We start from the raw sequence: 57,671 nt of genomic DNA on the forward strand, positions 1-57,671 counted from the left end.
TAATAGCCGACGAAGATCGCCAGCACGAAGATGGCCAGGCGGAAGACGAAGGGATCGATGGCGCCGCCCGACAGCGCGTGTGCGGCGTCGCCGGCCGCCTCGGCGCCTCCGGGAGCATTTGCCAGGTTCTGCACCGCCAGCCGGACGGCAGCACTTGCCTGGTCGAGCTGGTCGAGGGCTTTCTGCAAGGTCTGGTCCATCACGCGGTCCCTTTCGGCTTGGGCGAGGGCGACTTTGGCGAGGGCGACTTGGGCGGCGGGGGCGACTTGGGCGGCGAGGGCTTGGATGCGGCAGCTTTCCTGGGCGCGGCTTTCTTGGGCGCCGAAGCATCAGCGACCATTGTGCTGGCCGGGATCGCCGGCGGTTCGATATATTGGCCCTTTGGCGGCTGCTGGTCGGCCTTGGCGAAGGCCGGATGGACGATCTTGCCGCCGTCGGTCAGCATGGTCGCCTTGACCAGGTCGTCATCGCGATTGATGGCAAGCGTCTTCGTCGCCTTGTCGACCAGGGTCTCGAGGAAAGCAAAAAGGTTCCTGGCGTAGAGCAGCGAGGCGGAGGCCGCGACGCGGCCCGGCACGTTGAGATGGCCGACGATCTTGACGCCGTTGGCCGTCGTCACGACCTTGCCAGGCACAGCGCCCTCGACATTGCCGCCGCGCTCCACCGCAAGATCGACGATCACCGAACCAGGCTTCATCGAGGCGACCATGTCAGCCGACACCAGCCTCGGCGCCGGGCGGCCGGGGATCAGCGCCGTGGTGATGACGATGTCCTGCTTGGCGATGTGCTCGGCGGTCAGCGCCGCCTGCTTGGCTTGGTATTCCCTGGACATCTCCTTGGCGTAGCCGCCGGCGGTCTCGGCCGCCTTGAACTCTTCGTCCTCGACGGCGAGGAACTTTGCGCCAAGCGAGGCGACCTGTTCCTTGGCGGCGGGGCGCACATCGGTCGCGGTGACGACCGCGCCGAGCCGGCGCGCTGTGGCGATCGCCTGCAGGCCGGCAACGCCGACGCCCATGATGAACACCTTGGCGGCAGGAACAGTGCCGGCCGCCGTCATCATCATCGGCAGCGCGCGATCGTATTCGGCTGCGCCGTCGATCACCGCCTGGTAGCCGGCAAGGTTAGCCTGCGAGGACAAGACGTCCATCGACTGGGCGCGCGTGATGCGCGGCATGAATTCCATCGCAAAGGCCGTCACCCCGGCCTTGGCCAGCGGCGCGACGGCGGCATCGTTGCCATACGGATCCATGATGGCGATGACCGCAGCGCCTGACTTGTAGCTTTTCAGCTCCGCATCGGTCGGCCGGCGCACCTTCAGAATCACATCCGCACGGGCCGCATCGGATGCGGAACCAATGGTGGCACCGGCCTTCGCGTAGTCTTCGTCGGCGATGCGGGACAGTGTGCCCGCTCCGCTCTCAACCACCAAGTCAAAGCCAAGGGCGGCTATGCGCTTCACCGTATCGGGCGACGCCGCGACACGGGGTTCGCCCGAGCCACCCTCGGCGGGAATGAAGATGATCTGGCTCACGCTTGGCTACCCCTCCCCGGCACGCGGCGCATCTGCGCGCCTGCCGTATCGTTCACATCTTACTACAATCCACAAAATGGGCAATTTGTCCACATATCTGATTGAGGGTACTTGTCCGACAGTTGCCGATGCCATATCGATGGCCAAACGGCGGTTCTGGAGGTGTAAATGTCCAAGATCAATGGTGCGAAGCGGCTACGCTCGCGCGACTGGTTCGACAATCCGGACAATCCCGGCATGACGGCGCTCTACCTCGAACGCTATCTGAACTATGGGCTGACCCGCGAAGAACTGCAGTCCGGAAAGCCGCTTATCGGCATCGCCCAGACGGGCTCGGACCTGTCACCTTGCAACCGGCATCATATCGAGCTCGCCAAGCGCGTGCGCGACGGCATTGTGGCCGCCGGCGGCGTGCCGCTGGAATTCCCGGTCCACCCGATCCAGGAGACAGGCAAGCGGCCCACCGCCGCGCTCGACCGCAACCTCGCCTATCTCGCTCTCGTCGAGTTGCTTTATGGCTATCCGCTGGATGGCGTCGTGCTGACCATCGGCTGCGACAAGACCACCCCGGCGCTGCTGATGGCCGCGGCCACCGTCAACATTCCAGCCATAGCGCTGTCCGTCGGCCCGATGCTGAACGGCTGGCACAAGGGCGAACGCACCGGCTCCGGCACGGTCGTGTGGAAGTCACGCGAAAGGCTGGCGGCAGGAGAGATCGACTACGACCAGTTCATGGACATCGTCGCTTCATCGGCGCCGTCCGTCGGCTACTGCAACACGATGGGCACGGCGACGACGATGAACTCGCTGGCCGAGGCGCTCGGCATGCAGTTGCCGGGCTCCGCCGCCATTCCAGCACCCTATCGCGAGCGCGGCCAGATCGCCTACCAAACCGGCAAGCGCATCGTCGACATGGTGCGCGAGGACTTGAAACCCTCCGACATCATGACGCGGGAAGCCTTCGAGAACGCCATCGTCGTCAATTCTGCCATCGGCGGCTCGACCAATGCGCCGATCCACCTCAACGCCATCGCGCGGCATCTCGGCGTGTCGCTGACCGTCGATGACTGGCAGAAGGTCGGTCACCACGTTCCGCTGATCGTAAATCTCCAGCCGGCCGGTGAATATCTCGGCGAGGACTATCATCATGCGGGCGGTGTGCCGGCCGTGGTGGCAGAGCTGATGAAGGCCGGCTTGCTGCCGCATCCTGGAGCCATGACCGTCAACGGCCGCACGATCGGCGACAATTGCGCCGCGGCGGAGAATCTCGACGGCAAGGTCATCCGTACCGTGGCCAATCCGCTCAGGAAGGAAGCCGGCTTCATCAACCTGAAAGGCAATCTGTTCGATTCCGCAATCATGAAGACGTCGGTCATCTCGCCGGAGTTTCGCGACCGCTATCTGTCAAATCCGCGAGACCCCGATGCCTTCGAGGGCGTCGCCGTCGTCTTCGACGGTCCGGAAGACTACCACCGTCGCATTGAGGATCCGTCACTCGGCCTGAACGAGAATACCATCCTGTTCATGCGCGGAGCCGGCCCAGTCGGTTATCCGGGCGGCGCCGAAGTCGTGAACATGCAGCCGCCAGCCTACCTGCTGAAGGCGGGCATCCACTCGCTTCCCTGCATCGGCGATGGCCGTCAGTCCGGCACTTCCGGCTCTCCATCGATCCTCAACGCCTCGCCCGAGGCGGCCGTCGGTGGTGGCCTTGCGCTGCTGCGTACGGGTGACCGGGTACGCATCGACCTGCGCAAGGGGACCGCCGACATCCTCGTGTCGGACGACGAGATTAAGCGCCGTCGCGTCGACCTGCAAAACGAGGGCGGCTATGCATATCCGAAGCATCAGACACCCTGGCAGGAGATCCAGCGGTCAATGGTTGACCAGTTGTCCGAGGGAATGGTTCTGAAGCCGGCGGTGAAGTACCAGAACATCGCCGTCACCAGCGGCCTGCCGCGCGACAATCATTAGGACAGTTCCTACTTGGGCCTGCGTTCAAGATCGGTGCTCGATTGGCGAAGAACTGTGACTGATCTGGAATTAGGACCTGAAGATGCGCTATGATTTGTATTCACGCGGGCGACGGAACTCCGGATCCGGTGCCGGCTTCTGCTCTGGGGTTTGACCGGAATGGCTTATCCTTTCACCGCGGCGATCCGCGGCTTGGATGACTGGATCGCGGGACCGGCCTCCCTGCTGGATGAACTTGCGCGCGTCAAATCCAGCAGCCGCGTGGTCGCGCGGGTCGCGGACGATGGGAGCGCGTTTGAAATCGAGCCGGCGACCAGCCGAAAGCCGTCAGCACCCCTGTTGATACTGATTTCTTCAGACACGCAGGCGCCGGCCGCATTGCGCGCCGCGGTGAATGGAAAGGCGGTCCATCTCGGCATCCCGGCGAGCTGGGTGATCGCGCGCCGGATCGAACTGCCGATGGAGGCTGCCAGCCACGTCGAAGGCATCGTTACGTCGCGGATGGGCGCGCTTTCGCCATTGCCTGCTTCCGATATCTATTTCGGCCACAGGGTCCTCGGGATCAGCCGTGAGGCGCGGCAGATCACCGTCGCCGTCGCAATCGTTCCGAGGTCGCGTGTCGCTGCTGCCTTGGCCTGCCTGAATGTGGCCGAGGCCCGCCAGGTCGTGATCTCGGCGCCGTTTCCGGAAGGCGATGCCGTGGAAGTATTGACACAGCGGCAACGGGTCACCGGCACGCGTGGCCGGATAAAGTTTGTCCTTGCCGGAGTTCTGGGCGTAAGCCTAGTCGCTGCAGTCACGGCTCCGGCGGTGCGGCCGATGATCCAGAACAACTATGCCGAGCGCCGCGCCGCCGTCGAGATCCGGGCCGAGAAGGCGCGCCAGGCAATCGCGCTGGCGGCGACTCCGGACAAGGCTGAAACAGCGCCTGAGCAGGAGGCGCGGAATATCAAGGACGACGCGATAAGCGCGCTGGGAGCATTGGACGACCTGGCTCAGGTTTTGCCGACGCATTCCTATGCCATTGAGGTGTCCTTCGCCAATGGCCGCATGCGTCTCTCGGGCCGGACCAAGGACCTACCCGAAGTACTGACCGCGCTGGAATCATCGGGTCGCTTCGAAGACAGCAAGCTGGTCGGATCGGCCCTGCGCGGCGAGGATGGCGTTACCTCGGAGTTCGAGGTCGATACCCGCCCGCTCATCCGCACGGGAGGTTCGCTGCGATGAGGACGACACCCCTGTGGCGCGACACGCGGCTTCAATCCCTGGTCGTCATGGCCCTGCTGGTCGTCGGAGCTCTTGTACTCGTCGCCGATACGCTGCTGTCCTGGCGCGCGGAGGCGGGCGCGCTGGCGCTCTATGAGGAACGTACCGCCTTGCTCGAAAGCAAGGCGTCCACTTCCCCGGTTCCCCAAGGCGCGAACCAGGCTCTGGATCCCGGCGAGGGCAAGATTCTTCTCGATGCGCAAACCAGTGGGCTCGTCTCGGCCGAATTCCAGAGTCTGCTCTCCAACCGCGTTGAACGCGTGGGTGCCGTTATCCGGCGCGTCGATGTTCCCACAGACGGTCAGGTCGCCGATATAGGCGATCCTCAGTTGGAGTCTTTGGAACGCATTCGTTTAACTGCCGATATCGAGGTTATGGAGCAATCGCTGCCCGATCTCATGTATGCCATCGAGGCAAGCTCGCCCGTCATGGTCGTTGATAGCTTCAGGCTTCGGTTGAACCGAAACGTCGATCTGGGGGGAAATCAGACCTCGGGTTCCATGGATCGGCCGCTGTCGCTGAACGTCATGCTGTCGGCCTTCCGGGAGAAGGGACCCCAGTCATGATGACCATGCTGGGCGCGACAATGATGCTCGCCGCCATCGCGGCCTCTTCGAGCCTGTCCTTCGGCGCAGAAAAGCTATCGGTCAGGGAACGCCAGGTGAGCGACTATGCGGCGCTTCGGGATCGGCCCCTGTTCTCGCCGGACCGGACTGCCCCGATCGCGTTCGGTGCCCCCGAGCCGGAACCTATTGTCGTGCAGCCCGAGCCGGAACCCGAGCCCCCGCCTGCCGCGGCGCCCGAGTGGCAATTGGTTGGCATCGTGCGGTCGGAAAGGCTCAACAGCGCGACCTTCACCACCCCGGCCGAAATGGCGGCCTTCACGCTGCGCACGGGGGAAAGCCGGGAAGGTTGGACCCTGAAGGAAGTCGGCCAGTTCGAAGTCAAGCTCGATGGAGCGGGAGGACGCGCCTCGCTGCGGTTTTCGGATGAGGCAAGCGGTCAACAAATGTTGCCACCGGAGGAGCCGGTGCCCACGCCTTCAGGGGGGTGATCCAAATGGAGCGGTTGCACATTCCGAGCCTCCGGCAGGATTAATGGAGCGAGTTTCTTTCACAGACAGCAATCAGGAACGAACGTCTCCAGTAGAGGCGTACAGTTAGGAAATTTGGCCTCCATGGTCTCCACGGCATTCGCATACAAGGCTTTGAATGGCGAGGGTCGTCTCGAACTCGGGCGGATCGATGCGTCCGATTCCGACGATGCCGTCCAGAAGCTCGGGGCGCGCGGACTGATCCCGGTAAGTGTCGAACCGAGGCAGTCTGCATCGCGCGCACCGCTGTTTTCGACCCGGATACCGGCGTCGCAGGTCACGCGGCTGCTCTCCGACCTGTCGATCATGCTGAATGCGGGGATCCGGATCGACGAAGCGCTGGCGATCATGGAAAAGGAATTCGACAGCGGCAGGCTTCAGCCCGTGGTTGCCGGCATTCGCACCGACCTGGCGTCGGGCACCTCGTTCTCCAGAGCGCTGGAAGCCTGGCCCGCTCTGTTCCCGGCGTTCCAGGTCGCCATGGTTCGTGTCGCGGAGACCTCCGGCAAGTTACCCACCCTCCTGTCGCGCATCGTGCAGGAGCGCCAGCATTTCGAGGCATTGCGGGCCAAAGTCAGCGAGGCGCTGCGGTATCCGGCAGTCCTGTTTGCCGGCACGATCTGCGTACTGGTCTTCTTCCTGGTGGGGGTCGTTCCTCAGTTCGAACCGATGCTCATGCAGAGCGGCAAGAAGGACACGCTGATGGTGGTGATGTTCGCGGTCTCGAATTTCCTGCGCGCTTATGGGCTGGTCCTTTTGCTTGCGGCTTCGATACTCGTATTGCTGGGGTTCGTGGCGGCGCGGCGGGGCCTTCTCTGGGCATGGCTTTGGGGTTTCGCCAAGAAACTTCCGCTTTTGTCGGAGATACCGGGGAGCTATCGGACGGGGCGCTTCGCCCGTCTCCTGGGCATCATGGTCGAGACCGGCGTGGCGGTTCCTGTGGCTTTCAAGCTCATCAGCGATACCGTCGACCACGGCGAGGCCGCGCGGGCACGCGCGCAGCAGGCGTCCGACGCGCTGAGGCAGGGGAATAGGCTTGGCCATGCGCTTGAGATTCTTCAGCTTCCCCCGCTGGCGGTGCGCATGTTGAGGCTCGGCGAGCAAAGTGGCGAACTCGCAGGGCTGGCCTATCGTGTCGCCGACTTCTATGAAGTGCGGCTGGAGCGTTCGCTGTCCCGTATCGTCGGGCTTGTCGGCCCTGCGGCAGTGGCAACCATCAGTATCTTGATCGGTGGTATGATCGTGTCGATCATGTCCACCCTCATGTCCTTCAACGACATGGTCCGCTAGGAGGCTGTTTGCATGAGCGTTCATTTCGCAGTTGGTCCCAATCTCATGCAACGCAAGCGTGCCCGGCGCCGCGAGGCAGGCTTTACGCTGATCGAGATGCTGGTCGTGCTGGCCATCATCGGCCTGATCTCGGCGCTCGTCGGTCCTCGTGTTCTCGCGCAGTTGTCCGACTCTCGCGTGCGTGCGGCGAAGCTTCAGATCGAGGCGTTTTCCAGCGCGCTCGACATCTTCTACATCGATGTCGGCCGTTATCCGGTGCAGGCCGAGGGGCTGGGAGCGCTGGTGCGCAAGCCCTCGACCATCCAGGTCTGGAACGGGCCATACGTTCGCGGCGAGACCGTTCCGCTCGATCCGTGGGGCCATGAATACAGATACGCAAGCGACGGAAAGACGTTCAACATCACCACCGACGGGCCCGGTGGGCGCGGCTCCAATGTGTCCGCCCAGCCCTAAGGGCAACAGCAACCGCAAAAGGACGCAACGCGGTGTCGTGCTGCTCGACGTGGTCGCGGCGCTTGCGATCGTCGCTCTCGCGGCCTTCGTGCTGATGCCGCGCCCGCGTTCCAGCATCGGGGCTGCCGAGCTTTCTGGCGAGGCGGTTCGCGTCAGCGGGGAGTTCCGCAAGGGCAGAGCGAAGGCGCTGACCACGGGCAGCGTCGCCGACGTGAGGGTCGATCCGGGAAACAAACGCATCCAGGTGGATGGCGCCAATCCGATCTCGATCAGGGATGGGGTGGCCATGAACTGGGTCACGTCGGACCGGTGTCCCATACGAGGCGGAAGCAGAGCCTTGCGCTTCCTTGCCGACGGACGGTCGTGTGGGGGCGTCATGACACTGTCCGCCAGCGGCCGGGAGATCGAACTGCGCGTCGACTGGTTGACCGGCCGCGTGGAAATGAGGCCGAAATGACAGGACGGCGCAGACGCGGCTTCACGCTGATCGAGGTTCTGGCCTCGCTTGCCGTCGCCGTGCTGCTGATCGTTCCGATCGCGCGCATGATCACGGGCACCGCAGGTGCGTTCGCGGGTCTGGAACGATCGACCGAACGCCGTGTCGGCATGCAGGCTGCCATGGCGGCGGCGATGACCCTTAACCCGTTGCGAACGGGCCGGCGCGTGATCGGAGACTTCACGGTCATCGTGGAACCGTACCGCTTCGAACGCGGCACTGCCCTGGCTCGCGCCGGATGGCAGCTTTACTCCGTCACCGTTCGCAGCACCGACGGATCGGATGACGACGCGATGCAGACCGTGCGCCTCGGCAAGCGGCAATGACAAGGAAACGCAGCGCTCGGGCCGGCTTCACGCTGATCGAGGCATTGGCTTCGCTGGTGCTTGCGACGATGCTGTTTGGCGGGCTGGCACTCTACACCGGAACCTGGCTGCGCCAATGGCAGGGGATAATCGCCAGAGGCGGGCAGGAGGACACGGTGGCGGTGATTCTCGACCGGATGGTCGAGGATCTGGAGGCGGCGCAGCCCGGCTATTCCAACCCGGAAGGAGCCGCTGCGATCCGCTTCACCGGCCATGCCGACGAGGTCACCTTCGAGCGCCCAGCGCTCGGCTACGAGCCGCGTGCGGGATTTGATGACATCACCTATTCGATGGGTCGGGCCGGAGCCGACGAGGCCCTCATTCGTGCCCGCCGCGATCACAGGATGGGCGAAGGCGGGGAGGATCTTCCGCTGGTGCGAGGCGATCTGAAGCTTTCGTTCAGCTATGCCGGGCCGGACGGCGCGCTCAGCCCCGAATGGACAAGCACCAATCGCATGCCCTCACTCGTCCGTATCGAGATATCCGGCAGTTCTCCGCGTCCCTGGCGGCAATGGGCCTATGCGCGGTTACGCGTCGAGCTGCCCGCGCGTTGCGGCGCGGCCGAAGCGCTCGCGCCGTGTCTGCAGCGCTACGGCATCGGCTTCTAAACTCCGCAGGGCTGTACGATTGGCGCCGATAACAGGCTTGCAAAACAGCGTGGCATGCAGACGACGCAGGCCTGCCGTTGTTATCGACATTCGCGCGGGCTCTGTCGCAAGTCGTTCTTTTGTTTTTCGCGTCGCTGATCAGGCTGCCAGGATCTCGAACTGCTCGGCGATCGAGGGAGATGGATTGTAGGCAAACCTCGCCTGCTGTCTGCGCATCATGTGAACCATCTCGATGCCAGTGAGAATAACCTCGGCGGTCGCATTCACTTGAAGCCGAACATGGAGTGGATGCGGCGCTTGACGCGTCGATGGTTCTGTTCGATCCAATTATTGAGGTACTTGCTGTTGCGAATGTGAATCGGCTTCGGTGAACGTCGCGGGCGGTCCCGCAGACGGCTTTCAGCATCGCAGGAAATGACCGCCTCGCGGTTGGTTTGGCTGCCGTCGATGATAATGCGTTCCGGCCTGCCGTAACCCAGCGGCGACCGAAGGTCGTCTCGATTTCCTGCAATGCCTTGCTCGCCCGGTTGCGTCAACGCGACCTGCTGCGAGGCTTTGAGGAGCGAGCCATGCTCGCCCAGCGCGAGTAGGAGCCGCAACTGTTTCAGGTGGATCCTGGAAACGATCGAGTGGAGCGGTGGGGCCATGCCTGGGTTGAGTAAACGTTATACCGAGATCACATCTTCTCAGTTGTCGCGCGAGCGAATGCTGCAATACTCCGGCCGGCCAAGTCTCTGCGGCGATCACGATTAATGAGTTTCGCTGTTCAGGCCCAGATCCAAACAATCCCGAATGCGCTGGCCCGAATGCGCTGGTCTAAAAATATCAGGAGGAGAACGTAATGACAGTCAGCCGACGCTCATTGTTGAAGGCCGGCGCCGGAATCGCCGCCGCAGGGGTGGCCAGCAGCATATTGCAGCCGAGCATTGCCAATGCCGCGGACCCGCGCGTAGCCGATATCGTCGTTGTGGGTTGCGGCTCGGCGGGCCTCGGGGCCGCAGTCGCCGCCGCAGAGGCGGGCGCGTCGGTTATTGTCCTCGAGGCGCAACCGCACATCGGGGGACGTGGCATCGTCAGCTCAGGCAACATTCCCCTGGGAGGCGGAACCCCTGCCCAGATGGCGGCCGGCATCGCGGACTCGCCAGACCTCCTGTATCGCGACCTTACCGACTGGTCCATCGTCCAGGCGAACGGCTTTCCGAGCTACCGCTATAACGATCGCGAGCTGATCCGGGCATTTGCCGACGTCAACGTCGACCTTTACAACTTTCTGGTCCGCCATGGCGTCGTGTGGACGACATCCAGGCCCGACAATGTCGGCGGCAATGAGGTCGGCAACTCGGTGAACCGTATGATGCATACGGCGATCATGAACTACGTCTCGGTCCGGACCGGCTTGCCGGTAGCCGCGAGCCAACAGCGGACGACGTCTCAAGGGCCCGGCTTCATATATCCGCTGGAGGCCGCGGCAAAGGCGCGTGGCGTGAAGATCCTGCTGAATTACCGTTTGGAGTCACTGCTGCGGACGAAAGCGGGCGTGGTCGGGGTCGTAGCCTCCAATCAGGGCCGCCTCGTTAACATTCAGGCACGCAAGGGCGTAGTGATTGCGAGTGGCGGCGGAAACGGCAATGTGGAATACCGCCGACAGTTCGACCCACGGCTCACCGCGGAGTACTGCGGCGTCGCTGGCGAGCCCTATTCCTTCCAGGACGCCAGCGGCATACTCGCAGGGCTGAATGTCGGCGCGTCGCTCGCGGGCACGTACAACCAGACTGGAGAGTTCGGCACTAACATCACCAAGCCAACCGCCATCGGAACGCGGTACAACTACTCGTTCCTGCAGTGGGGGCCCAATAGCCCTGTCTTCCACCTTGCGAAAGCTTCGGGACTAGCCAACGTCAACAACCAGAACGTTATCCATGTAAACATGATCGGGAGGCGGTTCTACGACGAAACGGGAGGTCAATTCGGGACGAACAGCGCTGGCTCGGTCAACCCGTACACTCAGGGCAGCTACCTGAACGCCAAGAACATCACATACAACCCGCAAAACTGGATCAACGCCGCTCTGGCTGGAATCGGCGACGGCCACAACGGCGGTGGCCCGATCTGGGCCATCTTCGATGCAGATGCCGTGGCCCGCCAGAGATGGAATGTGGCGCCGCCCTTCGTCGATCCCGATGGATTCTTCTTCCAGGCAAACACGCTGGAGGAACTCGCACAGAAGATCGTCATGCCGCATCAGCGGGTTCCGATGCCGGCAAGCAACCTGGTCGAAACGGTGACGCGGTACAACAGCTTTGTTGACGCGGGTGCCGACGCCGACTTCGGCAAACCGACACCCCAATACAAGATCCAACGGGGCCCCTTCTATGCCGCCTGGTCGACGCCGGTGATCCACGACGCCCGGTCCGGCCTGCGCATCAACGGCTCAAGCCAGGTCCTCGACTATGCCTCTCAGGTGATTCCCGGCCTCTACGCCGCCGGCGAAGCTGCTGGCGGATTCAGTCAGCACGGGAACGGTCGAGCTCTCTCTCAGGGCATCATCGCAGGAAGGCACGCAGCCTCCAGTTCGTATTAGCAGGACTACAGCTCTCAACAATAGTCCCGCCAGGCCTCTCGGTCCGGCGGGACTACCTGTTCCTCGGACCCGAGGCCAGTGATTCCAGCACCGGCGGCATGGGGAACTTGGCCATGCCGGCCGCCTTCGTGCCCCGGTCCGTCGAGATCACCGCCACAGGGCCGCTTCCGATGCTTTTTTTCAGGGCGACGGCGGCACCCTGGCGGATACAGCGCTGACCGGCGCGGTCGCGCCGACCTGATGCTCAGGACTGGCGATGGACCAATTCGTCGATCAGCAGTTTGGCGGCGGGCGGAACCCACGCCCCCTTGCGGGTGACGAGCTCATAGGCCTCGCTTCGCGACGCCAGGGCCAGCGGCAGGATGCGCGTCATCTGCCGGTGCGCGAAGAACTGCGCGACTTCGATTGACACCAGGGCCACGAAGGACGGGTTGGCCTGCAGCAGCGCCAGCGTCGCAAAAGCGGAGGTCGTCTCGAGCAGGTGCTGCGGGAACCGGATCCCGCAATCGCGGTATTCGCGTTCGAGCAAGAGCCGCATCGGCATGTTCGCGCGGTATACCACCCATCGGTATGGCGCCAGCTCCTGCAGGGTGAGCTTCTTCGCGTGCCGGAGCGGATGGCCGACGTTCGCGATCACCGCGAGCGTTTCATCCTGGAGCTTCACGCTGTCGTAGACCTGCGGCGCCTGGCTGATGGTCGTGCGGCAGATCGCCAGGTCGAGCCGGCCGGCTTCGAGCTGGGCCAGCAGGGCGGCGCTGGTGTCCTCGACGATCTCGACGGACAAGTCGGCCTGCCGCGCAACGAGCGCGGAGATGGCATCGGTGAGCAGCGGCACCGCGCCCATGATGACGCCGGCCGCCACCCGCCCGCCCTGGCCACGCATGATTCCGACGATCTCGTCGCGCAGGTGCGCGAGATCCGTCTGGATCAGGCGCGCATAGCGGATCACGCAATGGCCGACGGCATTGGGCTCCAGGCCCCGGTTGGTGCGAACGAACAGCGGCGTGCCGAAGGTCGTCTCGATTTCCTGCAATGCCTTGCTCGCGCCCGGTTGCGTCAACGCGACCTGCTGCGATGCCTTCAAAAGCGAGCCGTGCTCGCCCAGCGCGACTAGGAGCCGCAGCTGTTTCAGGTGGAGCCTGGAAATGATCGAGTGGAGCGGTGGGGTCATGCCTGGATTGCGTAAATGTTATATCGAGATCACATCGACCGCAAGGATTTCAAATGAAGATCATTGGCGGTCCTCCGCCAGATTGGGTCCCATCTTCCGCCAAGTCGCCAAACGGAAACTTGGCCAAGTCTATCATCGGGTCGATCTTGCTATACCTGCAAACGACATTTGAATAGCGGCTTCGATCCTGCCAACCCTGGCAAACGGCAATGCCCTTGACGCGAACGATCGCCCAGTTTTCCGACAAGTTCGTCGCGGGCTAGATCGCCGAATTCCGGGCTGTCGAGCCAAGGGGCAAGGTCGTGTATGTCATAGCACAGCTCGGGCAGGGGTGCCGGATCCACAAATTTGCGGACCCCATCCTCGTGGGGAATTTCCCCAACCTGACCATTGTCAAATCGTGGCAAAATTAGCCACCGTACTCAATCGGTTACACCGCTCGTTTCTCCTGTGACGCCGCCGGCCATCGCCTTGATGTCATCGACCAGGCTTTTGAGGATTTCAATCTCGATATCCTCGGCATCGGTATAGTCGCGTTCCCGAACTCTCACTTTCGCGGCTAGGCCTTCAATGGTTTTCGCCCTGGTCTTCATGACCTTATCGAGCGCACGGCCGAAGGCCACTGCCCTTTTCTCCTCCTTCTTTTCCGCCTTTGCGATGCGCGACATGAGACGCGATTTGAGGCGGTCAATCGCCTTTTCGAATTTCTCCTCAACTGCCGCCGTCCGGTCCGTCGCCTTGTTCCATCGATCGCTCGCGGCGTTGAATTTGGCTTCGAGCCGGAGGAGCTTGGCGTCGGGATTCCTCGCCTTGGCGCCCATCATCTCGCCTTCCCTGCGGGTCGCTTGCTATCCGAGGCCGCGGCAGCGACGACGGCCGATTTGAGGCTCGACAAGAAAGACATGGTTCCTCCAATCCGGTTCGCAACGGAAGCCCACAGGGACCGGCATTGCTGTTTAATGTTTGACGAAAACTGCTCGTTTTTCAATTTCTCCTGACCAAGGTTGACCGCATTTGATTAGCATATGCGGTCAAAATCAGTCAAAATAATTCCAATGGAGCCAAACGGTGGGAAATCGCCCACCAAAATGACAAACGATTGGGCTCGCTGGATGGATTGGTGATATTTGCGGGACATCGCTCGCGTGATTCAGGCGAGCGCGTTTGCGGCACCGTGCGGAGATACAAACGTGGCAAGGAATGTCCGAAAATCAGCGGTGGAGGACATGGCGCCCTCGGCGTCCGCCGGGTCCCGGGAAGACGATGGCGGGCGCGGACGGGTCGATTTGATTCCAGCCAAGCGTCATGCCTTCATTCTCGAATGCCTTAAACGGCAAGGAGCTGTAGGCGTTCAGGAACTCATCGATCTCATCGGCGCATCGCCTTCGACCATCCGGCGCGATCTCGAGATGCTTGAACGGCAGGGAGCACTGGAGCGAACGCATGGCGGGGCGATGCTTCAGCGCACGGAACTCGCCACCTTCGAGCCGGATCTCGCCACCGCGGCGCATTTCGCCAGGGCAGAGAAAGAGGCCATCGGTGCCGCCATGATGTCGGAACTCCGCGCCGGCCAAAGCGTCATTTTCGACGCAAGCACGACCGTGCTGGAAGTCGCCCGCGCCATCGCCGCGGCGCCTATCCCGCTTACCGCCGTTACCAACAGTCTTGCGATCGCGCAGATACTTGCAGCCGTGCCGGAAGTACGCCTCGTCATGCTTGGAGGCACCTGCAAGCCAGGCTCACTGACCCTGGTCGGCCAGCCCGGCGAGAATTTCCTGAGAACCATCCACGCCGATGTGGCCATTCTTGGGACCCATGCCATCACCGGAGACATGCTCACGGAGACCTCGCTAGAGGTTGCGGCGATGAAGCAGGCGATGATCGCGGCGGCGCGCCGTGTCGTCGTGCTTGCGGACAATTCGAAGTTCACTGCCCCCAATTTCTGCACCATCTGCCGTCTGGCCGATATCCACCAGATCATTACCGACGAGGGCATCGATCAGGCTCACCTCACCAATCTTCGGACGCTCGATGTGAACGTCCGCGTCGTGCGCGTCAGCCGTCCAGGTTCTTCAGTTGAGCGCTCTTGAGATTGCGGATATCCGGGTCGTAGCCGACGACCTGACCGGCGCCCTGGACAGCGCGGTTTCCTTCGCGTCGCCTGGCCACGGCATTGGGGTGAGCTGGCGACTGGACGGTCCGTTTTCGGGGCGCATGGCTGTCGATGTCGCCACACGAGAGGGCGCCGAGGCCACGGCCGTCGCCAGGCACCAGGCGCTCGCGCCATGGCTCGCCGCCGGACAGCTGAGTTTCAAGAAGATCGACAGCCTTTTGCGCGGTCACGTCATCGCCGAAATAGAAGCCTGCATCGTCGAGGGGACGTACCAGCGCGTTGTGCTGGCGCCTGCTTTCCCATTTCAAGGGCGTGTTACGCGCGCCGGGCGCCAATGGCGGCTCGATCGGCCTGAAATGGTTGGTCCCGACCTCCTCGCCGACCTCGGCCAGCGCTTTTCGGTCGGGCGTTCAACACCGAGGGCACGACCGGTCCATTTCATCACCCTCTACGATGCCGAAACGGACACGGACCTGGACAAGATCGTCGCAACGGCCGGAATGCCGGAGGCACGAACCTTGTGGGTCGGTACAGGCGGCCTGGCGGCGGCACTCGCCCGGCACATGAAAGCACCGCAGGAGCCTGCTCCTGCGTTATCCGGGCCATTCCTTGGCCTTGTCGGAACAAATCACGAGATCACTGCGGGACAGGTGGCCCTCTTTGCCGCCCGGCATGCGGATGCGCATATCGTTATCGAACACGACATCGACAAAGCGAAAAGGCGCTTGGCGGAACGGATGATGCAAGGCGCGCCTTCGATCGTCAGCGTCGCCGCATCGGGTGATCGCCACGCGGTGGCGGATCATATCGGCAAGGTGTTTGCCTCGCTTCTCGAAGATTTGCCGAAGCCCGGCACGTTGCTCGTCACTGGCGGCGAAACATTGCGGTCGGTGTGCGACAGCCTAGGCGCCGTCGAACTCACGGTCGAAAGCGAGATCGAGCCGGGGCTGCCGGTTTCCGTCATCAAAGGCGGCGTTTTCGAGGGGCTGGCCACGATTTCGAAATCGGGCGCGTTCGGCGACAGCGCCCTGCTCTGCAGGCTTGCCGCTCTCGCGCGTTCCTGATCAGGACGATCGCCGGCGAAGACGCGGCACATCCGCCTTGCCGGTCAAATAGCGTCAAAAAACACTGCGAAGCCGGGTGCGGTCGAGATTTCAGCCCGCAGAGGGAGAGGCGCAGTCCGATCAGCCGTGAAATTTGATTGCGAATGATCGCGAAAGAAAACTATTGCGCATATCTGGCCAGAAGGATTAGAAGATGATCACAATTGACCGATATGGGGTGTTTATGTCTGGTCCAAGGCTCGGCATCACAATGGGTGATCCCGCGGGCATCGGCCCCGAGATCATCGCGAAGGCATGCGCACGGCTGAAACCGCGCCTTGCCGAGGGGTCACTGTCGCTTCTCATCATCGGCAGCGTCACCGCGATGCGCGCGATGGAGTCCATTTCAGGACGTATCGAGCGGGAAGAACCGTCGGCTTCGCCCAACGGACATTTTCCGCCCGTGGCCATTCTTGAGGCCGGACCAGAGCGGACACCCATAGAGACAGGCGTCATGTCGGCCGAAGGCGGGCGCCTTGCCTACCTGGCCATCGAAAAGGCTGTTCGCCTGGCCCAGGCCGGCTCGATAGCAGGCATCGTTACGGCCCCTCTCAACAAGGAAGCACTCAACCTGGCCGGCTATCACTATGCCGGCCATACCGACATGCTGGCGGAGCTGACAGGCGCACGCGATTCCGTGATGATGCTTGCCCATGGCGATTTTCGCGTCAGCCATGTCTCGACCCATGTGGCGCTGGCTCAGGTTCCGTCGAAACTGACCGAACCTCGTTTGCGCCGGGTTATCGAGTTGACTGTCGAGGCATTGCAGAGCCTCGGCATTGCCCATCCGCGCATTGCGATTGCCGCGCTCAACCCGCACGCTGGGGAAGGCGGCATTTTCGGTCGTGAGGACATCGACATCACGACCCCGGTCGTCGCCTCTTACACATCGCCCGATTTCGCCGTGGTTGGACCTGTTCCGGGCGACACGGTCTTCGTCAAGCTACGTGCCCGTCAGTATGATGCGGTGGTCGCGATGTATCACGATCAGGGCCATGTTCCGGTGAAGCTGCTCGGCTTCAATGTCGATCCCGCGACCGGTGAATGGAAAGCGCTCTCCGGTGTCAATGTGACGCTCGGCCTTCCGATCATTCGTACCTCCGTCGACCACGGCACGGCCTTCGACATCGCCGGCAAGGGCATCGCCAACGAGGACAGCCTGGTCGAGGCGATCGAGTTCGCCGTTCAGATGGCCGCGGCAAAATCCAAACCTTAGGCACCGGCACGCCTGCAACGCACGAAGAAGCGGATCGAACCATGGCTGTAGAGAAGTCCCATCTCATGCTGATCGACGGCAGATTTGTCACCGGCGAAGCCGGCACGCGCCCGGTGATCAACCCGGCCAACGGCAAGGTTTTTGTCGACGTGCCCGAGGCAAGTCCGGATCAGGCTCGCCAGGCGATAGAGGCAGCCCGTAAGGCGCAGAAAGCCTGGGGGCTCAAATCACCCCTCGCCCGTGCGGCGATCATGAAGCGGATCGCGGTGTTGATCCGGCAGAACACCCGACATCTGGCCGAGGTGGTCGTCAGGGAACAAGGCAAGCCGATCAATGAGGCCATGGGTGAAGTGGGCGGTGCGGCCGAGTTCTTCGACTACTACGCCGAGTTTGCCCGCCGCATTCAAGGTGAGATCCTGCCATCCGACTACGCGGGAGAGCAGGTCTGGATCCAGCGCGTACCCGTAGGCGTCGTCGCCGCCATCATTCCCTGGAATTATCCGAGCGCCCTGGTCAGCCGAAAGGTGGCGCCCGCCATGATCGCCGGCGACACCATCGTCCTCAAACCGCATGAAGACACGCCGCTTTCGGCGCTCGAAATGGCTCGCATCTTTGTGGAAGCGGGCGTGCCGGACGGCGTCGTCAACATCATAACAGGACGAGGCGAAACCATAGGCGAGGTGCTGTGCACGGAACCCGGCGTCGACCTCATCACCATGACCGGAAGCGTGCCGACCGGCAAGCGCATCATGGCGAATGCTTCGCGCCACCTGACGCCCGTTTCGCTGGAGCTTGGCGGCAAGGCGCCCTTCATCGTCCTGGCCGATGCCGATCTCGACCTGGCGGTACGGTCGGCGGCCACTTCGCGCTACATGAATTGCGGGCAGGTCTGCATATGCAACGAACGCACGCTCGTTCACCGTTCGATTTACGATCAGTTCGTCACGCGCTTCGTGGAGTTCTCGAAGTCGCTGGTCGTCGGTGACCCGATGCAGGCGAATACCGATATCGGTCCCAAAGTCAGCCGTGAGGAATTGGAAAAGGTCGAGGTGGTCCTGGCGGAAGCCGTCGCGGGCGGCGCGAAGCTGGCGCTGGCCGGCGGACGCCCGGCCAAGGCGCCGATCGACGGCGGCTACTGGCTCAATCCGACCGTATTCACCGACGTGACGCCCGACATGCCGATCATGACGCGGGAAATCTTCGGCCCGGTCGTGCCGATCATGCCCTTCGACACCTTCGAGGAGGCAGTCAGCATCGCCAATACCAGTCGCTATGGCCTGTCGGCCTATCTTTTCACCAACGATCTTGGTCGCATCATGAAGGCCGTCAACGAGGTTTCGTTTGGCGAAATCTATGTGAACCGGATCGGGCCAGAAATGCTGCAGGGCTTCCATGTCGGCTTCCGCGAGAGCGGATTGGGCGGTGACGACGGCGTACACGGGCTCGAGAGCTACATGCGCAAGAAGACGGTCTACGTGAATTACTCGGGTGCCGCCACGGCGGCATTGATGCCTTACGGGCGCTGAACAGCGCCCAGCCAGTACGACCAGCCAGGTCGCTACCCGGCCGCAATGGCCGTTTCATCTCATCGGGAGGAATAAAATGCACTATCGTGGATTCATGGCGGCGGCTTTGGCCGTGGCACTATCAGGACTGGCCGCATCTTCGGCGATCGCCGACGACACCATTCCACCGGAAGCAAAGGCATTGCTTGAGCCGTTGCCCCTGTCGCCGAGAGGCCAACCCGTTCCGGGCTTCCCTGACGGTCCACCGGCGGTGTCGCCAGACGTGCTGAAATTCTCCGATGCCGATCTTGCAAAGCTGAAGGCCGGAAAGTTCACCGCCGGGCTGGTGATGCACACGATGGATGCCGGCTGGCCTCAATTGCAGGTGGCCGGGATCTCGAACACGCTCAAGGACCTTGGCATCGAGGTTGTCGGAACCACCGACGCCAAGTTCCAGCCCGGCCAGCAGATCAGCGATCTCGAGCAGATGATCGCACGCAAGCCGGATGTGATCTTCTCGATCCCGATCGATCCGAAGTCCGAGTCCGAAGCCTACAAGAAGGCGGCGGCAGCCGGCATCAAGCTGGTTTTCATGGACAATGTTCCGGTCGATATGGCGCCGGGCAAGGACTATGTGTCCGTTGTCGCTTCCGACAATGAGAAGAACGCCTATTTCGCCGCGCAGGAACTTGTCGGGGCCATTGGCGGCAAGGGCGAGGTCGGCATCATCACGCTGGTCTATGACTACTACTACTCTGTCGCGGCCCGCAAGGTCGGCGCACTCAAGGCATTCGGCGAACACCCCGACATCAAGGTCGCGGACGTCGGTACCTTCACCGCGCCTGAGAAGGCCTACGAGGTCGCCACCGCCATGTTGACGGCGCATCCCGACATGAAGGGCATCTTCGTTGCCTGGGACACGCCCGCGCAGCAGGTCGTGGCCGCGGCCAAGACACTCGGCCGCGACATCGTCATCACCACGAATGACATTGCCGCAGACAGCGCGCTGAACGTTGCACGTGGCGAGTTTCTGGCCGTGGGTGCGCAACGCCCCTATGACCAGGGTGTCGCGGAGGCCAAGGCGGCCGCGCTTGCTCTGCTTGGACATGACGTCCCGCCGTACATTTCGGTACCGACGTTGCGCGTCAAGAAGCTCGACCTTCTCAGTGCCCTTAAGCAGGTCACCAAGGAAGATGCGCCGGCTTCGGTGGTGAAAATCTGCAACGGCGAGTGCTTCTAGAGCAGTTCACCGTTTCACGGAAACGGCGAACCGCTCTATCTCTTTGTTTTTGCGCAATTCCAGACGGAAAACCGTACACACTTTTCCTGGAATTGCTCTGGCTCCTTCTTTCGCCGGCGGGCCGCAGCAGTCCGCCGGCGCTCCCCGAGCGATCGAGAAATCGTCATGGCCGAAGCGAAAACTTCAACGTCCCAGCGCCCTATCGTAACGATGCAACGCATCGGCAAGTCGTTTGGCGCGAACCGCGTGCTGTCGGACATTTCGTTCGAGGTCAAGGCCGGCGAAACGCATGCACTGCTCGGCGAAAACGGTGCGGGCAAGTCGACGCTCATGAAGATCCTCATGGGCGCGTATCGGACGGACGAAGGCCGGATTCTGTTCGACGGCGAGGACGTCACCGCCCTGTCGCTTCGAGAGAGGATCGATCGCGGAATCGCAATGATCTTCCAGGAGCTGAGCGTCTTGCCGAACCGTTCGGTTGCCGAAAACCTGTTTATCCTTCGCGAGCCGCTCGCCTTCGGCCGACGTGTCGATGCCAGAAAAATGCTGCGCGAGGCCCGGGCTCTGATCGAGCGATTTGCCTTCTCGCTCGATGCTTCGGCACGTGTGGGCGACCTGGCATTCGCTCAGCGCCAGATGGTCGAGATTCTCAAAGCGATCTCGCGGGGCGCCAAGCTGCTCGTAATGGACGAGCCGACTTCGTCCCTGACCATCCATGAGGAGGAAACGCTTTTTCGGACAATCGGTCAGCTCAAGCAGAACGGAATCGGTATCGTCTACATCAGCCATCGCATGGCCGATGTGCTGCAGCTTTCGGATCGCATCTCGATCATCAAGGATGGGCGACTGGTCGGCCCGCTCGATCCGGAGAAGACGTCCATCGAGGATATCGCGTCGTTGATGTCCCGGCCCAAGGTCGAAACAGCTTCCCCAGCCGCAGCCGCGCCAGCAAATCGTCAACCGGCGACGCCCGCCGGGATGCCGGCTCTTGAGGTCCGTGACCTTGCCACCTCGCGCAAACTGTCCGGCGTGTCGTTCTCGATCGACCCGGGCGAGATCGTCGGCCTTGCCGGGCTTGTCGGCAGTGGCCGCTCGACCCTGGGCAAGGCTTTGTTCGGCATCCTTCCGGATGTAACCGGCCACATCGCCGTCGGGAGCGACCCCGTCCAGCCGGGCAGTGTGAGCAGGGCCATCGCTGCCGGTATCGCGCTTGTTCCCGAAGACCGTCGGCTCGAAGGTCTTGTGGGTGGGCGCTCGATCGAGGAGAACCTCGCGCTCCCCCGCCTTTCCGAGTTCTCGCTGGCGGGTCCGTTCGGGCCGATGGCGAAGGCCCGGATAACGGCTCTGTTCAGACAATACCGGGACGATCTCAGTATCCTGTGCCGCGGTCCCTTACAGAAAGCCCAGGAGCTTTCGGGCGGCAATCAGCAGAAGATCGTCTTCGCCAAATGGCTGGCCATGAAGCCGAAGCTGTTGATCCTCGACGAACCAACCTCCGGCGTCGACATCAATGCCAAGCGCGATATGCGCGACCTTGTGCGCCGCACGGCCGGCGAAGGCGTCGCCGTGCTGCTTATTTCTTCGGAACTCGAAGAACTTCTGGATTTGTCCGATCGCATTCTGGTCATGGCGCAAGGGCGGATTACGCGCAGCATCGATCGCGCGGACGACGAGACAAAACTTCGCGCGTTGCTGCAGGCCGAGGCGGCCAGACAAGCCAGTGCGCGCGCCCAGGGAGTTGCAGCATGAAACCGTCCCCTATGCCCTCGCACGCAAATGCGATAAATTTTTTCCGCGATCACATCACCTATGTGATCTTCCTGGCGATAACCCTCTACTTCGTCCTGTTTGCTCCACACTTCGCGTCTGTCTCGACCGCAAGCGCGGTTCTGCGAATCACAGCCATCGTTTCGGCAATGGCGATCGGCATGACATTCGTCATCATCTGCGGCGAAATCGACCTGTCGGTAGGATCGGTTGCGAGTTTTTCAGGGATGATCGGAGCGCTGCTGCTCGGCCAGGATGTTCCCACCTACGTCGCAGCTCTTCTGGTGCTGGCAGCCGGCGCAGCGATCGGGGCCACCTCCGGCATCCTTGTTACAAAAATACGCATTCCATCGTTTCTTGTGACCCTTGGCATGCTGTCGATCTTTTCCGGACTGGCGCTGACGATCACCGGCACCCGGCCAGTGTCGATCGTCGACGATGATTTCTCGAACCTGTTCTGGAACGGTAGTTTTCTGGGCGTGCAGGCGCCAATCTGGTGGACGATCGTCCTAACTTCCGTCGGCTATTATCTTCTGCACCAGATGCCCTTCGGCAGGCGTGTTTATGCGACTGGTGGAAACCCTGTAGCCGCCCGCTTTTCCGGGGTGCGGACGGACAGCGTCAAAATTTTCGCCTTTGTGCTGTCCGGCATGATGGCATCCCTTGCAGGCATGATGCTCGCGGCCCGCTCCACCGCCGGCAATCCCAGCCTGGGGGCGGGTCTCGAACTCGACGTCATCGCGGCCGTGATCATAGGCGGGACAAGTCTCTTCGGCGGCTATGGATCGATCGTCGGTTCTGTCGTCGGAGCAATCTTCATAGGAATTCTCGGATTCGGTCTTCTCGTGCTCGGTCTTTCGACCAGCATCCAGGAGGTGATCAAGGGCGCTATCATCATCATTGCCGTCTCGTTGAACCGGCGTTGAAAGCAGCAGAGTTCCATGACCCGACGAAACGCGCGCGTTCCACGCGTTGACTGCCGAAGTAGGACCGACCCACCCGAAATTCTCTGCCGTCACAGACCTGCTGGCCCGCTCGGTGTCCGCGCTAGGTAGCGGCTTCGTTGGCCAGGTGATCCTTCATGAGGTCACCATAAGGTTCAACATTGAATGCCGTTGGAAAATTCTCGGGCTTATAGGCCGGGATCGCCGCCTTCCGATCCAGAACCGACTGATGGACCAGCGGCCGCCGTTCCTGTCGCTCGATCATGCGCGGCTCGGCTTGCGGTAGGTAGAAGCCGAGGATCGATTTTCGCTTCCATTCACGCCATTTAACCGATTTTGGAATCCACTCGAGCGGCTTCCAGCCCACGGCCATTGAATCATGCACGATCCCCAACGGATCGGGGCTGACGAACGTCATCGTCCCCTCGCCCTTCCCTTCCCCGAAGACAAGCCGCTCCAGCATGCGGGAATTGGTCTGCAATCCAAATGCTTTGGCCTGATCAATCATCCAGTCGAGCGGAAATTTGGATATGGCGCTGTCCTCTTCAGGATAGCCACCGCCGATATCCGAATGAGATCCGGCGAACCAGACTTGCCTGATATCCTGCTCTTTTGCCGGCGCAATCTTGTCGAAAGGATTTTCGACGAATGGCTGCGGCTCGACCCACCGGTTCAGCCGGAACATGCGACGATGCTCATCGATCGCAATTGCATGTCGAAAGACTTCGACGCTCGGGTTGGTCCTCGTATGCGGCAGTGTGAGGAGCTGTGGCAGAAGCCGGTCGCTTCGCGGCACGATGATCGACGCTACGGTGTCCCAGACACCAAGAAACTTGATGCGCGCGTCCCGGGCTCCTGAAACCTTGGAAAAGTGCCAGGCAACGCTAAGGTCGTGCTCATCGCTGGCTTGCTTGTAAGAGCTCACGGCATACTCGACGATGTTGAGTTGGTCCGGATGCAGCAGGCCGATCATGTGGATCAAGCCCGCAACGGCGCGGGCTGTATAGGCTCCGCGGCTGAAGCCAAAGAGGAAGATTGCGTCCCCTTCGACGTAGTGCCTGCAGATGAAGGCGTAGGCGCCGGCGATTTCGGCGTCGAGACCATATCCAGTTGCGAGCTCGAACACGGATTTCGCGTTCTGGCGCCATCGCGTCCAGGCATCGCTGGCACCGATGGTTCCTATGCCGGCGTCATAATAGACGCGCTGCTCCTCATTCTTCTTCAGGATGCGGAACAACTTCAAGACATTCGAGAGATTGCGCTCGATCTGGTTTCCCGTTCCATCGCAGCAGACAACGATGTTTTTGCCAGTCCGCTTCAACGCCACCGCCTTTGAAGGTCCAGTTCAGACCAACCGACTTTGACCCAAGCTGTGGATCACATCAACAGGCGTCTGACAATGGATACCGATGAGAATGTAGCGGCGCGGTCGGCGTGGTTCCGGTGGCGAAAGAAGAGGGCTTCAATCAAAGAAGCCCGTATCCTCTTCCCTGAGATACTTCCTGGCTGCTTCGGCGTCGATATCGAGGCCCAGTCCCGGCGCTTCCAGCAGGTCCACCATGCTGTCCTTCACGATCTGCGACGGCAGGCCGATCACGAGATCCTCCCACCAGGGGTCAGAGGCGCTCGGATATTCGAAGGCAATGTAGTTGGCGGGCAAGGTGGCGCAAACGTTGATCAGGGCGCCGAGGCCCAGCAGGCCGTTGGCGGTGCCGTGCGGCGCCATCAGGATGGAGTGCATATAGGCGTGCTCGGCGACCCATTTGAGTTCGGCAATACCGCCGATATCGGCAGGATCGGGGCCGATGACGCGCACGGCCTGCGTCTCGATCAGCTCCTTGAAATTGTGCCGCAAGTAGATCTGCTCGCCGGTATGGATCGGCGTCGAGGTGGAGGTTGTCAGCTCCCGATAGGCCTGCGGATTGACCCACGGCACATAGTCGCCGGTCAGCATGTCCTCGAGCCACATCAAATTGTACTTCTCCACCGCGCGAGCGAACTTGATCGCATCGGGCAGCATCCAGCCCGGGCCGCAGTCGAGCGCCAGGCTGACCTTGTCGCCCAGCACTTCCTTCATGGCGATCACGCAGTCGAGCATGTGGTTGAAACCGCGCTCGCTGATCACGCCCTGATCCATGGCACCGTGATAGCCGGCCTTCTTCTGCGTCACGCCATAATGGAAGTCCTCGATGCTGTCCTTCATGTTCGAGTGGAACGAGATTCCTTGCTTGACCATGAAGAAGTTCTGCGGCTGCTCCATCATCCATTTGACGTCGGCCGCATAATCCTCCGGCCGGTCGCCCGCGCGTTTCCGGCGGATCGAGCCGTTATAGACGCGCACCTTGTCGCGCACCTTGCCGCCGAGCAGTTTGTAGGCCGGCACGCCAGCGGCCTTGCCGGCAATGTCCCACAGCGCATGCTCGATCGCGGAGACGGCGGCGCCATAGGGCTTGAACGAACCTCGCTGGCGGATCTTCAGCATCACCCGCTCGACGTCGGTCGGATCCTCGCCGATCAGCGCCTCGCGGAAATGCAGCACAAAGGGCTTGAGATAGGTCTTTGTGAACTCGACCTCGCCAAGGCCATGGAGGCCCTCGTCAGTGACGACGCGAACGATGGGATGCCGCCCGATGACGGCGCAGCGCAGGTCGGTGATCTTCATGGCACAGTCCTATTTCACAGACGAGAAAGCTGTCGGTGTGAGCAGCTGGCTGGCGATATTGGCAACGATCTGCCCGTCACGCTCAGACTCGTCCCGGGCCCTGTGCCATGCCGGATCGGTGACGAAAGCCGCCCATTTCGCCTCACGCTCGGCCAGCGATTCCCAGGCGAGGAAATAGGTAAGGCGATTGCTGTTTTCGCCGATCGCCGTGGTGAAAAACCCGGCTTGGCGGATGCCATGCCTCTCCCAGATGGCCAGCGTCTGGTCGGAAAAGCGCTTGAGCAAAGCCGGCAGCCTGCCCGGCAGGCAGTCATAGATACGCAGTTCGTAGATCATGGTTTCGTCCGTTTCTTTCTTCGCCTCTCCCCACGGAGAGGTCGACACAAATGGTCGGTCGTTAGCCCTGTGAGCTTGAGAATGAGGGCTGGGGGTCTGGGCTAACTCCAGGTCCGGTCCCAGCTATATTCATTGTCCCAATGCTCGGTGGATTGCCAGATGCCGACGACACCCGGCTGCAGATGCTGCGAGATCACCTCGTCTACGACGTCGTCGATCCCCAGACCCGGCTTGTCCGGAACAGTAATGAACCCGTCCTGCACGAGCGGCTTGGGAAGGCCGGTGACGATATCGTCCCACCAGTCGACATCGGCGGAGTGATATTCGAGCGCCATGAAGTTCTCGGTCGCGGTCGCGACATGGGCCGCGGCCATCGCAGCGATTGGACTTTCGGCCATGTGGATGGCCATGGCGACGCCGTGATCCTGCGCCATGTCGCCGATCTTCTTGGTCTCCAGGATGCCCCCGCTGGTGAGCAGGTCCGGGTGGATAATGGAGAGGCCACCGCTCTTGAGCAGCGGTTCGAACCCCTCCTTGAGGTAAATGTCCTCGCCGGTGCAGATGGGCACCGTGGTGGCGTCCTGCAACTGCCGGTACTGCTCGGTGTACTGCCAGGGGATTACATCCTCGAGCCAGGCCGGCACGTATTTTTCAATTCGGCTGGCGAGCCGAATGCCGTTCTGGAGTGAGATGTGGCCGACGTGGTCGATAGCGAGCGGGATCTCCATGCCGATGACCTCGCGAACCTCGGCAATGTACTGCTCGAGCAGGTCGAGGCCCTTGTCGGAAAAATGGAGGCCGGTAAACGGGTGGGCGACATTATGCAGGTCGTAGGCCGCGTTGCGGGCGCGCCGCTCATCAACGGTCTTGAGCGGGCCGCGGGCGGGATGAACGCGATAGCCTTCGAGTGAGCCGGCAGGAGACACGACCGCGCCGGGCACATCCGCGATCTGCATCAGCCCCAGATCCATCTTGAGGAAGGTGAAGCCGAGCTCCATGCGCTGCTTGAGGCGCTTGCCGGTCTCTGTGCCGCTCGGCACGGTTGCATCGGTATCGCAATAGAGGCGCACCTTCTCCCGAAACCGGCCGCCGAGCATCTGGTAGATCGGAACGCCATAGGCCTTGCCGGCGAGATCCCACAGCGCGATTTCGACCGCCGAGACGCCGCCACCTTGCCGGCCGTGCCCGCCGAACTGCTTGATCCGGCGAAACAGGCGATCGATGTTGCAGGGATTCTCGCCAAGCAACCGGCTCTTCAGCATCAGCGCGTAGGTGGCGCTGGCCCCGTCGCGCACCTCGCCAAGCCCGACGATGCCCTGGTTGGTGTAGATCTTGAGCAGCGCCGTTGTGAACGGTGCGCCGACGATTTCAGCCACCCGCATGTCGGTGATGCGAAGATCGGACGGCTTGGAGTTCATGTTCACCCGATCAAGGGCTTCGTCGGCTCCACCGGTCTTGGGCATCACTTATCCTCGTTTTGGTAGGCGGGCTTTTCGGCGGCATGCAGCCCCGACATGAGGCGACATGCGTCAGCCCAGCTCAATCTCGTGGGCTTGCAGGTACTCGCGGTCCATCTCGATGCCGAGACCGGGCTTCGACGTCAGTTTCAGGCTGCCGTTCGAAACGTCGAGCGGTGTGTCGATGAGATGATCGTATTTACCCAGGTTCCACTCCGACGTCTCGAGCTTGTAGAAGTTAGGAACTGTCATCATCACCTGCGCCCCCGCCACCACGTTGATCGGCCCCGCGGCGTCATGCGGCGAGACCGGGACGTAGTAGGCTTCGCACAGGGCAGAGATCTTCTTGAGTTCGGTAATGCCGCCGGTCCAGGTGACGTCAGGCATGATGTAGTCAGCGAGCTTGTTTTCGAGCACCGGCACGAAGTCCCACTTGGTGTGGCCGCGTTCGCCCCACGAGATGGCGGCGCTGACCTTCTCACGCACCTGCTTGAGGGCATTGAGGCTCTCGGGCGGGCAAGGCTCCTCGAACCAGTCGATCTGGCCGGCTTCCTCGAGGCTTCGGCAGAGGCGAATGGCGGTCGGAACGTCGAAACGGCCGTGCGCATCGATGAGGATATCGACATCAGGGCCCGCCGTTTCGCGGATCAGAGCCGTGAGTTCGGCCGCTTCGCGCTCGTCCTTGCGAGTCATGCTGCCATCGAGGTAGCCGTCCCGCTGTTCGCGCGACACGCCATCGGCGCCACGTCCCTGATGCGGGAAAGGATCAAACTTGAGCGCAGTGTGTCCGGACTCGACGATGTCCCGAATTTCGCGGACCACCGCCTCCTTGCTGGTAAATTTGGACTGGTTGGGATGGGTGTAGAGCGCGATTTCATCGCGCACCGGCCCGCCCAGCAGCTCGTAGATCGGCTTGCCCAAAACTTTGCCCCGGATGTCCCAGAGAGCTATGTCGATGGCGCTCACGCATTCGACCGCGGCGCCGCGGCTGCCCATATAGGTGAAGCTGCGGAAAATCTTGTGCCAGAGATGCTCGATCCGGGCCGGGTCCTCGCCGGTCACGGCGGCGCCGATCTGCCGCAGGATCGTGCAGAGCGCGCGGTTGGCGAGCTTGGTGGTGGTCGTGATCTCTCCCCAGCCGCTCACCCCCTCGTCGGTCGTCACTTCGACGAACAGGTACTCTCCCCAATAGGACGCATCGGACTTGATCAGCCACGGCCGAATGCTCGTAATTTTCATGTCAGCTACCTCTGTCTGATCGTCGGGCTAGCGATGTTCTGGAACGGGCATTCTATCCGGCCCGAGCGGCGTTGCGCGCACGCATATGTTCGAGGATGTGCCGGCCGGAGCCCTCGACATGGCGAGCAACGAGTTCGGCCGCCTTGTCGGCGTCTCCGGCTTTTACGAACGCGATGAGCTCGCGGTGCTCGCGAATGATCGCGGCACGCCGGGCAAGCGTGAAATTGAAACGCCGGCTCACGGCTCGCAGCACTTCACGATGCTTCCACCAAAGCTCGGCGGCATGGCGGTTGTAATGCCGCTGGTACATCACGGTGTGGAAGGCGGTATCCAGCTCGCTGTGCCTGAACGTATCGGCGAAGTTGTTCTCTTCAATCAGGTCCTGGAGACGTTGGAGTTCGGCGATGTCCTCGCCGGTGGCCATATTCACAAACCATCGCGTCAGAGCCGGCTCGATCAGAACGCCGATCTCATAAATGTCGCGGACAAACTCCTGATCGATAGGCCGGACGCGCGCCCCGCGGTTGGGGAGAAAGGTGACAAAGCCTTCGCCGCGCAACAGCTGCAAGGCTTCGCGCACGGGGTTGGTCGAGGTGCCGTGGCGCCGGGCGAGATCAGTGACCACGAGCCGTTCGTTGGCGGCAAGCCGTCCCTCGATGATGTCTTCCCTGATCAGCTCATAAAGCGAGGCGCCTTCGCTGGACGCCCCTATGGGGTCAATCCCCACCGGTGGCTTGGCTTTGAAATCGTTTGGTTCGGCCAAGGCCGGCTCCCCTGGATTAATACACACCCTTTCCGATTAACACGCAAAGTTTCGATAAACAATGTACGATCTAACGCGTTGACAGGCAATTCATGATCTGAAAACGTACAAGGCTCCCGAACGGGTACACAGATACAAAGACGTCCTGCGATCAAACGAGCAAGACCGCTTTGCCTCGCCGCAAAGCGGCATGGGAGAACCAGGGAGGATACCTATGACGAGGATTATACTCGGCAGTGCGGTCCTGCGCGGCACTGTCGCCAGCGTTTTGGCGGCATCACTGATGTCCACATCGGCGCTGGGCGCGCCGCCGGTCGACCTCAGCAAGTGGTCGCCGGAATATGTCCGCGCCATTGCGGGCACACAGGATTTCGACACGGCGGCCGATTGTGCCAAGGTCACCCCGCTGGACTACAAGGGGCGACTGACCTTCTGGTATCAGGGCGTTTTCGAGGGCGACCCCGACCTCCTGCGCCAATACTACAAGGAATTCTTCGAAACCTTCCGCAAGACCTATCCAAACATCCAGCTCGAGGAACAAGCCCTCACCTATAACGATCTTCTCGACAAGTTCCGCACCGCGCTCCTCGGCAATGCCGCGCCGATGGCGGTCCGCTTGCAAATCCTGGGTGGTACCGAATTCGCTTCAAAAGGCTATCTGCAGCCGCTGAAGCCCGAGGACGTGGGCTATTCGACCGAGGACTTCTGGCCCGGCGCCATGAAGGCCGTGACCTGGGACGGGGTGACCTACGGCATTCCAACCAACAACGAAACGATGGCGTTCATCTGGAACGCCGACATCTTCAAACGCGCCGGCCTCGATCCGGACAAGCCACCGGCAACCTGGGACGACGTCATCAAGTATTCCAAGCAGATCCACGACAAGCTCGGCATTGCCGGGTATGGCCTCGTGGCTCGCAAGAATGCCGGCAATACGCCGTATCGCTTCATGCCGCAGCTATGGGCCTATGGTGGCGGCGTCTTCGACGAAGCGGCGGCAAACCCGACCTATGAGCAGGTCGAGCTGGACAGCCCGCAGAGCAAGGCGGCGCTGCAGGCTTCCTACGACATGTATGTTCGCGACAAGTCGGTTCCGGTTTCGGCACTCACCAACCAGCAGGCCGATAACCAGCCCCTGTTCGTCGCCGGCCAACTCGGCATGATGATCTCGCACCCCTCCGACTACAATGTCATGCTCGACCTGCAGAAGAAGGCGACGGGCACCGACAAGGACAAGGCGCAGACCGTCATAGACAACATGCGCTACGGCCTGATCCCGGCCGGGCCCGACGGCAAGCGCGCCGTCGTGTTCGGCGGCTCGAACATCCACATCCTGAAGCCCGAATATGTCGAAGGCGGCAAGGTAGACGAGCCGGCGGCGAAGGCTATCATCTGCATGTGGACGAGCCCTGAATGGTCGCTGAAGATGGCCTATGCCGGATCGAATCCCGGCAACCTGAACGGCTTCAAGACCAAATGGATGAAGGAACGTCTGGACAACATCAAATTCCTCGATGTCACGACCTCGATGCTGCCATACGGCATCCCGTTCCCGGCGCTGCCGCAGGCCCCGGAGATCATGAACATCATCGTCCCGGACATGCTGCAGAATGCTCTGACCGGAGCGATGACCGTCGACCAGGCGGCGGACGACGCGGCCCAGAAGGTGAAAGACCTGATGGGCGGGCTCTAGCCTGCGCCTGACCCACGACCTGACCGGCTGCGCTGACAGCGCAGCCGGTTCGTTCCGAAGAAACAAGGGCATACCATCGTGACGATCGTGACCGGCAAGGCCGAGGCGCGCCGAAAATTGCAACCCGGCAGGTCCGGTGCGCTGCGGGATATCTGGGAGCATCGCGCCGACTACGCGTACGTGCTGCCCGCGATCGCCGTGATGCTCATCGTCATCGCCTATCCGATCTACTACACGATCGAGCTGTCGTTCTATAAGACGCCGCCCGGCTTGCAGCTTCGTGACAAGACCTTCATCGGCTTCGACAACTACACGGCCATCCTCACCAGCGAGGTGTTCTGGAAAGTCACCTGGAACACGCTGATCTGGACATTCGGGTCCACCTTCATCTCCTTTGTCCTGGGGTTTGCCACTGCGCTGGCGCTCCACCGCGACTTTATCGGCCGCGGTATGCTGCGCGCTATCCTGATCATTCCCTGGGTCATCAGCGCGGTCGCCGCCTCCTATATCTGGAAGTGGATCTACCATTCGGATTTCGGCATCATCGGCGCAGTGCTGGTCGGCCTCGGATTGGCCGACCGACCGCCGAATTTCATCGACAACGTCAGCACGGTTCTCCCCTCGCTGATCGTCGTCAATATCTGGCGCGAGTTTCCGTTCGCCATGATCATGATGATGGCGGGCCTGCAGACAGTCCCCGAGCAGTTGCTGCTCGCCGCGAAAGTTGACGGAGCCAATGCCTGGCAGCGCTTCTGGCACGTCACCTTCCCGCATCTGCGCAACGTCTCGGTGGTGACGATCCTGCTGCTGGCAGTGGCCAACTTCAATTCCTTCATCATCCCCTGGATCATGACCGGCGGCGGGCCGTCGAATGCATCGCATATCTGGATCACCCATATTTACGAACTCGCCTTCGGCCGGCAGCGCTGGGGCGTGGCATCGGCCTATTCGGTGCTCCTGTTCATCATCCTGATGACGCTGGGCTACTTCTACGTCCGTGCGCTGAGCGGCAACGAGCGGAAGGAGGGCGGCGCATGAGCGCGATTGCCGAGACGGTCTCCCGAGGCCAGACCCGTCGCCGTATGCGCGTCGACGGGTGGCGGTGGGCCGGGCGCATCTTCCTCGTTTTCATGCTGCTTTATACGGCGTTGCCGATGATCTGGATGCTGATCACCTCGATCAAATCCGGGTTCGCGGCGACGCAATTCCCGCCGCAATGGTGGCCGGACGAGCCGACCCTCGCCAGTTATCAGAAATTGCTCGATCCGCAGAACAGCGTCGGCCAGGACTTCCTCCGCTTCTTCTGGAACAGCCTGTTCGTGTCGACCGTCACGACAATCCTTTCCGTAATCGTGGCTGTCCCCGCGGCCTACGCTTTTTCGCGCTTCAGTTTCCCCGGACGGAACTTCCTGTTCTTCGCCGTTTTGCTGCGCAACATGTTTCCGGCAGTGATCTTTCTCGTGCCGCTCTTCATCCTGATGCGCGCGATCGGCCTGGTGAACACGCACGGCTCGCTCATTCTCACCTATCTGACGTTCGGGCTGCCGCTGGCGATCTGGCTGCTCAAGGGCTTCTACGACAACATCCCGGTGCAACTCGAGCAAGCGGCGCGCATCGACGGCGCAACGCGGTTCCAGGCCTTCATCCTGATCGTGATGCCGCTCTCGACGCCCGGGATCATCGCCACCGCGATCTATTCCTTCATCGGCGCCTGGAACGAATACATCTACGCCTACACCTTCCTTTCCAAGAACGAGCAATTGACGCTGCCGGTGGGCATCCAGCGCTTCTTCTCGGAAAACACGACGGACTTTCCGGGCCTGATGGCGGCCAGCTTCATGATGAGCGTGCCCGTCGTGGTGCTGTTCCTCGTCCTGCAACGATACTTCGTACGCGCCCTTACAGAAGGCGCGGTCAAGCATTAGGGAGTTGCCAATGGCCCACGTGGTCCTCAAAGATCTCGTCAAGACCTATGGCGGCTTCAAAGCTGTCAACGATGTTTCGCTGACGGTCAATGACGGCGAGTTCGTTGCGCTGGTCGGCCCGTCAGGCTGCGGCAAGACAACCACGCTCAATCTCGTCGCGGGGCTGACCTCGATCACATCGGGCGACATCGTCATCGGAGACCGGGTGGTCAATGATCTCGACCCCAAGGACCGGGACATCGCAATGGTGTTCCAGAACTACGCGCTGTACCCGCAGAAATCGGTCTACAAGAACCTGGCGTTCCCGCTGCAGATGCGGAAACTCTCCAGGGACGAGATCGACAAGAAGGTCAGGGAAGCGGCGCGCGTTCTCGACATGACGCACCTGCTCGAGCGCAAACCGCGGGAACTTTCGGGCGGGCAGCAGCAGCGCGTCGCCCTTGGCCGTGCCCTCGTCCGCGACCCCGCTGTGTTCCTCATGGACGAGCCGCTCTCCAACCTCGACGCCAAACTGCGCGTGCAGATGCGATCCGAGATCAAGCGCTTCCACCAGGACCTCAAGGCAACGATTATCTACGTGACGCACGACCAGCTCGAAGCCGTGACCATGGCCGACAAGATGGCGGTGATGAATGGCGGCTATCTGCAGCAATACGATTCACCGGCGCAGGTCTTTGCCCATCCGGTCAACATGTTCGTCGCCAGCTTTATCGGCAGCCCGGCGATGAGTCTCATTCCGCTGGAGGCTTCGACGGCAAACGGCAGCACCGCGCTGACCAGCGCGGAAGGCTGGACGCTTGAGCTGTCGCAACTCAACGCGCGCAAGGTCCAGGGAGCGACCACCAAGAAGGTCGTGCTCGGCGCGCGGCACTCGACGATCAAGCTGCACAAGAGCGCGGTCCCGGGCGCCATTCCGGCCAAGGCCTATACGGTGGAGCCGACCGGAGACGTCACCTTCGTGCAAGCATTCCTGTCGGGCGCCATCGTCAACATCAGCGTGTCGCCCAACGTCGCCGTCAAACCTGATGAGCGGATCTGGCTCGAGTTCGACCAGGAGCGGATGCATCTGTTCGACGGCGAAACTGAAATGGCCCTCAAGGCCGATTGAGACAGGGGATGCGCGTGGAACGCGGGCGTGTATGACCAAGAACCTGAAGATCACCGCGATCAAGCCCTACCCGGTATGGGTGGGAACGCGCAACCAGATGCTCGTCAAGGTCGAGACCGACCAGGGTATCTTCGGCTGGGGCGAGAGCGGCTTGAGCGGTCGCGAGAAAGCCGTGGCGGGCGCGGTCGAGCACTATCGCGAGTTTCTCATCGGCCGCGACCCGATGCAGATCGGCCTGATCTGGCAGGAGGTTTACCGCAGTCAGTACTTCGAAGGAGGCCGGGTCCTGCAGGCGGCGATTTCCGCCATCGACATCGCCCTTCATGACATCAAAGGCAAGGCGCTGGGGGTGCCCGTCTACGAGCTGCTTGGCGGCAAGCAGCGCGACCGCGTGCCCACCTTCGCCTCGACCGGAGACGAGGCCGAGGGCGATGTTGCGATCGAACGCGCCCGCGAACTGCGCGCGCAGGGCTGGCAGGCGATCCGCTTCTTCCCCATCGGACAAAGCAGCAAGGACGTCTTCGAGCCGCGTGAATCGATCGGCCCTACCGCGAGCATGCTGAACAAAGCGCGCGAGGCGCTAGGCGATGAGGTGGTGCTCGGCGTCGATTATCATCATCGGCTGTCGGTGGCCGAGGCGGCGAGCTTCTGCAACAAGCTTGGCCGCGGCGTGCTTGATTTCCTCGAGGAGCCAATACGGGCCGAGACACCAGAGGCGTACGAGTCCCTTCGTACGATGACCGACATCCCCTTTGCCATCGGCGAGGAATTTGCCAGCAAGTGGCAGTTCCTGCCTTACATCGAGCGCGGCATCCACCAGTTCAACCGGCTCGATGTCTGCAATGTCGGCGGGCTCACCGAGGCGATGAAAGTCGCCGGCTGGAGCGAGGCGCACTATGTAGACCTGATGCCGCACAATCCCCTTGGCCCGGTGTGCACGGCCGCAACCGTGCATCTCGCCGCCGCGGTGCCCAACTTTGCGTGGCTAGAAACCAGGATCCCCGAAAGGAAGCTGGGTTTCGACAATTCCGACTTTTTCCCCGTACAGCCAAGGCTCGACGGGCCCGATTATCCGGTCAGCGACCTGCCGGGGCTCGGCGTCGAGGTCAATGAAGCGGCGGTCCAGGCGCAGAGTTTCCGTTTCTGGGAAGCGCCACATCTCAAGCGCCGCGACGGCTCTGTCACCAACTGGTAATTCAATTTCAACCGGAGTCCGAAAATGACGCATACTCCCGATATCACGCGGCCGCCCAAGGACCTGATCGACGCGCTAAGGGAGATCGGCGCCGCCACGGTCGCGGGCACACTTGGCCATATGGGCTTTCGCAATCCGCACATGGTCGGCCCGGTGCCGCAGAACCATGGGAAGTCGATCGTCGGGCCGGCACTGACATTGCAGTTCATGCCGCAGAGACCGGACCTCTTCACCGAGGGAGAATATGCCGATCCGGAGACGCAACTTCACAGACATGTGCTCTACCATGCGCAGGAGGGCGACGTGGTCGTCGTCGACGCGCGCGGCGACATGAGCTCCGGTGTCTTCGGCGATATGATGTCGACCTATTTCAAGGGCAGAGGCGGTGCGGGCATCGTCATCGATGGGTGCATGCGCGACCGGCCCAATGTCGAAAAGCTCGACCTGCCTCTTTGGCTGCGCGGCTGGACGCCAAATTATCATGTGCAGACCAGCATCTATCCCAATGCGGTCAACGTTCCGATTGCCTGCGGCGGTGTGACGGTGATCCCCGGCGACATCATCGTCGCCGATGACGACGGGGTGGTGGTGCTTCCCGTCGCAATGGCCCCGAAGGTCATCGAAGAATCCCAGAAACATCACGATTGGGAGGAATTCTCACGAATGAAACTCATGGGGGGCGCGCCGTTGCAACGCTACTATCCACTGCACCCAAGCGCGAACGACGAGTACGAGGCTTGGCGGAAAGCCAACGCCAAACCTTGATAGACAGGATGAGCTGACAGTCGCCAGCGCGCGTCAGCCATTCCCCCTAATTTATCCTGGCGCCGCGCTGTGCGTCGAACAGGTGCGCCTTGCGCATCATCGTCTCCAGCCCGATCTCCTGATCAGGTTTGAATGGCGGCCGATCCCGGCTCTCCGCCCGCTCGTTGACCTAAGCTGGGTTTAATCCCTGGCCACTCCAGACCTGTCCCTGCCGAAAGCTGGCGGCTTTTGCATCGGGAGATACCTGACCGCGCTGGTGGCGACACATTACCGTAACGGAAGCGGTCCTATCATTCATTCGGTGATTTTGGGCGAGGGTCGGGGATCGTCGGCCGGGACCGTCAAAATTAGGGGACCTGATATGGCCACGCAGCTTTGTCACATAGAGACAGCATTCTCGGGAACGGGCTCGGCAATGGCTCCAAAGTTCGCGGAATCATGCGCTTGGGCGAATGCACGAGGCGTAACAATCTATCAGCGTTCAAAAACGGTATGGATCGCGGCCGGCGGCTATCGAGGCCGCGATTTGAAAGTAAAGGGACGGTCGCCTGCCACCGCGCTCGCACTATGGATTGAGGCTGTCCAGTACAGAGGTTCTACATGAGGCTGACCAACGAGGCGTCCAAGGCACGCAAGGAGATCAGCATCCATCGTATCGCCGCCCTGATACCAGCTTAGGATATCGCAGGCCGTCGCCGAAAATCGATCCCCGGCCGAGCTTTGTCCATGCGATCAGCCCGGCCGCTTTGGTCGAGCTGGTTCATCATGAGCCCGCGAGCGCCAGCATGACGCTCGCCCCAAGTGCGGAACGCACCTGGCTCAACATCAAGCGGACGCCCGGAGCTGAAAATTTTACGCGGCCGCGCCTGGCGCCGCGGCTCCGGTCGCGTAAAAATGCTTCTGTCGAAGCTCGAATCAACTCCGCCATCATGTTTTCTCCAGAAGAAACGCCCATATAAAAACAGGTTGGCGGGCCGTTGCCATTCGGGCCGACACCGCTGGCGTTGCGGCGGTGGTCCGAACCCGCCAAAACGGATGGCGCGCCCTGCCGGAACGGTTTGATATCGCGGTCAACACGTAGGGAGAAACACGCGATCGGGTTGCGCTCGGCATGTGTTGATGGTTTGTTGCCGGTCAGCGGAGAACGAGTGATGCGAGAATCCATCGGTCAAGACGAATACGGGTCGACCAGCCCCTTCGATCCGGATGACCTGCCGAATTTGAATGCAATCGGTCCGGCGATGGGCAGCGGCAACGACTTCGAGAGATACGCGGTCGCCGTCATAATCGTGTTCGGCGCCCTGATCATAGGCGGGCTGATGGCCGCGTCGATGACCTTCGGCCACCGCAACGGTTTCCTGTTCGCGCTCGGCGGCGCCACATCGGCCTGGATATCGGGAAACGCGCTTCTGCTCGACCGGCCGCGCATCTACGCACTGTTCGTCGGCATCGCGGCCCTGATGCTGATCGCATCCACCGTCACGCTGATTTCGTGACGGCTTGATCGTCAATTAGAGCGGTCGTTTCACGGAAACTCAGGTCGCCCTGTCTTTTCGTTTTCGGTGCGATTGCGGACGCGGGTTCACGCGCTTGCGGAGTGCGCCAGTCCCATCAGTAGCCGAGCGCCTCGCCGGAAGCGGCGCGGCTGTCGATGGCGCCATTGTAGCGCGCGCCGCCACCCTTCCCGATTTCCGCAAGGCTCTTGCCGCCGACCAGGATGCCCGCCGCCTGGCCCCAGGTCTTGTCGCTGAGATCGAGGTGATAACCCATGCCGGCCAGCAGCCTTTCGGTGTCCGGCGACAGTCCGAACGGCTCGATATAGACCGTGTCGGGCAGCCATTGATGATGGATGCGCGGCGCGTCGATCGCCTCCTGGATGTTCATGCCGTGGTCGATGACGTTGACGATGGCTTCCAGCGTAATGGTGATGATGCGCGAACCGCCGGGGCTGCCGATGACCATGAACGGCTTGCCGTCCTTGGCCACCACGGTCGGGCTCATCGACGACAGCGGCGTCTTCTTCGGCTGGATGGCGTTGGCCTCGCCCTGGACCAAGCCGTAGAGGTTGGGCACGCCGGGCTTCTGGGTGAAATCGTCCATCTCGTTGTTGAGCAGGATACCGGTGCCGTCGGCGACGACGCCGGCGCCAAACGAGCCGTTGAGCGTGTAGGTGACCGCGACCGCGTTGCCGTCCTTGTCGATGATCGAATAGTGGGTCGTCTCCTTGCTCTCGCCGAACCCCTTCGGCATCAGGTCCTGAGAGACGCCGGCCCGGAACGGGTCGATCTTGTCGCGAATGTCCTTGGCGTAGGCCTTGTCCAGCAGTTTCGAGACCGGATTGTCGACGAAATCGGGATCTCCGAGCGCCGAGTTGCGATCGACATAGGCGTGGCGCATGGCTTCGATCATGACATGCACGGTCTCTGCCGAACCGGCGCCGAGATAGGACAGCGGGTAGCCTTCCAGCACGTTGAGGATTTCGCAGATGATGACGCCGCCGGAGCTTGGCGGCGGCGAGGAAATGATCTCGTAGCCGCGATAGGAACAGGTCACCGGTTTGAGCTCGCGCACCGCATATTGTTCGAAATCGCCCTTGGCCAGGATACCGCCCTTGGCGCCGCTTGCCTTGACGATGGCATCGGCGATGGCGCCCTTGTAGAAGGCGTCGGGGCCTTTTTCGGAAATCGCCGAGAGCGACGCGGCTAGGTCGGGTTGGACCAGCCGCTCGCCGATGCCATAGGGCTTGCCATCCGGCTTCAGGAATATGGCCGCCGCAGCTGGATCCTTCGCCAGCCTGTCGGCACCTCCGGCAAACGAGGCGGCGTCACCCTGATTGAGGATGAACCCGTCCTTGGCATAGCGAATGGCCGGCGCCATGAGGTCCTGCCGGGACAAGGTGCCGTATTTTTCGCGCGCCATCTCGAAACCGGCGACGGAGCCCGGCACGCCGACGGCGAGGTAGCCGTCGAGGCTGGCGCCTTTCACCGGTTTGCCGTCCTTGTCGAGATACATGGTCTTGGTCGCGGCCAGCGGCGCACGTTCGCGGAAATCGAGGAAGGTCGACTTGCCGTCCTTGAAGCGGACAGTCATGAAGCCGCCGCCGCCGATATTGCCGGCATTGGGATAGACGACGGCGAGCGCATAACCAACGGCGACCGCCGCATCGACGGCGTTGCCGCCCTTCTTCAGGACTTCGACGCCCACCTCCGACGCCAGATGCTGCGCGGTGACAACCATGCCGTTCTCGCCTTTGGCAGGCGCTGGCGAGGCGGCGAAGGCGGCCGCCCATGGCGCGAAAGCGATTGTGAAGGAGAGGCTGACGGCGATCAGCGTGCGGCGAGTGATATGCATGGCGAGGCTCCTGGCGGGGGACGCCTAGGAAACCGTGTTGGGGTGATCGAGTCCACTAACAATTGAGGGAGCACGAGAAAGAGCCCCACCCGGATTGCCATCCGACCTCTTCCCTAGTCTAGTGGAGAGGAGGCTGTCAGCGCTCGCGCCAGTCTCTTCTCCCCAGCGGGGAGAAGGTGGCCGCGAAGCGACCGGATGAGGGGCGGGCTCGGCCTCAGACAATGCCACCGCTGCCGCCGGCAACGGCCGGGCGTTCCGCCGCGACCTTGGCGCGGTAGCCTGCCGCCCGGTAAGCGGCGACCGGATCGATGGCGCCGCCGGTGTTCAGCCGCGCCATGGCCAAGATCGGCTCGACATCGGTGCGGTAGGCTGATTTTAGCGTCTGCGTTGCCATCAGCGCGTCATTGCCGTCCTGAAAACCTTCAAGCGCCTTGCGGTCGACCAGCAGCGCCTGCGCGTAGGCGCGCTGCACCTCGACCGCGGACAGCATCAGGCTCTCGATCGGATCGGTGACGTTGTGGCTCTGGTCGAGCATATGCGCCGGATCGAAGCCGTCGGCGCCGGACAGTTCGGCGTCGACCAGTTCGTTGAAGACCAGGAACAGCCGGTAGGGGTCGATCGAACCGGCATCGAGGTCGTCGTCGCCATATTTCGAATCGTTGAAGTGGAAGCCGCCGAGTTTCCTGAACTGGATCAGCCGCGACACGATCATCTCGATGTTGACGTTGGGCGCGTGGTGGCCGAGATCGACCAGGCAGAAGGCCTTGTCGCCGAGTTCCTTGGCAATAATGTAATTGGTGCCCCAATCCTGCACGACGGTGGAATAGAAGGCAGGCTCGTATATCTTGTGTTCGGTGAACAGCTTCCAGTCAGCGGGCAGCCCGACATAGACCTCTTTCATGGCATCGAGATAGCGCTCGAACGCCTTGGCGAAGTTGACCTGGCCGGGGAAGTTCGAGCCGTCGCCGATCCACACCGTCAGCGCCTTGGACCCAAGCGTCTTGCCGATCTCGATGCATTCAAGATTGTGCTCGACCGCTTGCCGGCGCGTTCCGGCATCGGCATGCGAGAGCGAGCCGAATTTGTAGGACAGCTTTTGGTCCCTGGCGTCGGAGAACGTATTGGAGTTCATGGCGTCGAAGCCGAGGCCGAAACGCGAGGCCGCCTGCTTCAGCCGGTTCGGGTCGGCCTTGTCCCAGGGAATGTGCAGCGACACCGTCGGTGTCGCCTGCGTCAATTGCTTGATGACGGCGCAATCCTCGATCTTGTCGAAGATGTCGCGCGGTTCGCCGGCGCCGGGGAAACGGGCAAAGCGCGTGCCGCCGGTACCGACACCCCAGGAGGGGATCGCCACCGCGAATTTCTCGACCTTGTCTCGGATCGCGTCGATGGCGATGCCGCGACGGTCGAGCCGTTCGCCGAGCGAGGCGTAGTCACGCTCGAGGTCGGCCTTGCGCGCGGCGTTGTTTTTTTCGACGACGTCAGCCGAGATGATGGTTTCGGACACTGCTGTTCCTCCCAGATTTCGTTCGGCTGGCGCTGCCCCTCATCCGCCTGCCGGCACCTTCTCCCCGTGAACGGGGAGAAGGAAGGCCTAGCGCGTAAAGCTTTGCGCGTTACCGGCGTCGACATTGACGATGTTGCCGGTCGACTTGGCCGACATGTCGGAGGCGAAGAAATAGATCGCTTCGGCGATGTCCTCGGGAAACACCGAGCGCTTCAGCATCGAGCGCGAGCGGTAATGTTCCTCGAGGTCGTCGGTCGACATCTTGTAGGCGGCGGCGCGCTGTTCCTTCCACTCGCCGGACCAGATCTTGGAACCGCGCAGTACGGCGTCCGGATTGACGACGTTGACCCTGATCTGCGCCTCCGCGCCCTCAAGCGCCAGGCAGCGGGCGAGATGAATCTCGGCGGCCTTGGCGGTGCAATAGGCGGCAGCGTTCGGCGAGGCGGCAAGGCCGTTCTTGGAGGCGACGAAAACGACGTTGCCGCCGATCTTCTGCACCCTGAACAGCCGGAACGCTTCCCGCGAGACCAGGAAATATCCCGTCGACAGGATGTCCATGTTCTTGTTCCACAGCGCCAGCGTCGTGTCCTCGATCGGCGCCGAGGAGGCGAGGCCCGCGTTGGAGACCAGAATATCAATGCCGCCGAACTCGACCGCCGTTTCGGCAAAGCCGGCGACGACCTGATCCTCCGACGTGACGTTGATGACCACGGGGCGGACAAAATCCTTGCCATAGGCCTTGGCCAGTTCGTCGTTGGCGCTGGCAAGTGCTGTCTCGTCGATGTCGGCGAGCACCACGCAGGCGCCTTCGCGCAGCAGCCGGCTCGCCGTCGCGCGGCCGATGCCGCCCGCGCCGCCAGTGACGAGCGCGATCTTGCCGGCAAGAGCCTTGGGCTTCGGCATGCGCTGCAGCTTCAGATCCTCGAGCAGCCAGTATTCGATGTCGAAGGCTTCCTGCGCAGGCAGGCCGACATAGGAGGAGACGGTCGAGGCGCCGCGCATGACGTTGATGGCGTTGACGTAGAACTCCCCCGAAATGCGCGCCGTGGCCTTGTCGCCGGCGAAGGTGAACATGCCGACGCCGGGCATCAGATAGACCACGGCATTGGGATCGCGGATGGCGGGCGAGTCCGCATGCTTGCAGCTGTCATAATAGGCCTGGTAGCCTACGCGGTATTCGGCAATGTCGTCGGCCAGCCGCGCGATGACGGCATCGACATCGGGCTTGGCCGGATCGAACTCGATGACCAGCGGCCGGATCTTGGTGCGCAGGAAATGGTCCGGGCATGAGGTGCCGAGTGCCGCCAGCGGGCGCAGATCCCTGGAATTGACGAATTCGAGCACGGCGGCGGAATCGTCGAAATGGCCGAGCTTATGGCTCTTTTCCGAGATCAGGCCGCGGATCCTCGGCATCAGCTTCGCGGCGATGGCGCGGCGTTCGGCGGGGTCGAGCGACTTGACCGCTTCGCCACCGAAAATGGCGACACCCTCGGAACGCCGCTCGAACCACTCGATCGCCTGGTTGATCACCGAGATCGTCGTTTCGTAGCATTCCTTCGGGCTGTCGCCCCATGTGAACAGGCCGTGGCTTTCCAGGATGACGCCCTTGGCGGCTGGATGGTCGAGGCAGAATTTCTCCAGCCACAGGCCAAGTTCGAAGCCCGGCCGCTTCCACGGCAGCCAGCCTATGGCGTCGCCGAAGATTTCCTTCGTCAAGGCCTTGGAATCTTTGGCGGCAGCGATGGCGATGATGGCGTCGGGATGCATGTGATCGACATAGGGCTTCGGCACGTAGGCATGCAGCGGCGTGTCGATCGAGGCCGCGCGCGGATTGAGATTGAAGGTGCAGTGGGGCAGATAACCCACCATCTCGTCTTCATGCTCGACGCCGCGATAAAGGCCTTTGAGGGCTCGCAATTTGTCCATGTAGAGCGTGGCAAAACCATCAAGCTTGATCGAAGCGCTGTCGCCGCCGGAGCCCTTCACCCACAGCACTTCCACGTCCTGTCCGGTGAGCGGATCCTGTTGCCGGATTTTCGACGATGTGTTGCCGCCGCCGTAATTGGTGACACGCTTGTCGGAGCCGAGCGTGTTCGAACGATAGACCAGAAGCTCGGGATCGCTCATCCCCCTTACCTTCGCATCATCCCAAAGATTGGCGAGGCGCGAGCCGGAGCGCTTGTCGAGCATGGGTAATCCTCCCTTGAAGCGCGGACGGTGCGCTCCTCTTTTCGTCGGGAATGTCTACGCAAGGCGGGGCTTTGTCAATCACAAACGATCAACATCAATCATATTGCACTGCACAATGAAATTATATGATCGGAAATGATTGACACTGCGCGATTTCTAATGCCAGATGGCCATGCAGGGAGGAACCATGCACGAAAAAGAGCGCCACAGGATCATTCTGTCCGCCGTCCAGGAAAAGCCTGTGGTGACGGTGCAGGAAATGGTCGACCTGACGGAGTCGTCCGAGGCGACGATCCGGCGCGATATCGCGGCCCTGCACGTGCAAAAGCGACTGCGCCGGGTGCGCGGCGGCGCCGAGGCGATCACGCCGCCACAGTTCATCGGCCTTGCCGGCCGGCCTTTTTCCGTCAACGAGACGCTCAACGCCGCGCAGAAGCGGGCGATAGCGCGGGAAGCGGTGGAGCTCTGCAAGGACGGCGAGCCGATCATCATCAACGGCGGCACCACCACCTTCCAGATGGTGCATTTCCTGACCGGCCGCCGCATGCCGATCTTCACCAATTCCTTCCCGATCGCCGAAAGCCTGCTCAAGCACTCCAAGAACACGGTGATGCTGTCCGGCGGCACCATCTACCGCGAGCAGAACATCATCCTGTCGCCCTTCGACAATGACGTGACGCGCAATTTCTACGCGCGCCGCATGTTCATGGGCGCCCAGGGGCTCGGGCCGCTCGGCCTGATGGAAGGCGATCCGCTCTTGATCCAGGCGGAACAGAAGCTGATCGATCAGGCCGACGAGTTGGTGGTGCTGGTCGATTCTTCGAAATTCCGCAAACGCTCCAGCCTGATCCTGTGCGGCCTGTCGCGCATCGCCACCGTCATCACCGACGACGGCATCGAGGACCGCGAGGCAAAGATGCTCGAAACAGCGGGGGTAACGCTGATCGTCGCCCGCAAGTCGGCAAAGGAAGAATCTTCGCTGCAAGCCTGAGACACCCTCACGCCCGCAGCGGCGATGGAATGCAACGCTCAAGGGAGGAATATTCGATGAGCTTTCTGAAGAAACTGATGGTTACGGCGGCCTTTTCCGCCGCCATGGTCGTGAATGCCGCCCATGCCGAGAACGTCAAGATCGCGCTGGTGGTGAAGTCGCTCGGCAACGGCTTCTTCGACGCCGCCAACAAGGGCGCCGAAGAGGCGGCCAAGGAACTGGGCGATGTCGACATCATCTACACCGGCCCGACCAAGGCGACCGCCGAAGCGCAAATCGAGGTGGTCAATTCACTGATCGCGCAAAAGGTCAACGCCATTGCCATCTCGGCCAATGACGCCGACGCGCTGGTGCCGGTGCTGAAGAAGGCCATGGAGCGCGGCATCACCGTCATCTCCTGGGATTCGGGCGTCGCCAAGGAAGGCCGCCAGCTTCACCTCAACCCGTCCGATACCGGCCTGATCGGCGAGACCATCATCAAGCTCGCTGCCGACTATTTGCCTGAGGGCGGCGACGTCGCCATCCTGTCGGCCTCCTCGACCGCGACCAACCAGAACGCCTGGATCGACGCGGCCAAGAAGGTGCTGCCGGAGAAATTTCCGAAGATCAAGCTCGTCGCCACCGTCTATGGCGATGACGACTCGGCCAAGAGCACCGACGAAGCCAAGGGCCTCTTGAAGTCCTATCCGAACCTGAAGGCGATCATCGCGCCGACCACTGTCGGCGTCGTCGCCGCTGCCCAGGTCGTCACCGATGAGAAGCTGATCGGCAAGGTCAACGTCACCGGCCTCGCGCTGCCGTCGGAGTTCAAGAAGTTCATCGACAACGGCGCTTCACAGGCCGTGGCTCTTTGGAACCCGATCGACCTCGGTTACTCCGCCGTCTACCTCGCCCACGATCTGGCGGTGAAGAAGGAAGAGGCCAAGCCCGGTGCGACGCTGTCGATCGGCCGCGTCGGCAAGGTCACGCTCGACGACACCAATTCGGCTGCGATGGCTCCGCCCTTCCAGTTCGACAAGACCAACATCGAGAAGTTCTCCAAGATCTACTGATCCGGAGCTTCAAGCTGACGCGGCGGGGTTCACGCCCCGCCGCAACTTCAAACGCACCTTGTTTCAGGGCTTGATACGACCATGGACACGACAGCCCAACACGGCACGGTGAAGGACGGGCCCCTGGCCTCCACGCCGCGCCTGACGCTGTCCGGCATCTCGAAGAGCTTTCCCGGCGTGCGCGCGCTGCACAATGTCAGCCTCTCGCTCTATCCGGGCAAGGTGACGGCGCTGATCGGCGAGAACGGCGCCGGCAAGTCGACGCTGGTCAAGATCATGACCGGCATCTACCAGCCCGACGCGGGCACGATCAGCATAGACGGGCAGGACGTCACCCTGCCCAGCGCGCACGCCGCCTTCGGCCACGGCGTTACCGCCATCCATCAGGAAACCGTGCTGTTCGACGATCTGACTGTCGCCGAAAACATCTTTCTCGGCCATGCGCCGCGCACCCGCTTTGGCACCATCGACTGGCGCACCATGCGCAGAAATGCGCGCGAAGTGCTCGACACCATGCATGCCCGCCATATCGACGCCGATGCAAGGCTGAAGGACCTCGGCATCGCCAACAAGCATCTCGTTGCCGTGGCGCGGGCCATGTCGATCGACGCGCAGATCGTCATCATGGACGAACCGACGGCCGCCCTTTCGATGAGGGAGATCGAAGAGCTCTTTTTGCTGATCGAGTTCCTCAAGAGCGAAGGCAAGGCGATCCTGTTCATCAGCCACAAGTTCGACGAGATCTACCGCATCGCCGACCGCTACACCGTGTTCCGCGACGGCGAGATGGTCGGCGAAGGGCTGATCAAGGATGCCGCCCAGAGCCAGATCGTGCGCATGATGGTGGGGCGTGCGGTCGATCACATCTTTCCACAGCGCAAGGCCGAGATCGGCGCGCAGGTGCTGTCGGTCTCCGGCCTGTCGCACCCCACCGAATTCAACGACATCGGTTTCGAGCTGCACAAGGGCGAGATTCTCGGCTTCTACGGTCTTGTGGGCGCCGGCCGCAGCGAGGTGATGCAGGCGATTTCAGGCATCACTCGCACCTCCGGCGGCACGATCACGCTGGACGGCAAGTCGATCGTGCCGAAATCAGCGGCGGATTCGATCGAGGCCGGCATCGTCTACGTGCCGGAGGAACGCGGCAAGCAAGGCGTGGTGATCGGCCTGCCCATCTTCCAGAATGTTTCTCTCCCGTCGCTGGCACGCACCTCCAAATCCGGCGTGCTGCGGCTGGCGGAGGAATTTTCGCTCGCCCGCTCCTACACCGAGCGGCTCGACCTCAGGGCCTCCTCGCTCAGCCAGGATGTCGGCACGCTGTCGGGCGGCAACCAGCAGAAGATCGTCATTGCCAAATGGCTGGCGACCACGCCCAAGGTCATCATCCTGGACGAGCCGACCAAGGGCATCGACATCGGCTCCAAGGCCGCCGTGCACGGCTTCATGGCCGAGCTGGTGGCGCAAGGCCTGTCGGTTATCATGGTGTCGTCGGAGCTGCCCGAAATCCTCGGCATGTCCGACCGCGTCGTCGTCATGCGCGAGGGCCTTGTCGCGGCCGTCTACGACAACAACGGACTGGACGCCGAGACGTTGGTCCGGACGGCGGCGGGGATCGCGGCATGAAAACTTTGCTGAAATATCGCGAAATCTGGTTGCTGGCGGCCATCGTCGTGCTGATCGGGCTGATCTCGACGCGTTTTCCCGCCTTCGCCGACCCCGGCAATTTGCGCCAGGTGTTCAACGACACCTCGATCCTGATGATCCTGGCGCTCGGGCAGATGGTGGTCATCCTGACCCGTTCGATCGACCTGTCGATGGCGTCGAACCTCTGCTTTACCGGCATGGTGGTGGCGATGCTGAACGCCGCTCACCCGGCGATCCCGATCCCGCTGCTGATCGTCATTGCCCTGGTCGTCGGCCTGGTGCTCGGCGCCATCAACGGCCTTCTGGTGTGGCGGCTGAACATCCCCTCGATCGTGGTGACATTGGGCACGCTGACCATCTATCGCGGTGCCACCTTCGTCCTGTCCGGCGGCGCCTGGGTCAATGCCGACAAGATGAGCCCCGAGTTCATCGGCTTCCAACGCGCGGCCTTCCTCGGCATTCCGGTGCTGTCCTGGATCGCCATTCTGGTCATCGCGCTGTTCTTCATCCTGATGACGCGCACCGCGCTCGGCCGCTCGATCTATGCCATCGGCGTCAATCCTACGGCGTCGGTTTATGCCGGCATCGATGTCGGGCGGACGAAATTCATCGTCTTCTGCATCTCCGGCATGATCGGCGGGCTCGCCGGCTATCTCTGGATCTCACGTTACGTGATCGCCTCGGTCGAGGTCGCCAATGGCTACGAGCTCAACATCATCGCCGCCTGCGTCATCGGCGGCATCTCGATTGCCGGCGGCATCGGTTCGGTCGGGGGCGCGGTGTTGGGGGCGCTGTTTCTCGGCATCATCTCCAACGCGCTGCCGGTCATCAACATCTCGCCGTTCTGGCAGATGGCGATTTCGGGCAGCGCCATCATCCTCGCCGTCGTGCTCAACGCGCGCGGCGAACGCCAGCAGGGCCGCATCATCCTGAGAAAAATGGAGGCGGCATGAGCGACGTCCCTGCCCCGCGCCACATTCCGAACCGGCTCGACAAGCCGTTCCGTTCGGCGATCTTTTCCTGGGAAGCGCTGCTGGTCGTGGTGGCCCTCGCCATCTTCGCCATCAACAGCTTCGCCTCGCCCTATTTCCTCGACCCTTATTCGCTGTCGGACCTGACCTTCAACTTCACCGAGAAGGGCCTGATCGCCTTCGCCATGGCGCTGCTGATCATTTCGGGCGAGATCGACCTGTCGGTCGCCGCCATCATCGCGCTGGCCTCGACCATGATGGGCATGGCGGTGCAGGCCGGCGCCGGAACGCCGGTGCTGGTGGCGATCGGCATCGTCGTCGGGCTCGGCTGCGGCGCCTTCAACGGCCTTCTGGTCACGAGGCTTGGCCTGCCCTCGATCGTCGTCACCATCGGCACGATGAGCCTGTTTCGAGGCATCGCCTTCATCATCCTCGGCGACCAGGCCTACAAGGGTTATCCCGAGAGCTTCGCCTTCTTTGGCCAGGGTTATGTCTGGTGGGTGGTGTCGTTCGAGCTGGTGCTCTTTCTCATCGCCGCCGTCGCCTACTGGTTCGCGCTGCACCGCACGAGTTTCGGCCGCCGCGTCTTCGCCATCGGCAACAATCCGGTCGCGGCACAGTTTTCCGGCGTGCGTGTCGGCCGCATCAAGTTCATCCTGTTCTGCCTGACCGGGCTGATGTCCGGCATCGCCTCTGTGCTGATCACCTCCCGGCTCGGTTCGACCCGTCCCTCGATCGCGCAGGGCTATGAGCTGGAAGTCATCACCATGGTGGTGCTTGGCGGCGTCAGCATCCTTGGCGGCGCCGGCAGCATTGTCGGCGTCGTGCTCGCCGCCTTCATCATGGGGCTGGTGACCTTCGGGCTCGGCCTGCTCAACGTGCCCGGCATCGTCATGTCGATCTTCATCGGCCTGCTCCTGATCATCGTCATCGCGCTGCCGATCGTCTGGCGGCGGCTGCGCGGGGGACGCTGATGGCCGAAAAATACGCGTTCAAGATGATGCTCAAGCCCGGCATGAAGGCGGAATACAAGAAGCGTCACGACGAGATATGGCCATCGCTGGTCGCGCTGTTGAAGCAGGCCGGGGTTTCCGACTATTCCATCCATCTCGACCAGGAGACCAACATCCTGTTCGGCGTGCTGTGGCGGCGGGACGACCATGGCATGGCCGACCTGCCGAAGCATCCGGTGATGCAGCGCTGGTGGGCAGACATGGCCGACCTCATGGCGACCAAGCCTGACAATGAGCCGGTGGCCGTGCCCCTGGAAACCATGTTCCACATGGCATGAGTGCCCCGCGCCACATCGCCGTCATCGACATCGGCAAGACCAACGCCAAGGTGGCGCTGGTCGACCTCGCCACGCTGCGCGAGGTCGCGCTGCGCCGAGTGGCGAACGCGCCGGTGCGGCAAGCCCGCTACCCGCATCACGACGTCGAGGCGCTGTGGGCCTTCATCCTCGACAGTCTTGCCGATCTCAACCGCGAACAGACCATCGACGCCGTTTCGATCACTACCCATGGCGCGACGGGCGCTCTGGTTGAGGCCTCCGGCGAGCTGGTGTTGCCCGTGCTCGACTACGAATTCGACGGCCCCGAGGAACTCGCGGCCGAGTATGACGCGATCCGTCCGCCCTTCGCTGAAACCGGCACGCCGCGGCTGCCGCTCGGCCTCAATCTCGGCGCGCAATTCTTCTGGCAGCAGAAGCGCTTTCCGGCGGAATTCGCCAGGACAACGGCGATGTTGATGTATCCGCAATATTGGGCGCTGCGGCTGACCGGCATCGCCGCCAACGAGGTGACCTCGCTCGGCTGCCACACCGATCTGTGGAACCCGTGGAAAGCGGATTTTTCGGCGATGATCGACCGCCTCGGTTGGCGCGCGTTGATGGCGCCGGTGCGGCCGGCAAGGGACCGGCTCGGCCCGCTCCTGCCGGCGCTTGCCGCGCGAATCGGGCTCGATCCGCAGACGCCCGTGTTCTGCGGCCTGCACGATTCCAACGCCTCGCTGCTGCCGCATCTTCTCGCCGACGCGCCGCCTTTCAGCGTCGTCTCGACCGGCACCTGGGTGGTGTCGATGTCGGTCAGCGGCAGATCGGTGGCGCTCGACTCGGCGCGTGATACGCTGGTCAACGTCAACGCGCTGGGCGATCCCGTGCCATCGGCGCGCTTCATGGGCGGCCGCGAATTTTCCGTGCTGACGGATGATCAGCCGGAGAACTGGACCGAAGACGATGTCGGGGCCGTGCTGGCAAAAAGGACGCTGCTGCTGCCATCGACACAACAGGGGTCGGGACCGTTCCCGCATCATGCGGCGGCGTGGCTCAACGCTGACGGCATGAATAGCGGCCAGCGCTTTGCCGCCATCTCTTTCTATCTGGCGCTGATGACGGCGACCTGCCTCGATCTGATCGGCGCCGACGGCCCGACCATTGTCGAAGGCCCTTTCGCCCGCAACCGGCTCTTTGTCGGCATGCTGGCGGCGGCGACCGCCAGAAGCGTCGTCGCCTCCGAAGCCGCGACCGGCACCAGCATCGGTGCCGCGTTGCTGGCATCGGACAAGGCTGAGGCGCATGGCAAGGGCTTGAGACAAGAACCGCCGGTCGACCCCGCCTTGACGGATTATGCAAGCACCTGGCGTGCGGCGGTCGAAGGGCGGGGCTAACTACGGATCCGCTTGCCTAATCTTCATAGACCAGCCCCTGTGGATCGATTTCGGGCTTTCGGCCGGCGACGAGATCGGCGAGGAATTTGCCCGAGCCGCAGGCCATGGTCCATCCGACATGGCCGTGGCCGGTGTCGAGATAGAGATTTTTGTAGCGGGCCCGGCCGATGACCGGCACGGAATTGGGCATCATCGGCCGCAGGCCCGCCCAGAACATGGCCTTCTTCTCGTCGAAGGCGCCAGGAAAAAGATCCTTGCCGGTGCTGATGATGGTGTTGAAGTCAGCGGGCTTGAAGCTTCGGTCAAAGCCGGTGAACTCGGCCGTCGAGGACATCCGCAAGCGGTTGCCCAGCCTGGAATAGCCGATCAGCCGGTCCTCGTCGGCGCCACCCATAGTCGGCCCCTTGCTTTCGTCCTCCAGGGGGATCGTCGCGGTATAGCCTTTCACCGGATAAACCGGCAGGTCGATGCCGTAGCGGCGGCCGAGTAGGCCGCTTTCCGGGCCCATTGCGATGACAACCGCATCGCCGGCCACCGGGCCTGACGAGGTGATGACGGCCCGCACCCTGTCGCCTTCGATATCGAAACCTTCGACCGTGGTGCCGAACCGGAACTCGGCGCCAAGCCTCTCGGTCGCATAGGCGGCGAGCCTGTCGACAAACAGTTTGGAATCGCCAGTCTGGTCAGTGGGCGAATAAACCCCGCCGGCTATCTTGTCCTTCACCCCGGCAAGCCCCGGCTCCAGTTCGACCAGCCGGTCGCGCCCGACGATCTCGATCGGCAAGCCATGCTCGGCAAGATAGCGATAATTGTCGGTCCCGGTGTCGAGACTCTTCTGCGAGCGGAAGAAGTAGAGGATGCCCTTCTTGCGCTCGTCATAGTGGATGCCGGTCGCCTCCGACAGCGCATTGATGCAGTCGCGCGAATAGAGCGCGAGCCGCAGCTTGATGTCGGTGTTGGCGCGCAGGCGCGCCACCGTGCACTGGCGCAGGAAGCGCAGGCTCCAGGCGAGAAAATAGGGATCGAAGCGCAGTCGCACCTTGATGCCGAGATCGTGGTTGTAGAGCCCGCGCAGGAAGGTCTTCAGCGCCGCCGGGGAAGCCCAGGCGGTGGCATCGCCCGGCGACACCAGCCCGGCATTCGACTGGCTGGTGCCCCGCGCCGGCGCCGGATGACGCTCGATGACGGTGACCTCATGGCCGTCGCTCGCCAGATAGTAGGCGGCCGCCGTGCCGACGACGCCGGCCCCGAGCACCGTTATCTTCATGTCGTCCCCCCAAAAAAGGTCGAACCGGGCAGCGCGCTTCCGCACCCTCCGCGAACGCCTTCCATAACGCTTCCCGGAGCGGCTTGCGAGCCCTTGGGAAAACCCGCTCAACCGCGTGCGGAATTCTTCCCCGTCAGGATACGCTCCCAGGCGAGCGCGTCGGCGACGATCTGGTCGAGATCGTCGCGTTGCGGCGTCCAGCCGAGTTCCGTCCGGGCGAGATCGGAATTGGCAACCACCGCGGCGGCGTCACCGGGGCGGCGCTCGCCCGTCCTGACCTCGAAATCATGGCCGAAGGCGCGGCGCACGCTCTCGATCACCTCCAGCACCGAGTAGCCGTGGCTGTAGCCGCAATTGGCGACGAGGCTCGCGCCCCCGGCGCGCAGCCGCTCAAGGGCCAGGCGATGCGCCGCGGCCAGGTCGCTGACATGGATATAATCGCGCATGCAGGTGCCGTCGGGCGTCGGATAATCGGTGCCGAACACCTGCATGAACGGCCGCTTGCCGAGCGCCGTCTCGCAAGCGACCTTGATCAGATGCGTGGCGCCCGGCGTCGACTGGCCGGTGCGCCCCCTGGGATCGGCGCCCGCGACGTTGAAATAGCGCAGCGCCGTATAGCGCAGGCCATGCGCGATCGCCGCATCGCGCAGCATCCATTCGCTCATCAGCTTGGAGAGGCCGTAGGGCGATTCCGGCGCCAGGCGGGCATCCTCGCGCACCGGTTCCAGCCCAGCGCCGCCATAGACGGCGGCTGTCGAGGAGAAGATGAAGTTCGGCACGCCCTCGCGCACCGCCGTTTCGATCAGCGTGCGCGTCTTGCAGGTGTTGTTCTCGTAGTAGCCGAGCGGATCGGCGACGGATTCGGGAACGACGATCGAGCCGGCGAAATGGATGATCGCGTCGACATTGTTGTCGCGGATGATGGAGCCGACCAATTCCTTGTCGGCGACGTCGCCGACGACCAGCTTTGCCTCCGGTGCCACCGCCCATTCGAAACCGGTCGAAAGCCGGTCGAGAACGACCACGCTTTCGCCCGCATCCAGCAATTCCCAGACCATATGGCTGCCGATATAGCCGGCGCCGCCTGTCACCAAAACCGTCATTCCGCGTCCTCGCATTCAAGATCTATCGGAAACTGTCTCAACACCCGCTCTACTGGAAAGCCCGCCCTATGACCAATAAAACCCTGCGTAACCGACTTGGCCGGCATATGGCATCATGTCGAAACAAAAGCGCCCTACAGGCCGTTATCGCCAGGAAATAGGCCATGATCCGCCCCTCGTTAGGAACAGGTGCGGGGCGTGGCATTTTGACCAAAACGGGCCGGTGGACGGCCAATCGGGCAATGATTATGATCCAGCGCAAAACTGGGAAGCCGACATGAATTATCAGCGGTTCTTCGAGGACGCGATCGACCAGCTCCATGCGGAACGACGCTACCGCGTCTTTGCCGACCTCGAGCGCATAGCGGGCAAATTTCCGCGTGCCATCTGGCGCGCCAACGGCCGCGCAGAGGAAATCACCGTCTGGTGCTCCAACGACTATCTCGGCATGGGCCAGCACCCGGATGTCATCGCAGCGTTCCAGAACGCGGCGGGCCGGATGGGTTCGGGCGCCGGCGGCACCCGCAACATCTCCGGCACCAGCAATCCGCTGGTCGAACTCGAGCATGAGCTCGCCGATCTGCACGACAAGGAAGCCGCGCTGGTCTTCACCTCCGGTTTTGTCTCCAACGAAGCCTCGATCTCGACCATCGCGCGGCTTTTGCCCAACTGCCTGATCATTTCGGACGAGCTCAACCATGCCTCGATGATCGAAGGCGTGCGGCGCTCGGGCGCGGAAAAGAAGATTTTTCGCCACAACGATGTCGCGCACCTGGAAAGCCTGCTGCAGGCGGCGGGCCGCGAACGCGCCAAGCTGATCGTGTTCGAGAGCGTCTATTCGATGGATGGCGATATCGCGCCGATCAGAGAGATCGTCGACCTCGCCGAGCGCTATAACGCCATGACCTATATCGACGAGGTCCACGCCGTGGGCATGTACGGTCCGCGCGGCGGCGGCATCACCGAGCGGGAAGGCCTCGCCGACCGCATCGACATCATCGAGGGCACGCTCGCCAAGGCTTTCGGCACGCTGGGCGGCTACATCACCGGCACGAGCGCTGTCATCGACGCCGTGCGCTCCTATGCGCCGGGCTTCATCTTCACCACCGCGCTGCCGCCGGCCATCGCCGCCGCTGCCACCACCTCGATCCGTCATCTCAAGCGCTCGCAGGCCGAGCGTGACGCCCAGCAGCAGCAGGCGACGCGGACCAAGCAGATCCTCTCCGCCGCCGGCCTCCCGGTGATGGAATCGGCGACCCACATCGTGCCAGTGCTGGTTGGCGACCCCGAGCTTTGCAAGATGGCAAGCGACCGGCTGCTCGGCGTGCACGGCATCTACATCCAGCCGATCAACTATCCGACCGTGCCGCGCGGCACGGAGCGGCTGCGCATCACGCCGACGCCGTTCCATTCGGATGCGCTGATCGCCGAGCTGCAGGACGCCCTGGTCGAGACCTGGGACGCGCTCGGCATTTCCTATGGTTCAGCAGGACGACCTTCCGTGGCCAAGACCGACCGGATCATTCCCCTGCTGGTGCCCAAGTCAGGCGGCTGAAAGCCGTTTGAAACTCCACTCCGGCGGCCATCTGGCGCGCCGGAGCGACTTTCAATTCGGGCTTCGTCAATCTCTCAAACAGCTGTCATCCACTTCGCAAGCCGGTGCGCCGCCTCCTCGAGCTGGTCGAGGCGGCGGTGGAAGCACAGCCTGAGGAAGGCTTCGCCGCCCGGGCCGAAAGCCGTGCCCGGCGCCAGGCCGACATTGGCCTTGTCGACGATCTCGAAGGCGGCGCTGCGCGAATCGGTAATGCCGTCGACCCTGAAGAACAGGTAGAAAGCACCTTGCGGCACGGTGAACCGAGCGCGGTCGGTGGCGCCGAGAATGCCGCAGACCAGATCGCGCGCCTTCCTAGCCCTCTCCACCTGTTCGGCGACGAAGACATCGCCTTCATCGAGCGCCGCGACCGCGCCGCGCTGCATGAACTGGGCGACACCTGAATTCGAATACTGGATCAGGTTCTCGAACACCTGCTGCAAACTCGGATGGGTCTTGATCCATCCGAGGCGCCAGCCGGTCATCGCCCAGTTCTTGGAGAAGCTGTTCACGAACAGGATGCGGTCCTCTGCGGTCGCGATGTCGAGGAAGGACGGCGCGCGGCCTTGGCCATAGTGGAACAGCGAATAGATCTCGTCCGCGATGATCCAAAGGCCATTTGCCCGGGCGAGATCGAGAATGGCGCGCAAAGTCTCATGGTCGGCGGTCCAGCCGGTCGGATTGGACGGCGTGTTGATGAACAGCGCCCTGGTCCTGGGCGTGATGGCGGCCGCGATCTTCTCGACGTCGCACGACCAGCCATTGCCGGATTGATCGAGCGTGACCGGCACCGGCACTGCACCGGCGATGGCGGCGGCGGCGTCGAAATTCGGCCAGGCGGGCGACAGATAGATCACCTCGTCGCCGGCACCGGCGAGCGCGTCGAGCGCAAGCTGGATCGCATGCATGCCCGAGCCGGTGACGATGAATTCGTCCTCGGCGAAGTGTTTGCCGAAATGCCTCTGGTAATAGCGGGCAAGCGCCTGCCTGAGATCGGGGATGCCCCTCTGCCAGGTGTAGAACGTCTCGCCACCGGCCAGCGCCTTCGACGCGGCATCGGTGATGAAGGACGGCGTCGGCAGATCGCCCTCGCCGGCCCAGAGCGGGATCAAGCCGTCGCGCAGCCTGCCATAGTTGACGACGGCGACGATACCGCTTTCAGGCGCAGCCAGGGCCTCGGGGCGCAGGTTCTGGATCAGGGTCATGGGCAGGTCCGTTCGAACAGGGATAGCATGCCGGCTGTTCTACTACGGGCGAAAGCAAAAAACCCCGGCCGTGAACGACCGGGGTTTTGGTCCAGAAGAACCTGATGTCTTTATCTCCTGGCGAGCAGATCGCGGATTTCGGTCAGAAGCTGCACATCGGCAGGCGGCGGCGCGGCGGCAGGCGCGGGCTTTTCGGCCTCCAGGCGCCTGCGCAGGTTGTTCACCGCCTTGACCATCAAGAAGATGATGAATGCGAGGATGAGAAAGTTCAGCACGACGGTGATGAAGCTGCCATAGGCGAAGACGGCGCCCTCTTTCTTTGCCTCCGCCAGCGTGCCCGAGTGGACGTTCGAGGACAGTCCGAAGAAGTAGTTGTTGAAGTCCAACCCACCGAAAATCGCGCCCACGATCGGCATGATGATGTCGTTGACAAGGGAATCGACGATCCTGCCGAAAGCAGCGCCGATGATGACGCCGACGGCCAGGTCCATCACATTGCCCTTGGAAATGAATTCCTGGAATTCTTTCAGCATTTCGACCCTCCTTGCCATGATCGGCCGCATTCTCCAGCGCCGGCCAAGCCCACAATAGCAAAAACCTCCGGTTGCAAAACCGGAAAAAGGGCCAAGGCACCGGTTTGTTTTTACCCGCATCATCAGACGTCCATGCGCCGATGGACTCAGCTTCCAAGCTGTGGTTGCGTGCGGTGAGCGGGCGTCGAGCCGGCCAGGGAGGAAGCGCGAGCCGTGCAGGGCTTGTTCATCGTTGTCATCGCGATCGCTTATGTGACGCTTCTATTCGCCATCGCCAGCCTTGGCGACCGCCGCTCGGCCAGCTCCGGGCCCGGTCGCGCACGTCCGTTCATCTACGCGCTCAGCCTGGCCATCTATTGCACCTCCTGGACGTTTTTCGGTTCTGTCGGCCTGTCTTCCGAGCGCGGCCTGGAGTTCCTCGGCATCTACACCGGCCCGGTGCTGGTGTTCGTGTTCGGTTTTCCCTTGCTCAACCGTCTCGTGCGGCTGGCCAAGACCGAGAAGATCACCTCGATCGCCGACTTCCTCGGCGCGCGCTATGGCAAGAGCTTCACCGTGGCCGCCATCGCCACGCTGATCGCGACCATCGGCGCGGTGCCCTATATCGCGCTGCAGCTGAAGGCGATCTCCGGTTCCGTCAGCCTGATGGTCGAGCATTACACCGGCTCGCCGCCCTCGTTCGATCCTTTCGTCAGCGACATCTCGCTGGTGGTCGCCATGCTGCTGGCGCTGTTCGCGGTGCTGTTCGGCACGCGCCACGCCGACGCCACCGAGCACCAGGACGGGCTGGTGCTGGCGGTGGCGGTCGAAACCGTGGTCAAGCTTGCCGCCTTCCTGGCGATCGGCCTGATGGTCACTTTCCTGATCTTCGGCGGGCCCGGCGACATGTTCGGCAAGCTGGCCGAAAACGGCCAGGTGCGGCAGGCGATGGGCTATTCGACGTCGCTCGCCACCTGGCTGGTGCTGACCTGCCTGAGTGGCTTCGCCATCATCCTTCTGCCCCGGCAATTCTACGTCACCATCGTCGAGAACCGCAGCGAGGCGGAACTGCGCACCGCGACATGGGTGTTTCCGCTCTATCTGGTGGCGATCAACCTATTCGTGCTGCCGATCGCCTTCGCCGGACTGTCGCTGGTCGGCACGAAGACGAGCAGCGACCTTTATGTGCTGTCGCTGCCCTTGTTCGGCGGTCACGATTTCCTGGCCATGGCTGCCTTCATCGGCGGCCTGTCGGCGGCCACCGCCATGGTCATCGTCGAGAGCGTGGCGCTGTCGATCATGATCTCCAACGACCTCATCATCCCGCTGTTCGTGCGGCGGCTGCTGAGGACGACGTCTTCCGAAAACGAGGACTGGTCTACGCTCATCCTCAACGTGCGGCGGGCATCGATCTTCATCATGCTTTTCATCGCCTTCCTCTACTATCGCGAGAGCACCGACAGCGCGCGGCTGTCGTCGATCGGCCTGATGTCGTTCGCGGCGATCGCGCAATTCGCGCCGGCGCTGATCGGCGGGCTGATCTGGCGCGGCGCCAATGGCAGGGGCGCGGCCCTCGGCATGGTCGCCGGCATCCTGATCTGGGGCTACACGCTGCTGTTGCCATCGCTCGTCGCGCCCGAAACCGGCATATTGGTGCATGGCCTGTTCGGCTTCGAAGCGCTGCGGCCGCAGGCGCTGTTCGGCACCGTTGCGGAGCCGTTGAACCACGGCGTGCTGTGGAGCCTGTCGATCAACGCACTGTTTTTC

The 57,671-nt window shown here is 62.4% G+C and carries 51 protein-coding genes and 2 pseudogenes (1 of these 53 running past the window's edge); 33 read left to right on the forward strand and 20 right to left on the reverse strand.

Annotation, left to right across the window (positions count from 1 at the left end; translation table 11 throughout):
* Both FJ953_RS16035 and FJ953_RS16040 read right to left on the reverse strand, forming a co-directional pair.
* A pseudogene (locus FJ953_RS16035) lies at positions 1–200 on the reverse strand (NAD(P) transhydrogenase subunit alpha); the annotation flags it as partial.
* A complete protein-coding gene (locus tag FJ953_RS16040; protein WP_140624771.1) occupies positions 200–1,531 on the reverse strand; it encodes a Re/Si-specific NAD(P)(+) transhydrogenase subunit alpha in 1,332 nt (443 codons plus the stop codon). The pseudogene FJ953_RS16035 and the gene FJ953_RS16040, both read right to left, overlap by 1 nt.
* A gap of 168 nt (positions 1,532–1,699) precedes the next feature.
* On the opposite strand from FJ953_RS16040, the gene FJ953_RS16045 reads away from it, so the two are divergent.
* The 9 genes from FJ953_RS16045 (at position 1,700) to FJ953_RS16085 (ending at position 9,073) form a co-directional block, all read left to right on the forward strand.
* Entirely contained in the window at positions 1,700–3,502 is a 1,803-nt protein-coding gene (locus tag FJ953_RS16045) for an IlvD/Edd family dehydratase (protein WP_140624772.1), read from the forward strand.
* Positions 3,503–3,694: 192 nt separating this feature from the next.
* Complete coding sequence (locus tag FJ953_RS16050; RefSeq protein WP_140624773.1) at positions 3,695–4,729, forward strand: PilN domain-containing protein; 1,035 nt, start codon at positions 3,695–3,697, stop codon at positions 4,727–4,729.
* The gene (locus FJ953_RS16055) at positions 4,726–5,334 is read left to right on the forward strand and encodes a GspMb/PilO family protein (protein ID WP_140496491.1); all 609 of its coding nucleotides are present in this window, start codon (positions 4,726–4,728) and stop codon (positions 5,332–5,334) included. The genes FJ953_RS16050 and FJ953_RS16055 overlap by 4 nt, the downstream gene beginning before the upstream one ends.
* Positions 5,331–5,822: a hypothetical protein gene (locus FJ953_RS16060; protein ID WP_140524052.1), complete on the forward strand. Its 492-nt coding sequence runs from the start codon at positions 5,331–5,333 to the stop codon at positions 5,820–5,822. The genes FJ953_RS16055 and FJ953_RS16060 overlap by 4 nt, the downstream gene beginning before the upstream one ends.
* A 123-nt stretch (positions 5,823–5,945) precedes the next feature.
* Complete coding sequence (locus tag FJ953_RS16065; protein WP_140624774.1) at positions 5,946–7,151, forward strand: type II secretion system F family protein; 1,206 nt, start codon at positions 5,946–5,948, stop codon at positions 7,149–7,151.
* 12 nt (positions 7,152–7,163) lie between these two features.
* On the forward strand, positions 7,164–7,604 hold the full coding sequence (gene gspG / locus FJ953_RS16070) for a type II secretion system major pseudopilin GspG (protein ID WP_140496499.1): 441 nt from the start codon (positions 7,164–7,166) through the stop codon (positions 7,602–7,604).
* The gene (locus FJ953_RS16075) at positions 7,585–8,061 is read left to right on the forward strand and encodes a hypothetical protein (protein ID WP_140624775.1); all 477 of its coding nucleotides are present in this window, start codon (positions 7,585–7,587) and stop codon (positions 8,059–8,061) included. Before gspG ends, FJ953_RS16075 begins: the two co-directional genes overlap by 20 nt.
* The gene (locus FJ953_RS16080; protein ID WP_140624776.1) at positions 8,058–8,426 is read left to right on the forward strand and encodes a prepilin-type N-terminal cleavage/methylation domain-containing protein; all 369 of its coding nucleotides are present in this window, start codon (positions 8,058–8,060) and stop codon (positions 8,424–8,426) included. The genes FJ953_RS16075 and FJ953_RS16080 overlap by 4 nt, the downstream gene beginning before the upstream one ends.
* Entirely contained in the window at positions 8,423–9,073 is a 651-nt protein-coding gene (locus tag FJ953_RS16085) for a prepilin-type N-terminal cleavage/methylation domain-containing protein (protein WP_140624777.1), read from the forward strand. Before FJ953_RS16080 ends, FJ953_RS16085 begins: the two co-directional genes overlap by 4 nt.
* Positions 9,074–9,211: 138 nt before the next feature.
* On the opposite strand, the pseudogene FJ953_RS30870 reads toward FJ953_RS16085, so the two are convergent.
* Positions 9,212–9,546 (reverse strand): annotated as a pseudogene (locus FJ953_RS30870) (DDE-type integrase/transposase/recombinase); the annotation flags it as partial.
* 368 nt (positions 9,547–9,914) lie between these two features.
* Between FJ953_RS30870 and FJ953_RS16095 the strand changes: the two are divergent.
* Positions 9,915–11,654 (forward strand): FAD-dependent oxidoreductase, encoded by a 1,740-nt coding sequence (locus FJ953_RS16095; protein ID WP_140557692.1) that lies wholly within the window; start codon positions 9,915–9,917, stop codon positions 11,652–11,654.
* Between the two features lie 244 nt (positions 11,655–11,898).
* Here FJ953_RS16095 and FJ953_RS16100 read toward each other — a convergent pair whose 3' ends face one another.
* The 3 genes from FJ953_RS16100 to FJ953_RS31175 form a co-directional block, all read right to left on the reverse strand.
* Positions 11,899–12,825: a LysR family transcriptional regulator gene (locus FJ953_RS16100; protein ID WP_140496511.1), complete on the reverse strand. Its 927-nt coding sequence runs from the start codon at positions 12,823–12,825 to the stop codon at positions 11,899–11,901.
* Positions 12,826–13,247: 422 nt separating this feature from the next.
* Entirely contained in the window at positions 13,248–13,649 is a 402-nt protein-coding gene (locus FJ953_RS16105; protein ID WP_140496513.1) for a hypothetical protein, read from the reverse strand.
* Between the two features lie 387 nt (positions 13,650–14,036).
* A complete protein-coding gene (locus tag FJ953_RS31175) occupies positions 14,037–14,270 on the reverse strand; it encodes a hypothetical protein (RefSeq protein WP_348641818.1) in 234 nt (77 codons plus the stop codon).
* Here FJ953_RS31175 and FJ953_RS16110 point away from each other — a divergent pair.
* From FJ953_RS16110 to FJ953_RS16140, 7 genes are all read left to right on the forward strand, one after another.
* Positions 14,187–14,915: a DeoR/GlpR family DNA-binding transcription regulator gene (locus FJ953_RS16110; protein ID WP_348640502.1), complete on the forward strand. Its 729-nt coding sequence runs from the start codon at positions 14,187–14,189 to the stop codon at positions 14,913–14,915. The two genes, FJ953_RS31175 and FJ953_RS16110, sit on opposite strands and share 84 nt — an antisense overlap.
* Positions 14,902–16,002, forward strand: a complete 1,101-nt coding sequence (locus FJ953_RS16115; protein WP_140496515.1) for a four-carbon acid sugar kinase family protein — start codon at positions 14,902–14,904, stop codon at positions 16,000–16,002. Before FJ953_RS16110 ends, FJ953_RS16115 begins: the two co-directional genes overlap by 14 nt.
* Positions 16,003–16,225: 223 nt before the next feature.
* On the forward strand, positions 16,226–17,257 hold the full coding sequence (gene pdxA / locus FJ953_RS16120; protein WP_210239487.1) for a 4-hydroxythreonine-4-phosphate dehydrogenase PdxA: 1,032 nt from the start codon (positions 16,226–16,228) through the stop codon (positions 17,255–17,257).
* A gap of 41 nt (positions 17,258–17,298) precedes the next feature.
* Positions 17,299–18,783 (forward strand): aldehyde dehydrogenase, encoded by a 1,485-nt coding sequence (gene aldA, locus FJ953_RS16125; protein WP_140624779.1) that lies wholly within the window; start codon positions 17,299–17,301, stop codon positions 18,781–18,783.
* 76 nt (positions 18,784–18,859) lie between these two features.
* Positions 18,860–20,002, forward strand: a complete 1,143-nt coding sequence (locus FJ953_RS16130) for a substrate-binding domain-containing protein (RefSeq protein WP_140496521.1) — start codon at positions 18,860–18,862, stop codon at positions 20,000–20,002.
* A 165-nt stretch (positions 20,003–20,167) separates the two neighbouring features.
* Positions 20,168–21,751: a sugar ABC transporter ATP-binding protein gene (locus FJ953_RS16135; protein WP_140624780.1), complete on the forward strand. Its 1,584-nt coding sequence runs from the start codon at positions 20,168–20,170 to the stop codon at positions 21,749–21,751.
* 62 nt (positions 21,752–21,813) lie between these two features.
* Positions 21,814–22,695, forward strand: coding sequence for an ABC transporter permease (locus tag FJ953_RS16140; protein ID WP_181165435.1), 882 nt, complete (start codon positions 21,814–21,816; stop codon positions 22,693–22,695).
* Between the two features lie 121 nt (positions 22,696–22,816).
* Here FJ953_RS16140 and FJ953_RS16145 read toward each other — a convergent pair whose 3' ends face one another.
* The 6 genes from FJ953_RS16145 to FJ953_RS16170 all read right to left on the reverse strand — a co-directional run bounded on the left by FJ953_RS16145 (position 22,817) and on the right by FJ953_RS16170 (position 29,170).
* A complete protein-coding gene (locus FJ953_RS16145) occupies positions 22,817–24,034 on the reverse strand; it encodes a DUF2235 domain-containing protein (RefSeq protein WP_140624782.1) in 1,218 nt (405 codons plus the stop codon).
* 141 nt (positions 24,035–24,175) lie between these two features.
* A complete protein-coding gene (locus tag FJ953_RS16150; RefSeq protein ID WP_140496529.1) occupies positions 24,176–25,375 on the reverse strand; it encodes a mandelate racemase/muconate lactonizing enzyme family protein in 1,200 nt (399 codons plus the stop codon).
* 9 nt (positions 25,376–25,384) lie between these two features.
* A complete protein-coding gene (locus tag FJ953_RS16155; RefSeq protein ID WP_140496531.1) occupies positions 25,385–25,711 on the reverse strand; it encodes an NIPSNAP family protein in 327 nt (108 codons plus the stop codon).
* Positions 25,712–25,812: 101 nt separating this feature from the next.
* Complete coding sequence (locus FJ953_RS16160; RefSeq protein WP_140624783.1) at positions 25,813–27,174, reverse strand: mandelate racemase/muconate lactonizing enzyme family protein; 1,362 nt, start codon at positions 27,172–27,174, stop codon at positions 25,813–25,815.
* 66 nt (positions 27,175–27,240) lie between these two features.
* Positions 27,241–28,407 carry a mandelate racemase/muconate lactonizing enzyme family protein gene (locus tag FJ953_RS16165; RefSeq protein ID WP_140513313.1) on the reverse strand — a complete coding sequence of 389 codons (1,167 nt, stop codon included), beginning with the start codon at positions 28,405–28,407 and terminating at the stop codon, positions 27,241–27,243.
* A gap of 52 nt (positions 28,408–28,459) precedes the next feature.
* On the reverse strand, positions 28,460–29,170 hold the full coding sequence (locus tag FJ953_RS16170) for a GntR family transcriptional regulator (RefSeq protein ID WP_140496537.1): 711 nt from the start codon (positions 29,168–29,170) through the stop codon (positions 28,460–28,462).
* A gap of 214 nt (positions 29,171–29,384) precedes the next feature.
* Here FJ953_RS16170 and FJ953_RS16175 point away from each other — a divergent pair, with 214 nt between their 5' ends.
* From FJ953_RS16175 to FJ953_RS16200, 6 genes are all read left to right on the forward strand, one after another.
* Positions 29,385–30,863 carry a sugar ABC transporter substrate-binding protein gene (locus FJ953_RS16175; RefSeq protein ID WP_140496539.1) on the forward strand — a complete coding sequence of 493 codons (1,479 nt, stop codon included), beginning with the start codon at positions 29,385–29,387 and terminating at the stop codon, positions 30,861–30,863.
* A 78-nt stretch (positions 30,864–30,941) separates the two neighbouring features.
* Positions 30,942–31,901 carry a sugar ABC transporter permease gene (locus FJ953_RS16180; protein WP_140624784.1) on the forward strand — a complete coding sequence of 320 codons (960 nt, stop codon included), beginning with the start codon at positions 30,942–30,944 and terminating at the stop codon, positions 31,899–31,901.
* The gene (locus FJ953_RS16185; protein WP_140496543.1) at positions 31,898–32,788 is read left to right on the forward strand and encodes a carbohydrate ABC transporter permease; all 891 of its coding nucleotides are present in this window, start codon (positions 31,898–31,900) and stop codon (positions 32,786–32,788) included. Before FJ953_RS16180 ends, FJ953_RS16185 begins: the two co-directional genes overlap by 4 nt.
* Positions 32,789–32,798: 10 nt before the next feature.
* Positions 32,799–33,896, forward strand: coding sequence for an ABC transporter ATP-binding protein (locus tag FJ953_RS16190; RefSeq protein ID WP_140496545.1), 1,098 nt, complete (start codon positions 32,799–32,801; stop codon positions 33,894–33,896).
* Positions 33,897–33,927: 31 nt separating this feature from the next.
* Positions 33,928–35,091 (forward strand): mandelate racemase/muconate lactonizing enzyme family protein, encoded by a 1,164-nt coding sequence (locus FJ953_RS16195; protein WP_140624785.1) that lies wholly within the window; start codon positions 33,928–33,930, stop codon positions 35,089–35,091.
* Between the two features lie 24 nt (positions 35,092–35,115).
* Positions 35,116–35,856 carry a ribonuclease activity regulator RraA gene (locus FJ953_RS16200; RefSeq protein ID WP_140496549.1) on the forward strand — a complete coding sequence of 247 codons (741 nt, stop codon included), beginning with the start codon at positions 35,116–35,118 and terminating at the stop codon, positions 35,854–35,856.
* A gap of 763 nt (positions 35,857–36,619) precedes the next feature.
* On the opposite strand, the gene FJ953_RS16205 is transcribed toward FJ953_RS16200, so the two are convergent.
* The gene (locus tag FJ953_RS16205) at positions 36,620–37,021 is read right to left on the reverse strand and encodes a hypothetical protein (RefSeq protein ID WP_140513305.1); all 402 of its coding nucleotides are present in this window, start codon (positions 37,019–37,021) and stop codon (positions 36,620–36,622) included.
* Here FJ953_RS16205 and FJ953_RS16210 point away from each other — a divergent pair.
* Entirely contained in the window at positions 37,008–37,352 is a 345-nt protein-coding gene (locus tag FJ953_RS16210; RefSeq protein WP_140496551.1) for a hypothetical protein, read from the forward strand. The genes FJ953_RS16205 and FJ953_RS16210 overlap by 14 nt on opposite strands.
* Before the next feature lie 115 nt (positions 37,353–37,467).
* On the opposite strand, the gene ggt is transcribed toward FJ953_RS16210, so the two are convergent.
* From ggt to FJ953_RS16225, 3 genes are all read right to left on the reverse strand, one after another.
* The gene (ggt, locus tag FJ953_RS16215) at positions 37,468–39,207 is read right to left on the reverse strand and encodes a gamma-glutamyltransferase (RefSeq protein WP_140560848.1); all 1,740 of its coding nucleotides are present in this window, start codon (positions 39,205–39,207) and stop codon (positions 37,468–37,470) included.
* A gap of 214 nt (positions 39,208–39,421) precedes the next feature.
* A complete protein-coding gene (gene rhaI / locus FJ953_RS16220) occupies positions 39,422–40,714 on the reverse strand; it encodes an L-rhamnose catabolism isomerase (protein WP_140557661.1) in 1,293 nt (430 codons plus the stop codon).
* Between the two features lie 87 nt (positions 40,715–40,801).
* Complete coding sequence (locus FJ953_RS16225; protein WP_140624786.1) at positions 40,802–42,904, reverse strand: bifunctional rhamnulose-1-phosphate aldolase/short-chain dehydrogenase; 2,103 nt, start codon at positions 42,902–42,904, stop codon at positions 40,802–40,804.
* A 187-nt stretch (positions 42,905–43,091) separates the two neighbouring features.
* Here FJ953_RS16225 and FJ953_RS16230 point away from each other — a divergent pair, with 187 nt between their 5' ends.
* The 7 genes from FJ953_RS16230 to FJ953_RS16260 all read left to right on the forward strand — a co-directional run bounded on the left by FJ953_RS16230 (position 43,092) and on the right by FJ953_RS16260 (position 50,226).
* Positions 43,092–43,895, forward strand: a complete 804-nt coding sequence (locus tag FJ953_RS16230) for a DeoR/GlpR family DNA-binding transcription regulator (protein ID WP_140496559.1) — start codon at positions 43,092–43,094, stop codon at positions 43,893–43,895.
* A gap of 56 nt (positions 43,896–43,951) precedes the next feature.
* A complete protein-coding gene (gene rhaS, locus FJ953_RS16235) occupies positions 43,952–44,947 on the forward strand; it encodes a rhamnose ABC transporter substrate-binding protein (RefSeq protein WP_140513297.1) in 996 nt (331 codons plus the stop codon).
* 81 nt (positions 44,948–45,028) lie between these two features.
* Complete coding sequence (locus tag FJ953_RS16240; RefSeq protein WP_140624787.1) at positions 45,029–46,570, forward strand: sugar ABC transporter ATP-binding protein; 1,542 nt, start codon at positions 45,029–45,031, stop codon at positions 46,568–46,570.
* On the forward strand, positions 46,567–47,544 hold the full coding sequence (locus FJ953_RS16245; RefSeq protein WP_140524007.1) for an ABC transporter permease: 978 nt from the start codon (positions 46,567–46,569) through the stop codon (positions 47,542–47,544). Before FJ953_RS16240 ends, FJ953_RS16245 begins: the two co-directional genes overlap by 4 nt.
* A complete protein-coding gene (locus tag FJ953_RS16250; protein ID WP_140624788.1) occupies positions 47,541–48,536 on the forward strand; it encodes an ABC transporter permease in 996 nt (331 codons plus the stop codon). The genes FJ953_RS16245 and FJ953_RS16250 overlap by 4 nt, the downstream gene beginning before the upstream one ends.
* Entirely contained in the window at positions 48,536–48,853 is a 318-nt protein-coding gene (gene rhaM, locus FJ953_RS16255) for an L-rhamnose mutarotase (protein WP_140624789.1), read from the forward strand. The genes FJ953_RS16250 and rhaM overlap by 1 nt, the downstream gene beginning before the upstream one ends.
* On the forward strand, positions 48,850–50,226 hold the full coding sequence (locus FJ953_RS16260; protein ID WP_140624790.1) for an FGGY-family carbohydrate kinase: 1,377 nt from the start codon (positions 48,850–48,852) through the stop codon (positions 50,224–50,226). The genes rhaM and FJ953_RS16260 overlap by 4 nt, the downstream gene beginning before the upstream one ends.
* A gap of 16 nt (positions 50,227–50,242) precedes the next feature.
* Here FJ953_RS16260 and FJ953_RS16265 read toward each other — a convergent pair whose 3' ends face one another.
* Positions 50,243–51,493: a D-amino acid dehydrogenase gene (locus FJ953_RS16265; RefSeq protein ID WP_140496573.1), complete on the reverse strand. Its 1,251-nt coding sequence runs from the start codon at positions 51,491–51,493 to the stop codon at positions 50,243–50,245.
* A 107-nt stretch (positions 51,494–51,600) separates the two neighbouring features.
* Entirely contained in the window at positions 51,601–52,596 is a 996-nt protein-coding gene (galE, locus tag FJ953_RS16270; RefSeq protein ID WP_140513287.1) for a UDP-glucose 4-epimerase GalE, read from the reverse strand.
* A 277-nt stretch (positions 52,597–52,873) separates the two neighbouring features.
* Here galE and hemA point away from each other — a divergent pair, with 277 nt between their 5' ends.
* The gene (hemA, locus tag FJ953_RS16275) at positions 52,874–54,151 is read left to right on the forward strand and encodes a 5-aminolevulinate synthase (protein WP_140513285.1); all 1,278 of its coding nucleotides are present in this window, start codon (positions 52,874–52,876) and stop codon (positions 54,149–54,151) included.
* Between the two features lie 74 nt (positions 54,152–54,225).
* Here hemA and FJ953_RS16280 read toward each other — a convergent pair whose 3' ends face one another.
* Together FJ953_RS16280 and mscL are read right to left on the reverse strand one after the other, a co-directional pair.
* Positions 54,226–55,392: a pyridoxal phosphate-dependent aminotransferase gene (locus FJ953_RS16280; protein ID WP_140624791.1), complete on the reverse strand. Its 1,167-nt coding sequence runs from the start codon at positions 55,390–55,392 to the stop codon at positions 54,226–54,228.
* 110 nt (positions 55,393–55,502) lie between these two features.
* The gene (mscL, locus tag FJ953_RS16285; RefSeq protein ID WP_140496583.1) at positions 55,503–55,925 is read right to left on the reverse strand and encodes a large conductance mechanosensitive channel protein MscL; all 423 of its coding nucleotides are present in this window, start codon (positions 55,923–55,925) and stop codon (positions 55,503–55,505) included.
* Positions 55,926–56,138: 213 nt separating this feature from the next.
* On the opposite strand from mscL, the gene FJ953_RS16290 reads away from it, so the two are divergent.
* Positions 56,139–57,671 carry the 5' portion of a PAS domain-containing hybrid sensor histidine kinase/response regulator gene (locus FJ953_RS16290; protein ID WP_140624792.1) on the forward strand. 1,974 nt of this gene lie beyond the right edge of the window, so the window shows 1,533 of its 3,507 coding nt (coding positions 1–1,533); the start codon lies at positions 56,139–56,141; its stop codon lies beyond the right edge, outside the window.

The sequence above is a fragment of the Mesorhizobium sp. B2-3-6 genome (genome assembly GCF_006442305.1).
Lineage (GTDB): Bacteria > Pseudomonadota > Alphaproteobacteria > Rhizobiales > Rhizobiaceae > Mesorhizobium.

Coding starts and splice junctions, on each gene's coding strand:
- FJ953_RS16045 (WP_140624772.1), top strand. CDS start 1,700: ATGTCCAAGATCAATGGTGCGAAGCGGCTACGCTCGCGCGACTGGTTC.
- FJ953_RS16055 (WP_140496491.1), top strand. CDS start 4,726: ATGAGGACGACACCCCTGTGGCGCGACACGCGGCTTCAATCCCTGGTC.
- FJ953_RS16060 (WP_140524052.1), top strand. CDS start 5,331: ATGATGACCATGCTGGGCGCGACAATGATGCTCGCCGCCATCGCGGCC.
- FJ953_RS16065 (WP_140624774.1), top strand. CDS start 5,946: ATGGTCTCCACGGCATTCGCATACAAGGCTTTGAATGGCGAGGGTCGT.
- gspG (WP_140496499.1), top strand. CDS start 7,164: ATGAGCGTTCATTTCGCAGTTGGTCCCAATCTCATGCAACGCAAGCGT.
- FJ953_RS16075 (WP_140624775.1), top strand. CDS start 7,585: ATGTGTCCGCCCAGCCCTAAGGGCAACAGCAACCGCAAAAGGACGCAA.
- FJ953_RS16080 (WP_140624776.1), top strand. CDS start 8,058: ATGACAGGACGGCGCAGACGCGGCTTCACGCTGATCGAGGTTCTGGCC.
- FJ953_RS16085 (WP_140624777.1), top strand. CDS start 8,423: ATGACAAGGAAACGCAGCGCTCGGGCCGGCTTCACGCTGATCGAGGCA.
- FJ953_RS16095 (WP_140557692.1), top strand. CDS start 9,915: ATGACAGTCAGCCGACGCTCATTGTTGAAGGCCGGCGCCGGAATCGCC.
- FJ953_RS16100 (WP_140496511.1), bottom strand. CDS start 12,825: ATGACCCCACCGCTCCACTCGATCATTTCCAGGCTCCACCTGAAACAG.
- FJ953_RS16105 (WP_140496513.1), bottom strand. CDS start 13,649: ATGATGGGCGCCAAGGCGAGGAATCCCGACGCCAAGCTCCTCCGGCTC.
- FJ953_RS31175 (WP_348641818.1), bottom strand. CDS start 14,270: ATGCGTTCGCTCCAGTGCTCCCTGCCGTTCAAGCATCTCGAGATCGCG.
- pdxA (WP_210239487.1), top strand. CDS start 16,226: ATGTCTGGTCCAAGGCTCGGCATCACAATGGGTGATCCCGCGGGCATC.
- aldA (WP_140624779.1), top strand. CDS start 17,299: ATGGCTGTAGAGAAGTCCCATCTCATGCTGATCGACGGCAGATTTGTC.
- FJ953_RS16130 (WP_140496521.1), top strand. CDS start 18,860: ATGCACTATCGTGGATTCATGGCGGCGGCTTTGGCCGTGGCACTATCA.
- FJ953_RS16135 (WP_140624780.1), top strand. CDS start 20,168: ATGGCCGAAGCGAAAACTTCAACGTCCCAGCGCCCTATCGTAACGATG.
- FJ953_RS16150 (WP_140496529.1), bottom strand. CDS start 25,375: ATGAAGATCACCGACCTGCGCTGCGCCGTCATCGGGCGGCATCCCATC.
- FJ953_RS16155 (WP_140496531.1), bottom strand. CDS start 25,711: ATGATCTACGAACTGCGTATCTATGACTGCCTGCCGGGCAGGCTGCCG.
- FJ953_RS16160 (WP_140624783.1), bottom strand. CDS start 27,174: ATGCCCAAGACCGGTGGAGCCGACGAAGCCCTTGATCGGGTGAACATG.
- FJ953_RS16165 (WP_140513313.1), bottom strand. CDS start 28,407: ATGAAAATTACGAGCATTCGGCCGTGGCTGATCAAGTCCGATGCGTCC.
- FJ953_RS16175 (WP_140496539.1), top strand. CDS start 29,385: ATGACGAGGATTATACTCGGCAGTGCGGTCCTGCGCGGCACTGTCGCC.
- FJ953_RS16185 (WP_140496543.1), top strand. CDS start 31,898: ATGAGCGCGATTGCCGAGACGGTCTCCCGAGGCCAGACCCGTCGCCGT.
- FJ953_RS16190 (WP_140496545.1), top strand. CDS start 32,799: ATGGCCCACGTGGTCCTCAAAGATCTCGTCAAGACCTATGGCGGCTTC.
- FJ953_RS16195 (WP_140624785.1), top strand. CDS start 33,928: ATGACCAAGAACCTGAAGATCACCGCGATCAAGCCCTACCCGGTATGG.
- FJ953_RS16200 (WP_140496549.1), top strand. CDS start 35,116: ATGACGCATACTCCCGATATCACGCGGCCGCCCAAGGACCTGATCGAC.
- FJ953_RS16210 (WP_140496551.1), top strand. CDS start 37,008: ATGCGAGAATCCATCGGTCAAGACGAATACGGGTCGACCAGCCCCTTC.
- FJ953_RS16205 (WP_140513305.1), bottom strand. CDS start 37,021: ATGGATTCTCGCATCACTCGTTCTCCGCTGACCGGCAACAAACCATCA.
- ggt (WP_140560848.1), bottom strand. CDS start 39,207: ATGCATATCACTCGCCGCACGCTGATCGCCGTCAGCCTCTCCTTCACA.
- FJ953_RS16225 (WP_140624786.1), bottom strand. CDS start 42,904: ATGCTCGACAAGCGCTCCGGCTCGCGCCTCGCCAATCTTTGGGATGAT.
- FJ953_RS16230 (WP_140496559.1), top strand. CDS start 43,092: ATGCACGAAAAAGAGCGCCACAGGATCATTCTGTCCGCCGTCCAGGAA.
- rhaS (WP_140513297.1), top strand. CDS start 43,952: ATGAGCTTTCTGAAGAAACTGATGGTTACGGCGGCCTTTTCCGCCGCC.
- FJ953_RS16240 (WP_140624787.1), top strand. CDS start 45,029: ATGGACACGACAGCCCAACACGGCACGGTGAAGGACGGGCCCCTGGCC.
- FJ953_RS16245 (WP_140524007.1), top strand. CDS start 46,567: ATGAAAACTTTGCTGAAATATCGCGAAATCTGGTTGCTGGCGGCCATC.
- FJ953_RS16250 (WP_140624788.1), top strand. CDS start 47,541: ATGAGCGACGTCCCTGCCCCGCGCCACATTCCGAACCGGCTCGACAAG.
- rhaM (WP_140624789.1), top strand. CDS start 48,536: ATGGCCGAAAAATACGCGTTCAAGATGATGCTCAAGCCCGGCATGAAG.
- FJ953_RS16260 (WP_140624790.1), top strand. CDS start 48,850: ATGAGTGCCCCGCGCCACATCGCCGTCATCGACATCGGCAAGACCAAC.
- FJ953_RS16265 (WP_140496573.1), bottom strand. CDS start 51,493: ATGAAGATAACGGTGCTCGGGGCCGGCGTCGTCGGCACGGCGGCCGCC.
- galE (WP_140513287.1), bottom strand. CDS start 52,596: ATGACGGTTTTGGTGACAGGCGGCGCCGGCTATATCGGCAGCCATATG.
- hemA (WP_140513285.1), top strand. CDS start 52,874: ATGAATTATCAGCGGTTCTTCGAGGACGCGATCGACCAGCTCCATGCG.
- FJ953_RS16280 (WP_140624791.1), bottom strand. CDS start 55,392: ATGACCCTGATCCAGAACCTGCGCCCCGAGGCCCTGGCTGCGCCTGAA.
- mscL (WP_140496583.1), bottom strand. CDS start 55,925: ATGCTGAAAGAATTCCAGGAATTCATTTCCAAGGGCAATGTGATGGAC.